64 protein-coding genes and 1 riboswitch (1 of these 65 cut by a window edge) are annotated in these 54,388 nt (G+C 63.9%); of the genes, 27 read left to right on the forward strand and 37 right to left on the reverse strand.

The genetic code is table 11. The features are described 5' to 3' along the window. Positions 1-216: 216 nt before the first annotated feature. Both FJ980_RS03805 and FJ980_RS03810 read left to right on the forward strand, forming a co-directional pair. Positions 217-423 carry a hypothetical protein gene (locus FJ980_RS03805; protein WP_140541617.1) on the forward strand — a complete coding sequence of 69 codons (207 nt, stop codon included), beginning with the start codon at positions 217-219 and terminating at the stop codon, positions 421-423. Between the two features lie 233 nt (positions 424-656). After that, the gene (locus FJ980_RS03810; RefSeq protein ID WP_224632366.1) at positions 657-1,325 is read left to right on the forward strand and encodes a DUF2270 domain-containing protein; all 669 of its coding nucleotides are present in this window, start codon (positions 657-659) and stop codon (positions 1,323-1,325) included. Positions 1,326-1,530: 205 nt separating this feature from the next. Here the strand turns inward: FJ980_RS03810 and FJ980_RS03815 are convergent, their stop codons facing one another. Both FJ980_RS03815 and FJ980_RS03820 read right to left on the reverse strand, forming a co-directional pair. Further along, positions 1,531-2,130, reverse strand: coding sequence for a sulfotransferase family protein (locus FJ980_RS03815; protein WP_140541619.1), 600 nt, complete (start codon positions 2,128-2,130; stop codon positions 1,531-1,533). 34 nt (positions 2,131-2,164) lie between these two features. Then, positions 2,165-3,064, reverse strand: a complete 900-nt coding sequence (locus tag FJ980_RS03820) for a VOC family protein (RefSeq protein ID WP_140541620.1) — start codon at positions 3,062-3,064, stop codon at positions 2,165-2,167. 145 nt (positions 3,065-3,209) lie between these two features. Between FJ980_RS03820 and FJ980_RS03825 the strand changes: the two genes are divergently transcribed. After that, positions 3,210-3,509, forward strand: coding sequence for a hypothetical protein (locus FJ980_RS03825; protein WP_095768322.1), 300 nt, complete (start codon positions 3,210-3,212; stop codon positions 3,507-3,509). Between the two features lie 43 nt (positions 3,510-3,552). On the opposite strand, the gene FJ980_RS03830 is transcribed toward FJ980_RS03825, so the two are convergent. Beyond that, entirely contained in the window at positions 3,553-4,383 is an 831-nt protein-coding gene (locus FJ980_RS03830; RefSeq protein ID WP_140541621.1) for an aldo/keto reductase, read from the reverse strand. A gap of 139 nt (positions 4,384-4,522) precedes the next feature. Beyond that, positions 4,523-5,119, reverse strand: coding sequence for a TetR/AcrR family transcriptional regulator (locus tag FJ980_RS03835; RefSeq protein ID WP_140541737.1), 597 nt, complete (start codon positions 5,117-5,119; stop codon positions 4,523-4,525). Between the two features lie 483 nt (positions 5,120-5,602). Here FJ980_RS03835 and FJ980_RS03845 point away from each other — a divergent pair, with 483 nt between their 5' ends. Genes FJ980_RS03845 through FJ980_RS03855 form a run of 3 tightly spaced genes read left to right on the forward strand, consistent with a single transcriptional unit; the run spans position 5,603 to position 9,374 of the window. After that, positions 5,603-6,103, forward strand: coding sequence for a (2Fe-2S)-binding protein (locus FJ980_RS03845; RefSeq protein ID WP_181181094.1), 501 nt, complete (start codon positions 5,603-5,605; stop codon positions 6,101-6,103). Continuing rightward, positions 6,100-7,083 (forward strand): xanthine dehydrogenase family protein subunit M, encoded by a 984-nt coding sequence (locus FJ980_RS03850; RefSeq protein WP_140541623.1) that lies wholly within the window; start codon positions 6,100-6,102, stop codon positions 7,081-7,083. The genes FJ980_RS03845 and FJ980_RS03850 overlap by 4 nt, the downstream gene beginning before the upstream one ends. Next, positions 7,080-9,374 carry a xanthine dehydrogenase family protein molybdopterin-binding subunit gene (locus tag FJ980_RS03855; protein WP_140541624.1) on the forward strand — a complete coding sequence of 765 codons (2,295 nt, stop codon included), beginning with the start codon at positions 7,080-7,082 and terminating at the stop codon, positions 9,372-9,374. Before FJ980_RS03850 ends, FJ980_RS03855 begins: the two co-directional genes overlap by 4 nt. A gap of 176 nt (positions 9,375-9,550) precedes the next feature. On the opposite strand, the gene FJ980_RS03860 is transcribed toward FJ980_RS03855, so the two are convergent. Then, entirely contained in the window at positions 9,551-10,240 is a 690-nt protein-coding gene (locus FJ980_RS03860) for an outer membrane protein (protein WP_140541625.1), read from the reverse strand. 265 nt (positions 10,241-10,505) lie between these two features. Next, positions 10,506-11,678 (reverse strand): LuxR C-terminal-related transcriptional regulator, encoded by a 1,173-nt coding sequence (locus FJ980_RS03865; RefSeq protein WP_246676296.1) that lies wholly within the window; start codon positions 11,676-11,678, stop codon positions 10,506-10,508. A 258-nt stretch (positions 11,679-11,936) separates the two neighbouring features. Between FJ980_RS03865 and FJ980_RS03870 the strand changes: the two genes are divergently transcribed. After that, on the forward strand, positions 11,937-12,899 hold the full coding sequence (locus FJ980_RS03870) for an AraC family transcriptional regulator (RefSeq protein WP_140541626.1): 963 nt from the start codon (positions 11,937-11,939) through the stop codon (positions 12,897-12,899). A 299-nt stretch (positions 12,900-13,198) separates the two neighbouring features. Beyond that, positions 13,199-17,431: an autotransporter domain-containing protein gene (locus FJ980_RS03875; protein WP_181181095.1), complete on the forward strand. Its 4,233-nt coding sequence runs from the start codon at positions 13,199-13,201 to the stop codon at positions 17,429-17,431. A 182-nt stretch (positions 17,432-17,613) separates the two neighbouring features. On the opposite strand, the gene FJ980_RS03880 is transcribed toward FJ980_RS03875, so the two are convergent. Next, the gene (locus FJ980_RS03880; protein WP_140541628.1) at positions 17,614-18,624 is read right to left on the reverse strand and encodes an NAD(P)-dependent alcohol dehydrogenase; all 1,011 of its coding nucleotides are present in this window, start codon (positions 18,622-18,624) and stop codon (positions 17,614-17,616) included. Positions 18,625-18,722: 98 nt separating this feature from the next. Between FJ980_RS03880 and FJ980_RS03885 the strand changes: the two genes are divergently transcribed. Continuing rightward, complete coding sequence (locus tag FJ980_RS03885; protein WP_140541629.1) at positions 18,723-19,652, forward strand: LysR family transcriptional regulator; 930 nt, start codon at positions 18,723-18,725, stop codon at positions 19,650-19,652. A gap of 102 nt (positions 19,653-19,754) precedes the next feature. On the opposite strand, the gene FJ980_RS03890 is transcribed toward FJ980_RS03885, so the two are convergent. Then, on the reverse strand, positions 19,755-20,138 hold the full coding sequence (locus FJ980_RS03890) for an SgcJ/EcaC family oxidoreductase (protein ID WP_140541630.1): 384 nt from the start codon (positions 20,136-20,138) through the stop codon (positions 19,755-19,757). A 230-nt stretch (positions 20,139-20,368) separates the two neighbouring features. Between FJ980_RS03890 and FJ980_RS03895 the strand changes: the two genes are divergently transcribed. Then, positions 20,369-20,854: a hypothetical protein gene (locus FJ980_RS03895; RefSeq protein ID WP_246673351.1), complete on the forward strand. Its 486-nt coding sequence runs from the start codon at positions 20,369-20,371 to the stop codon at positions 20,852-20,854. 36 nt (positions 20,855-20,890) lie between these two features. Here the strand turns inward: FJ980_RS03895 and FJ980_RS03900 are convergent, their stop codons facing one another. The 4 genes from FJ980_RS03900 to FJ980_RS03915 all read right to left on the reverse strand — a co-directional run bounded on the left by FJ980_RS03900 (position 20,891) and on the right by FJ980_RS03915 (position 25,246). Then, positions 20,891-21,649: a slipin family protein gene (locus FJ980_RS03900; protein ID WP_140541631.1), complete on the reverse strand. Its 759-nt coding sequence runs from the start codon at positions 21,647-21,649 to the stop codon at positions 20,891-20,893. Beyond that, complete coding sequence (locus FJ980_RS03905) at positions 21,646-23,010, reverse strand: nodulation protein NfeD (RefSeq protein WP_140541632.1); 1,365 nt, start codon at positions 23,008-23,010, stop codon at positions 21,646-21,648. The genes FJ980_RS03900 and FJ980_RS03905 overlap by 4 nt, the downstream gene beginning before the upstream one ends. 213 nt (positions 23,011-23,223) lie before the next feature. Then, positions 23,224-23,529: a hypothetical protein gene (locus tag FJ980_RS03910; protein WP_140541633.1), complete on the reverse strand. Its 306-nt coding sequence runs from the start codon at positions 23,527-23,529 to the stop codon at positions 23,224-23,226. A 286-nt stretch (positions 23,530-23,815) separates the two neighbouring features. Next, the gene (locus FJ980_RS03915) at positions 23,816-25,246 is read right to left on the reverse strand and encodes an MFS transporter (protein ID WP_246676297.1); all 1,431 of its coding nucleotides are present in this window, start codon (positions 25,244-25,246) and stop codon (positions 23,816-23,818) included. A 132-nt stretch (positions 25,247-25,378) separates the two neighbouring features. Here FJ980_RS03915 and FJ980_RS03920 point away from each other — a divergent pair, with 132 nt between their 5' ends. Together FJ980_RS03920 and FJ980_RS03925 are read left to right on the forward strand one after the other, a co-directional pair. Then, positions 25,379-26,308 (forward strand): LysR family transcriptional regulator, encoded by a 930-nt coding sequence (locus FJ980_RS03920; protein ID WP_140541634.1) that lies wholly within the window; start codon positions 25,379-25,381, stop codon positions 26,306-26,308. Between the two features lie 460 nt (positions 26,309-26,768). Next, positions 26,769-26,996, forward strand: a complete 228-nt coding sequence (locus tag FJ980_RS03925) for a hypothetical protein (protein ID WP_140541635.1) — start codon at positions 26,769-26,771, stop codon at positions 26,994-26,996. An 81-nt stretch (positions 26,997-27,077) separates the two neighbouring features. Here the strand turns inward: FJ980_RS03925 and FJ980_RS03930 are convergent, their stop codons facing one another. Further along, entirely contained in the window at positions 27,078-27,317 is a 240-nt protein-coding gene (locus FJ980_RS03930) for a hypothetical protein (RefSeq protein ID WP_140541636.1), read from the reverse strand. Positions 27,318-28,105: 788 nt separating this feature from the next. After that, a complete protein-coding gene (locus tag FJ980_RS03935; RefSeq protein WP_140541637.1) occupies positions 28,106-28,330 on the reverse strand; it encodes a hypothetical protein in 225 nt (74 codons plus the stop codon). Between the two features lie 245 nt (positions 28,331-28,575). Between FJ980_RS03935 and FJ980_RS03940 the strand changes: the two genes are divergently transcribed. From FJ980_RS03940 to FJ980_RS03950, 3 genes are all read left to right on the forward strand, one after another. Then, on the forward strand, positions 28,576-29,061 hold the full coding sequence (locus FJ980_RS03940) for a RidA family protein (RefSeq protein WP_140541638.1): 486 nt from the start codon (positions 28,576-28,578) through the stop codon (positions 29,059-29,061). Between the two features lie 109 nt (positions 29,062-29,170). Then, entirely contained in the window at positions 29,171-29,392 is a 222-nt protein-coding gene (locus FJ980_RS03945; protein WP_140541639.1) for an alkylphosphonate utilization protein, read from the forward strand. A 218-nt stretch (positions 29,393-29,610) separates the two neighbouring features. Continuing rightward, complete coding sequence (locus FJ980_RS03950) at positions 29,611-31,605, forward strand: acyltransferase family protein (RefSeq protein WP_140541640.1); 1,995 nt, start codon at positions 29,611-29,613, stop codon at positions 31,603-31,605. Between the two features lie 377 nt (positions 31,606-31,982). Here FJ980_RS03950 and FJ980_RS03955 read toward each other — a convergent pair whose 3' ends face one another. After that, complete coding sequence (locus FJ980_RS03955; RefSeq protein ID WP_140541641.1) at positions 31,983-32,336, reverse strand: cupin domain-containing protein; 354 nt, start codon at positions 32,334-32,336, stop codon at positions 31,983-31,985. Between the two features lie 251 nt (positions 32,337-32,587). Here FJ980_RS03955 and FJ980_RS03960 point away from each other — a divergent pair, with 251 nt between their 5' ends. The 4 genes from FJ980_RS03960 (at position 32,588) to FJ980_RS03975 (ending at position 35,505) form a co-directional block, all read left to right on the forward strand. Beyond that, positions 32,588-32,911, forward strand: a complete 324-nt coding sequence (locus FJ980_RS03960; protein WP_140541642.1) for a hypothetical protein — start codon at positions 32,588-32,590, stop codon at positions 32,909-32,911. 174 nt (positions 32,912-33,085) lie between these two features. Beyond that, positions 33,086-33,439, forward strand: coding sequence for a hypothetical protein (locus tag FJ980_RS03965; RefSeq protein WP_140541643.1), 354 nt, complete (start codon positions 33,086-33,088; stop codon positions 33,437-33,439). A 123-nt stretch (positions 33,440-33,562) separates the two neighbouring features. Beyond that, a complete protein-coding gene (locus FJ980_RS03970; RefSeq protein ID WP_140541644.1) occupies positions 33,563-33,901 on the forward strand; it encodes a hypothetical protein in 339 nt (112 codons plus the stop codon). Positions 33,902-34,224: 323 nt separating this feature from the next. Then, a complete protein-coding gene (locus FJ980_RS03975; protein ID WP_140541645.1) occupies positions 34,225-35,505 on the forward strand; it encodes a DUF763 domain-containing protein in 1,281 nt (426 codons plus the stop codon). 184 nt (positions 35,506-35,689) lie between these two features. On the opposite strand, the gene FJ980_RS03980 is transcribed toward FJ980_RS03975, so the two are convergent. From FJ980_RS03980 to FJ980_RS34580, 6 genes are all read right to left on the reverse strand, one after another. Next, on the reverse strand, positions 35,690-35,920 hold the full coding sequence (locus FJ980_RS03980) for a hypothetical protein (protein ID WP_181181096.1): 231 nt from the start codon (positions 35,918-35,920) through the stop codon (positions 35,690-35,692). A gap of 28 nt (positions 35,921-35,948) precedes the next feature. Next, on the reverse strand, positions 35,949-36,380 hold the full coding sequence (locus tag FJ980_RS03985) for a hypothetical protein (protein WP_140541647.1): 432 nt from the start codon (positions 36,378-36,380) through the stop codon (positions 35,949-35,951). Positions 36,381-36,486: 106 nt separating this feature from the next. Continuing rightward, positions 36,487-36,879 carry a DUF6456 domain-containing protein gene (locus FJ980_RS03990; protein ID WP_246676298.1) on the reverse strand — a complete coding sequence of 131 codons (393 nt, stop codon included), beginning with the start codon at positions 36,877-36,879 and terminating at the stop codon, positions 36,487-36,489. After that, positions 36,797-37,084, reverse strand: coding sequence for a hypothetical protein (locus tag FJ980_RS35245; protein WP_246676299.1), 288 nt, complete (start codon positions 37,082-37,084; stop codon positions 36,797-36,799). The genes FJ980_RS03990 and FJ980_RS35245 overlap by 83 nt, the downstream gene beginning before the upstream one ends. 118 nt (positions 37,085-37,202) lie before the next feature. Continuing rightward, positions 37,203-37,994: a GcrA cell cycle regulator gene (locus tag FJ980_RS03995; protein ID WP_140541648.1), complete on the reverse strand. Its 792-nt coding sequence runs from the start codon at positions 37,992-37,994 to the stop codon at positions 37,203-37,205. 108 nt (positions 37,995-38,102) lie between these two features. Next, entirely contained in the window at positions 38,103-38,582 is a 480-nt protein-coding gene (locus FJ980_RS34580; RefSeq protein WP_181181097.1) for a hypothetical protein, read from the reverse strand. 205 nt (positions 38,583-38,787) lie between these two features. Here FJ980_RS34580 and FJ980_RS04005 point away from each other — a divergent pair, with 205 nt between their 5' ends. From FJ980_RS04005 to FJ980_RS04015, 3 genes are all read left to right on the forward strand, one after another. After that, complete coding sequence (locus FJ980_RS04005; protein WP_140541649.1) at positions 38,788-39,420, forward strand: S24 family peptidase; 633 nt, start codon at positions 38,788-38,790, stop codon at positions 39,418-39,420. A gap of 152 nt (positions 39,421-39,572) precedes the next feature. Continuing rightward, positions 39,573-40,439: a DUF2167 domain-containing protein gene (locus FJ980_RS04010; protein WP_181164909.1), complete on the forward strand. Its 867-nt coding sequence runs from the start codon at positions 39,573-39,575 to the stop codon at positions 40,437-40,439. Then, positions 40,403-41,020, forward strand: coding sequence for a hypothetical protein (locus FJ980_RS04015; RefSeq protein ID WP_140541651.1), 618 nt, complete (start codon positions 40,403-40,405; stop codon positions 41,018-41,020). Before FJ980_RS04010 ends, FJ980_RS04015 begins: the two co-directional genes overlap by 37 nt. Positions 41,021-41,028: 8 nt before the next feature. On the opposite strand, the gene FJ980_RS04020 is transcribed toward FJ980_RS04015, so the two are convergent. The 4 genes from FJ980_RS04020 to FJ980_RS04040 form a co-directional block, all read right to left on the reverse strand. After that, positions 41,029-42,039: an ABC transporter substrate-binding protein gene (locus tag FJ980_RS04020; protein ID WP_140541652.1), complete on the reverse strand. Its 1,011-nt coding sequence runs from the start codon at positions 42,037-42,039 to the stop codon at positions 41,029-41,031. Beyond that, on the reverse strand, positions 42,036-42,809 hold the full coding sequence (locus FJ980_RS04025) for an ABC transporter ATP-binding protein (protein ID WP_140541653.1): 774 nt from the start codon (positions 42,807-42,809) through the stop codon (positions 42,036-42,038). The genes FJ980_RS04020 and FJ980_RS04025 overlap by 4 nt, the downstream gene beginning before the upstream one ends. Then, a complete protein-coding gene (locus FJ980_RS04030; protein ID WP_246676308.1) occupies positions 42,806-43,609 on the reverse strand; it encodes an ABC transporter permease in 804 nt (267 codons plus the stop codon). The genes FJ980_RS04025 and FJ980_RS04030 overlap by 4 nt, the downstream gene beginning before the upstream one ends. Before the next feature lie 318 nt (positions 43,610-43,927). Further along, the gene (locus tag FJ980_RS04040) at positions 43,928-44,536 is read right to left on the reverse strand and encodes a YkoF family thiamine/hydroxymethylpyrimidine-binding protein (protein WP_140541655.1); all 609 of its coding nucleotides are present in this window, start codon (positions 44,534-44,536) and stop codon (positions 43,928-43,930) included. After that, a riboswitch (TPP riboswitch) is annotated at positions 44,527-44,639 on the reverse strand. Its footprint overlaps the gene before it by 10 nt. A gap of 211 nt (positions 44,640-44,850) precedes the next feature. Here FJ980_RS04040 and FJ980_RS04045 point away from each other — a divergent pair. Then, on the forward strand, positions 44,851-45,195 hold the full coding sequence (locus FJ980_RS04045) for a hypothetical protein (protein WP_140541656.1): 345 nt from the start codon (positions 44,851-44,853) through the stop codon (positions 45,193-45,195). 397 nt (positions 45,196-45,592) lie between these two features. Here FJ980_RS04045 and FJ980_RS35800 read toward each other — a convergent pair whose 3' ends face one another. From FJ980_RS35800 to FJ980_RS04065, 4 genes are all read right to left on the reverse strand, one after another. Further along, on the reverse strand, positions 45,593-45,721 hold the full coding sequence (locus FJ980_RS35800) for a hypothetical protein (protein ID WP_281406307.1): 129 nt from the start codon (positions 45,719-45,721) through the stop codon (positions 45,593-45,595). Between the two features lie 172 nt (positions 45,722-45,893). After that, positions 45,894-46,148, reverse strand: a complete 255-nt coding sequence (locus tag FJ980_RS04055; RefSeq protein WP_140541658.1) for a DUF2934 domain-containing protein — start codon at positions 46,146-46,148, stop codon at positions 45,894-45,896. Between the two features lie 107 nt (positions 46,149-46,255). Then, on the reverse strand, positions 46,256-46,465 hold the full coding sequence (locus FJ980_RS04060) for a hypothetical protein (protein WP_095768291.1): 210 nt from the start codon (positions 46,463-46,465) through the stop codon (positions 46,256-46,258). A 127-nt stretch (positions 46,466-46,592) separates the two neighbouring features. Next, positions 46,593-46,892 carry a DUF1236 domain-containing protein gene (locus tag FJ980_RS04065; RefSeq protein WP_140541659.1) on the reverse strand — a complete coding sequence of 100 codons (300 nt, stop codon included), beginning with the start codon at positions 46,890-46,892 and terminating at the stop codon, positions 46,593-46,595. 214 nt (positions 46,893-47,106) lie between these two features. Here FJ980_RS04065 and FJ980_RS04070 point away from each other — a divergent pair, with 214 nt between their 5' ends. Next, positions 47,107-47,457 (forward strand): DUF982 domain-containing protein, encoded by a 351-nt coding sequence (locus FJ980_RS04070; RefSeq protein WP_095768289.1) that lies wholly within the window; start codon positions 47,107-47,109, stop codon positions 47,455-47,457. Between the two features lie 188 nt (positions 47,458-47,645). On the opposite strand, the gene FJ980_RS04075 is transcribed toward FJ980_RS04070, so the two are convergent. After that, the gene (locus tag FJ980_RS04075; protein WP_140541743.1) at positions 47,646-47,867 is read right to left on the reverse strand and encodes a hypothetical protein; all 222 of its coding nucleotides are present in this window, start codon (positions 47,865-47,867) and stop codon (positions 47,646-47,648) included. Between the two features lie 215 nt (positions 47,868-48,082). Then, a complete protein-coding gene (locus tag FJ980_RS04080; protein WP_140541660.1) occupies positions 48,083-48,382 on the reverse strand; it encodes a DUF1236 domain-containing protein in 300 nt (99 codons plus the stop codon). Between the two features lie 249 nt (positions 48,383-48,631). Between FJ980_RS04080 and FJ980_RS04085 the strand changes: the two genes are divergently transcribed. Then, the gene (locus FJ980_RS04085) at positions 48,632-49,381 is read left to right on the forward strand and encodes a DUF1236 domain-containing protein (RefSeq protein WP_140541661.1); all 750 of its coding nucleotides are present in this window, start codon (positions 48,632-48,634) and stop codon (positions 49,379-49,381) included. Positions 49,382-49,663: 282 nt separating this feature from the next. Continuing rightward, entirely contained in the window at positions 49,664-50,008 is a 345-nt protein-coding gene (locus tag FJ980_RS04090; RefSeq protein ID WP_246676300.1) for an exopolysaccharide production repressor protein, read from the forward strand. Positions 50,009-50,092: 84 nt separating this feature from the next. Here the strand turns inward: FJ980_RS04090 and FJ980_RS04095 are convergent, their stop codons facing one another. Together FJ980_RS04095 and FJ980_RS04100 are read right to left on the reverse strand one after the other, a co-directional pair. Next, positions 50,093-50,500: a hypothetical protein gene (locus FJ980_RS04095; protein ID WP_140541662.1), complete on the reverse strand. Its 408-nt coding sequence runs from the start codon at positions 50,498-50,500 to the stop codon at positions 50,093-50,095. 336 nt (positions 50,501-50,836) lie between these two features. After that, positions 50,837-51,463 (reverse strand): cytochrome b/b6 domain-containing protein, encoded by a 627-nt coding sequence (locus FJ980_RS04100; protein ID WP_246676301.1) that lies wholly within the window; start codon positions 51,461-51,463, stop codon positions 50,837-50,839. Positions 51,464-51,575: 112 nt separating this feature from the next. Here FJ980_RS04100 and FJ980_RS04105 point away from each other — a divergent pair, with 112 nt between their 5' ends. Next, positions 51,576-52,118 (forward strand): J domain-containing protein, encoded by a 543-nt coding sequence (locus tag FJ980_RS04105; RefSeq protein WP_140541664.1) that lies wholly within the window; start codon positions 51,576-51,578, stop codon positions 52,116-52,118. A gap of 90 nt (positions 52,119-52,208) precedes the next feature. On the opposite strand, the gene FJ980_RS04110 is transcribed toward FJ980_RS04105, so the two are convergent. From FJ980_RS04110 to FJ980_RS04130, 4 genes are all read right to left on the reverse strand, one after another. Continuing rightward, entirely contained in the window at positions 52,209-53,030 is an 822-nt protein-coding gene (locus tag FJ980_RS04110; protein WP_181181099.1) for a hypothetical protein, read from the reverse strand. 323 nt (positions 53,031-53,353) lie between these two features. Beyond that, entirely contained in the window at positions 53,354-53,593 is a 240-nt protein-coding gene (locus FJ980_RS04120; protein ID WP_140541667.1) for a hypothetical protein, read from the reverse strand. Positions 53,594-53,711: 118 nt separating this feature from the next. Then, positions 53,712-54,008, reverse strand: a complete 297-nt coding sequence (locus FJ980_RS04125; RefSeq protein WP_181181100.1) for a hypothetical protein — start codon at positions 54,006-54,008, stop codon at positions 53,712-53,714. Positions 54,009-54,110: 102 nt separating this feature from the next. Next, positions 54,111-54,388, reverse strand: partial view of a TadE/TadG family type IV pilus assembly protein gene (locus tag FJ980_RS04130; RefSeq protein WP_246676302.1) — the 3' portion only. 139 nt of this gene lie beyond the right edge of the window; 278 of the gene's 417 nt are visible here — the last part of the coding sequence; its start codon lies off the right edge, out of view; its stop codon occupies positions 54,111-54,113.

The following is a 54,388-nucleotide window of genomic DNA, read 5'->3' on the forward strand; positions in this document are numbered from 1 at the left end:
CAGGTCCGGCATGGGACATGCAGCAAGAGAGACAGGCAGAAGTTGGTGCTCTACGGCGCCCCCCTCTGCCCTGCCGGGCATCTCCCCCACAAGCGGGGAGATCAGCAGTTCCGGCGCCGTTTCCTACAATTCTAATCAAATGCCACCACGGATTTTTGCTTCCCGGTAAAGCGACTCGGCGATGTTCGCGCTGTGGCGGGCAATAAGGAGAAGCTAATGAAAAGCGACTTTGCCGCCGCCCACCTGCACCTCGACCGGGCCTGCCATTACCTGCGCGGCGACGATGAAACGAGCCGCGCGGCGCTTGCGGCGCTCGACCTTGTGATCGAGGCAGTGGCGGCAGCCCAGCATGCCAGGCCGATCGCCGATGTGCTGCCCTTTCCACGACGCGCGAACGGTGGTGTCCCCCCACTTGCATCCTGACTTATCCGCCTGAAAAGGCGGGAACATTCCGGCCGGCCGCACGTTGAAGCGACAGGGGTGTGGCCGGTCGATGTCGAGGCGAGGACGGCCGGCCATGGCGGCGGGAGGCGCACGGCAGAATGTCCCAGACGAATGCCGCAAAATCCACAGATGCAGCTGTGGCAAGGTCGACAGAGGCGGCTGCGCCGGCAAGATCCACCGAGAAGGCCGCACCGCCGCGCGCTTCCGACACGCTGGCGCTGAAGCTCAGCTCTCCTGAATTCACCACGACGCTGTCGCATTTCCATCGCGCCGAGATCGCGCGCATGGCCGGCTGGCGCGACCGGCTCGACCGCACCAGCAACTGGGCGATCACGGTGGTGGCGGCGATGCTGTCGGTATCGCTGTCGACGCCCAGCGCGCATCATGGCGTCCTTTTGTTCGCCATGCTCCTGATCACGCTGCTGTTGTGGATCGAGGCGCGGCGCTATCGCTTCTTCGACGTCTACCGCGCTCGTGTGCGGCAATTCGAGCGTTATTACTTCGCGCAGATCTTTTCGCCACAGCCGGACTATGCTTCCAACTGGCTCGCGATCCTCGGCGAAGGCCTGCGCTCGCCGCGTTTCCTGATCACACAGCGCGCGGCGCTGATCCGCCGGCTGCGCCGCAACTACATCTTCATGTACACGATCCTGCTGCTTGCCTGGATCCTCAAGATCACCACGCCGAGCCTGTCGCGCGAAGGCTCTCCCATAGGCTTCGGCGCCTCGCTCGTCGACACCTTCCGGGTGGCGACGCTCGGCCCAATTCCCGGCGTCGTCGTGGTGTGCGGCGTGGCCGGCTGCTATCTCGCGCTGCTCGCCGCGGCGTTCCTGGTCCGCGCCGATGACGGCGAGCTGTCCTTCGGCGACGTGCATGTGTGAGGGACGGGAGTAGAGCAGTAAGGGAGCAGTGAGTAGTGAGTAGTGAGTAGTGAGGTAGTGAGGTAGTGAGTAGTGAGTAGTGAGTAGTGAATAGTGAATAGTGAATAGTGAATAGTGAGGAAGTTAGCGATGGGAGTTCGCGGCGTCTACGTGGCCTGAGACTCTTGACCTACTCCCCTACTCCCCTACTCCCCTACTCCCTCACCTACAGCGACAGCGCCGACCGGAACTCCTGCGTGGTGTTGCGGCTGGGATAGGGTTCGTCCGGCACGGGAACGCCGAGATGGGCGCAAAGCGGCGGCCAGCCGTCGCCGAGCTTGTGGACCAGCAGACGTCCGGCCGGCACGGTATTCAGCACGGCCTCGACATTGTCCCGATAGATCGCGATCGCATGGGCGCGGTCCTGCGGGCGGCCGTCAAAAACCTGTTTCGAAACGAGCGAGATGCCGAGCGAGTCCTGGTCCGTGCTGCCGACGATCGCCGGCAGGATGGTTTTTTCGAAACTCTCCCACCAGCTTTCGGGCGAACGCCAGGTTAGGATGACGTGCGCCTGCGGATAGGCTTCGATCAGCTCGCGCCAATAGTGCGCCGAGGGCCAGTCGACGCAGGATCTATATCCCGCGAAGAGTTGGGTCCAGTCGGGCGTCTCGCCCCTGGCCAGCGCCCGCCAGACCCGCTTCTGCTCCTCATGCGCCATCACCTCCGACATATGATGGCAAGGACCGAAGCCGAGCATGGTCAGCGCCTCGCGCATCGAATCCGTGCCGGTCCGGCCGAAGCCGGTTCCAATCACCTTGAGCGACATTTCCCCTCCTCCTCCCGTCTTCAAGCGGTTGCGCTCAATCTCCCTGGACCACGAGCCGCAGCCGGTTGCCTTCCGGGTCGGCGGTCGAGATAACGCGACCGTCCCTTTTCACCGGTATGTCGGCCGCTTCGAGCCTGCCCTCCACGGCGGCGAGCTCCTGCGCGGAGCCGAGCTCGATGGTGAAATGGTCGAGGCCGGCCGCACCCGGCGGCGGCTCGCGCAGCTCGTCGCGCGCCCAGATGTTGAAGGCTACCATATGGGCGCGGCGCGCCGTGCCGCAGTCGAACATGCCGAAGGTCCGGGACTGGATATGCGGCCGGAAGCCGAGCACGCCGAGATAGAATTTCATCAGCATCTCGGGCGCGCGGGCGCGCAAATGGATGTGGCCGATAAAGGCATCCTGCGCGATCTTCGGCTCGATATGGCCGGAGTTGCCGAGGTCGCGCAGCAGCCCCGAGACGTCCAGCGGCTCGAGCCCAGAATGGGCGCTGCCGTCGGTGGCAATCAGCGTCACGCGGCCGTTGGGCGACACTTCGCGGCGCAGCAAGCGCTCCGGCGTGTCGAAGCAGATCTCGATGCCGTTACCGGAGGCGTCGGAGACATAGAGCGATTCCGAAACCAGATGATCCTGGGCGCTGAACCGTAAGCCAGATGCCTTGAGGCGGGCGGCTGTATGCGCGAGATCGCGGCGGCTGGTGATATGGATAGCGACGTGGAAGAGATCGCGCGACTTCTGCGGCAGCGGTGCCTCCGCGCCGGCATGGAGCACGATCAGCGTCCGGCCGCCGGCGCCAAGCTCCGCCATGGTGGCGTCCTCGCCAAGCAGCGCCAACCCAAGCGCGTCGCGCCAGACATTCAAGGCCGCCGGCACGTCGGTCACCTTGAGATGGACCGGCCCGAGACGGGTCACCGGAGACAGCAATCCATCGTCCATCGTCGTCTGTCCGATTGCGGCCAATGACATATTAGCTGTGAATGAATTGCCTGTCGCGCTCCAAGTTCGGGTTGACCCCTCCCCGGCGGGCGGCGACTATTGCGACGGCCGGTTTTCTGGAATTGGTTCAGCAGGAGGAGATCGCATGGACGAGACCGAACAGTGGCGCAACATGGCGAGCGCGCCGCGGGACGGCAGCCGCATCCTAGTGACGGTGCGCTCCTCCGAGCAGGGACCGGCCGAGGTCGACATGGCCTACTGGTCGCGCGCCGACCAGTTCGGCGAGGAAGGCTGGCGGGCGTCGGACTCCTCACCCGGCCGCATCGTCGAATATGCAGAACCGGAACTCAGATGCTGGATGCCGCTGCCCACCGCCGGGCGCGGGACGATGCCGAGCCCCTGGGAGGGGGATGACGTGCCGCTGGTGGATGGAGAGGGAATTTAGCTAGGCAATCCCCTTCCTTGTGGGAGAAGGGGGAACCTAATCCTCAGAACAAGAACGCCGCCGTGGCCGGATCGGGTCCCGTCCGGCCGTCGGGCGAATCCAGACCGTGAACGGTCTGCATGTCGTCCGCGTCCAATTCGAAGCCGAAGATGTCGAAATTGCCGGCGATGCGCTCCCGGTGGATCGACTTCGGAATGACGACCAGCCCCTCCTGCAGGTGCCAGCGGATGATGACCTGCGCCACCGACTTGCCGTGCTTCTTCGCGATCTTCTCCAGCGTCGGATCGGCCAGCAGCCGGCCGCTGCCCAGCGGGCTCCAGCTCTCGATACGGATGTTGTGCCTGGCGTGAAAATCGCGTTTGTCACGCTGCTGAAAGCGCGGATGCAATTCGATCTGGTTGACCACCGGCGTCACGCCGGTCTCGCCGATGATACGCTCCAGATGGTCCTGGTTGAAGTTCGAGACGCCGACAGACTTGATACGGCCGGCCTTCCGCAGCTCGACCAGCGTCTTCCAGGCCTCGACATATTTGTTCTGGCTGGGCACCGGCCAGTGGATGAGGAACAGGTCGATCTGGTCAATGCCGAGTTTTTGCATCGTCTCGTCGAAGGCGCGCAGCGCCGCGTCGCGCTGATGCGCGCCGTTGCGCAGCTTGGAGGTAATGAACAGCTCGCCGCGCGGCACGCCGGCAGCAGCGATCGCCTCGCCGACGCCTTCCTCGTTGCGATAACCCTCGGCGGTGTCGATCAGCCGGTAGCCGGCCTCGATGCCCCAGCGCACAACCTTGGCCGTGATTTCCGGATCGACCTGCCAGACGCCCAGCCCGATCTGCGGGATGGTGGCGCCGTCGTTCAATTTGAGCTTTTCGGGCATGGGAGGTTCCTTTTGGAAGGGAGGGTGGTGCCGACTATGTAGGCCACGGGTTGGGCAATGCCAGTCAGGGAGAGAGAAGATGGCGCGGCGCCGAAGCTGCCAATCTCCCCTCGTGGGGGAGATTAGCAGTTCCCGCGCCTCAGCCCCTCGCCCCGAACCGCAGCCCATCCATCAAGAGCTTCACCAGCCGCCCCGACCGCTCGCGCCAGTCTGGCGTGCTCGGCGCCGAGTAGATGCCGCCCAGCGCATGCATGACGTCGGAGGCGTCGACGTCGGCGCGGATTTTTCCCGAGGCGGCGGCGGCCTCGATCAGGCTTCGCATGGCGCCCGAGACGCGGCCGGACGTGTCGGAGAACAGCGTCGAGTTGGTGGTGAGCAATAGGCGCAGGCTGGTGGCGAGGCCGCGCTTGGTGGCGATGTAGTCGACGAAGCGCTGCATCCAGAGCTCCAGTGCGACATCGGCAGTGTGCTCCCGGGCGAGTTCCTCGGCCGCGTGGCAAAGTCCCTCCACCTCGCGGCGATAGACGACCTCGACCAAATGCTCACGCGTTGGGAAATGGCGGTAGAGCGTGCCGATGCCGACCCCTGCCCGTTTGGCGATCTCCTCCAGCGAGGCGTCGACGCCATCGGCGGCGAAAGCCTGCGCCGCCACCTCGACCAGCCTGTCGCGGTTGCGCCTTGCATCGGCCCGCAACGGCTTTGGCGCCTGCGCGTCGCGCTTCGCTTCAGCGGTCATTTCCTGGTCAGGCACTTTTTTCTCCACCGAACGCAATATGGGGGTTGAACCATGCCAGGCCAGACCCCACGTAAATAAACGGAGGCACCTCCGTTTTAGTGGAGTGCTTTTATCATATAACCAGGGGAAGCGATATGTCACGTAGAGAAGGACGGCAAGCGCACCCTGGTTGGTGGAGACGGGCGCGCTCTGCGACGCCTCTGGTTGGCGAATCCGCTCGTGAGTTCGTCATCCTAGGGCGAAGCAAGGAGCGAAGCGACGCGGCGCAGACCCTAGGATCCATGCCATACCCTGCGAGCGCGGCTACGGTGCAGAATTCTGGCCCGCCGCGATCCTCGGCAAACGCGACGGCATGGATCCTCGGGTCAAGCCCGAGGATGACGACCGCAGAGGTTGCGTCCCTCCAGCCATTACCCTTGCCCCTGTCCTCCCAAGCCCCATTTCCATCCGCTCAAGCGTCCAGCAATCGGAGCCCGACGCCCCATGAATGATCAAGTCACCATCAGTCCCACCACGCTTTCCCTCAACCTCACCATCAATGGCCAGGCCCACGCGCTGGAGATCGAGCCGCGCGTGACGCTGCTCGATGCGCTGCGCGAACGGCTCCACCTCACCGGCACCAAGAAAGGCTGCGACCAGGGCCAGTGCGGCGCCTGCACCGTGCATGTCGACGGCGAGCGCGTGCTGGCCTGCCTGACGCTCGCGGCCCAAGTCGAAGGGCGCTCGATCACCACCATCGAGGGCCTTGCCGGCCAGGACGGCACGTTGCATGCCGTGCAGGCCGCTTTCCTCGATCAGGACGCCTTCCAGTGCGGCTATTGCACGCCGGGACAGATCATGTCGGCGGTGGCCTGCATCCGCGAGGGCCATGCCGGTTCGGACGATGAGATCCGCGAATACATGGCCGGCAACCTGTGCCGCTGCGGCGCCTATCCGCACATCGTCGCCGCCATTCGCCAAGCCGCACAGGAGCTGCGCTCGTGAGAGATTTTTCGTATCTACGCGCCGACAGCGTCGAGGCCGCGCGCAACGCCGCCGCCCTTCCCGGCGCCATGCTGCTTGCAGGCGGCACCACGCTCATCGACCTCGCCAAATGCGGCGTCGCCGAACCCTCGACCGTCATCGACATCAGCCACATCGAAGGGCTCAACGCCATCGATGTCACCGCCGACCGCGCCGTGATCGGCGCGCTGGCCAGGATGAGCCATGTCGCCGACCACACCTCCGTGAAGAGCTGCTTCCCGGCCGTATCGGAAGCCCTGTGGCAGGCGGCCTCGGCGCAGTTGCGCAACATGGCGACCATCGGCGGCAACCTGATGCAGCGCACGCGCTGCCCCTATTTCCGCGATCCGCAAAACTTCCCGGCCTGCAACAAGCGCGCGCACGGCAGCGGCTGCTCGGCGATCGGCGGCGCGACGCGTGGCCATGCGGTGCTCGGCGTGAGCGAGGCCTGCATCGCCACCTATCCGGGCGATCTCGCCGTAGCGCTCGTCGCCTTCGACGCCAAGGTCGATCTCGGCGAGCGCAAGCTCAAGGTCGAGGACTTCTTCCTTGCGCCGGGCGCCACCGCCGAGCAGGAGCACGACATCCGCCCCGGCGAAGTGATCACCGCAGTAGAGATCCCAGGCTCGGCCGCGGCCAGACGCTCGACCTACATCAAGGTGCGCGACCGCCAGTCCTATGAGTTCGCGGCGGCAAGCGCGGCGGTCGGACTGGAGCTTGAAGGCGACGGCCGCACCGTGCGCGACATCCGCATCGCGCTCGGCGGCGTCGCCACGAAACCTTGGCGGGCGCGCGCCGTCGAAGAGGCGCTGAAAGGCAAGCCGCTCGACGAAGCCACGATCCGCAAGGCGAGCGAGCTCGCCATGGAGGGCGCCGTCGACCATGGCGCCAACCACTACAAGATTGCGTTGGCGCCGCGCGTGATCGCGCGCGCCATCTTCAAATTGGGAGAGACGGCATGACCGTTCATGATATGAAACACGCCGCGTCCGACAGCGCGCGCCTCGAAGCGGTCGGCGGACGGCTGTCGCGCGTCGACGGCCCGGCCAAGATCACGGGCGCAGCGAAATACGCCTTCGAGCAGCAGCTCGATGGGCTGACGCATGCGGTGCTGGTCGGCGCAACGATCGCCGCCGGCAAGGTGACGGCGATCGACGCCCGCGCGGCCGAGACCGCGCCCGGCGTGCTCGCCGTGCTGACGCCCGACACCATCATGAAATTGAAGGGCGCATCGGACTGGCTCGGCAACCCGCCGTCGCAGCCGAGCTACGCGCCGCTCGTGCGCGAGGTAACCTTTTCCGGCCAGCATGTCGCGGCGGTGGTGGCCGAGACATTCGAGCAGGCGGTCGCCGCCGCGGCGCTGGTCAAGGTGTGGTATGACGAGACGCCGGCTATCGTCGACCTAAGCGACGGCAAGGCCGGCGACGGCATCCCGATCGACGCCATGACCAAGGAATGGGGCGACGCTGAAGCCGCCTTCGCCGAAGCGCCTGTGCGCATCTGCGCGGCCTACAACACGCCGCGCGAATTCCAGGCGGCGATGGAGCCGCATGGGCTGATCGCGCGCTGGGAAGGCGACGAGCTGACCATCTGGGAGCCCAGCCAATGGCTCGACGGCATGGCGCGCACCTATGCCGAGTGGTTTTCCGTGCCGTTCGAGAATGTGCGGCTGGTCTCGCCCTATATCGGCGGTGGCTTCGGCTCCAAGGCAGTGGCGCTGGCGCACAGCGCGGTTGCGGCGGCTGCCGCCAGGATGCTCGACCGGCCGGTGAAGCTGGTGCTCACCCGCCCGCAGAATTTTACGTCCTATGGCGGCCGCGCGGCGACGCGGCAGACAGTGGCGATCGGCGCCGACAGGGATGGCAAAATCCAGTCGATCGTGCATCGCGGCGTCAACGAGACAGCGGTCGACGGGATGTGGGTCGAGCCGCTCGGCTCCGTCACCTCGATCATGTATGCCACGCCCAACTTCTCCTCGAAGCAGAATGTGGTGCGGGTCAATATGGTGGTGCCGGGAGCAAAACGCGCGCCGGGGGAGAACCCGAGCGCCTTCGGCATCGAAAGCGCCATCGACGAGCTCGCCTATGAGCTCGGTATCGATCCGCTGGAGATGCGGCTGATCAATTATGCCGAGCAGGACCCGCATGCGAAGAAGGCGTGGTCGACACGCCAGTTGCGCGAGGCCTTTGCCGCCGGTGCCGAGGCCTTCGGCTGGGCGAAGCGCAGCAACGCGCCGCGCTCGATGCGCGACGGCCACCAGCTCATCGGCTGGGGTGTTGCGGCCGGCACATATCCGGTGCGGCGTGCGCATGGCGAGGCGGTGGTGAAGCTGCTTTCCAACGGTTCGGTCGAAGTCGAAAGCTCTTCCATCGACATGGGCCAAGGCACTTACACGATCCTGGCGCAGACCGCGGCCGAGACGCTTGGCGTGCCGGTGGAGCGGGTGTCGGTGAAACTCGGCGACTCGCATTTCGCCCGCGCCGGCGTCACCGGCGGCTCGCGACTTGCCGGCGTCATGACCGGCGCCGTTCACAAGGCGGCAGGCCAGGCGCTGGACGAGCTGATCGGGCTCGCGCTTTCCGACCCGCGCTCGCCGTTCCAGAAGCTGCAGGCGAACACGCTGCAAGTGAGGGATGGCCGCATCGCCTCGCCGCGCGGCGAAGGGCCGGACCTGTCGATCGCAGACTTCATGGTGGCGATCGGCCGCGACCAAATCGAAGCCAAGGGCGACACGCTGCCGGCCAGCACGACGCCGGAAGAGCGCTACAAGAACTACACCACGATAGCCATGTCGATCCCGCACACCGAGGGCGACTATTCGCGCCATTCCTGGTGCGCGCATTTCGTCGAGGTGCGCATCGACGAGGATTTCGGCACGGTTCGCGTGGCGCGCGTGGTGTCGGCGCTGGATTCAGGCCGGCTCTACAACCCGAAGCTGGCGGAGAGCCAGTGGAAGGGCGGCATCATCATGGGCATCGGCCAGGCGCTGCTCGAGGAAGGCATCGTCGATCGTCGCCACGGCCGCATCGTCAACGGCAATTTCGCCGACTACATGCTGCCGACCAATGCCGATATCCCGGACATCCAGACCATCTCGGTCGGCATCCCTGACCCGCACTCCTCCGCCCTTGGGGGCAAGGGCGTGGGCGAACTGGCAATCGTCGGCATCGCGCCGGCGATTGCCAACGCAGTGTTCCACGCGACAGGGAAAAGGGTGCGGGATCTGCCGATCACGCTGGAGAAGCTGATCTGAGGTCGACGCCAGGGACCCTCTTTACCTGGCGGGCAGCAGGTGTCGATGGTCGCGCCGACGGGCTCGCCGGCCGAGCGCGCATCGTCAACTTCTTGGCCCGCGCCGGCGGGCGTGCATGCGTCTACGGCACAAGCAAAACCCCGGCGCGAGGCTGGGGTTTTGCTCGGTCTGTCAGATCAGAACTTGTAGCTGAGGCCGACCCGCAGATCGTGCGTCTTGAGATCGATGTTCGCAACCGTGCCAGGACCGAACAGCGGCACCGAGATATCCTTTTTGCCGAAGTCGGAGTAGCGATATTCGACGCGCGCGATCCACCTGTCAGTGAAAGCGTGCTCGATGCCCGCTCCAACCGTCCAGCCAACATGGGTTTCGTCGTGGATCGGTATTGAACCGCTGGTGCCGATCAAAGTCATTTCATACTTGGCCGCGGCCACGCCCGCGGTGATGTAAGGCAAGGTCCGATCAAACGCATAGCCGGCGCGCAGCCGTGCCGACCCCGACCACTGGAGCTCGCTCTTGAGCAACGCGCCGGCACCGGCGAAGGTCCCCACCGCATCTACATTGCTGTACGCAATGTCCGCCTCGGCGCCGAGCACGAAGCGGTTCGCCATCTCCTGATTGAAGCCGATATGGATGCCGCCAATGAAACCGCTGGGATCGAGGGGAAGGTTAACATCGGTGCCCCCGACGCCAGCGCCGGCGATGAAGAAATTGGATTTTCCGGCGACGTAGCCGAAGTGAGCGCCAGCATAGAGGCCAGACCAGTCGTAGTCGGCGGCAACGGGAAGGGTTTCATTGGTGTCCGCCGCGGACGCCATACCGACTGACGAGAGAATAAAGGCCGTAGCGAGAAGAATCGTTTTCATTGTTGTTTGCTGCCCCAAGGTGTTGCGCTCCCCCGCTGCCGAAATGCTCAGCGGAGTTCAAGTTAACGTCGAGAGCCCCGATGTTGCATTGTTCGCCAGCGGCGTCTTGGGCTGAGCCGCACCTGAATTGTCCCGGAGAGCGCCGCAACGCTTTCCCGGTCAGTGTGGCCATATAGCCTCAGTCGATTGCCGGTCTGGACGCGGCGTTTGGGCGTGAGTCTACCTGGCACCGCCCGGCGCCGACGAGGAGTTCGGCGCGGCCAGCTCAGCGGCGAGCGGCAGCCTGATCAGTCACGAAAGGCATGCCTATGTCCGAAATCAGTTTGACGAGATCGGCTTGGCGCCTCGTGCCGGTCTTGGCGAATATCCGGTTGAGATGGGTCTTCAACGTGTTTTCACTGATGCCGAGCAACGAGGCGCTCCTGGACGCGGGCAATCCGCTGCCGATCCGCAGGAGGACCCGGGCCTCCGCGGGAGTAAGGTCGAACAGCGTCGTGAGAACGGCCTCCGGCAGCGGAGAAGAGGACGTCGTGGGCGATACGAACACGGCCGCGCAGGCGGGCCGGAAAGCCGCGCGCGCGGTTCCTTCGGTCAGCGGCAACACATAGGCTACGGCGGGCGGTTGACCCGGCGCTGAAACGGGCAGCCCTATGCCGCGAGAGCCAAGCGAACCATCTGCGCCGGCAGCGCTGGCTAATGCTTCCGCCAAAGCGCGGGCGACCACCGGGTTCTGCGGTTGGAGCAGGCCCTTCCTGGAAAGAATGGGACCCTGCCCGGAAAACATCCGGTCGGCAGCCCCATTCGCATGGAGGATTGCTCCGTCGGCGCCGGCAAGAACGATAGGCACGGCGAGATGGTCGAGCGCTTGGCGATAGAAATTGGCGGTAATGCGGGTCTGATCGAGCAGATCTCCAATCAGGGAAGCGCGGCGCAGATGCGGCGAGAGCAATGCCAGGAACCGCTGCTCTTCAACGGTTATGATACCCCTGTTGGCACGCGTGGTGCAGCCCATGAGCCCAATCCGGTCCGGCGTGTGAACGAATTTGGTGATGCAAGCCTCTCGCAATCCCTGCGGTCCGGCCCAATTCTGGAAGAACGGCGTTTGCTGGAGCTCGGCCTCGCTCATATGCGACAGCGTCGCAACAGGCGTGTCGATGTCGCCCATGACCGCGGCCTTCAATCCGGGAATTTCGTCAAAGTCATAATCTTCCTGGAGCGCGCGCATTTGCACCGGATCCCAAGCTGATTGAGCCGCGAAACGGCCCTGATTGTCAGCAGTGCTGGCCAGCGCGACAGTGGTATAGGCGGCGTCGACAGCTTCGGTGACCCGGGTCATCACTCCGCTCCAGCCTTCCGGATTCAAAACGCAATCATAAATTTCACCGATAATCGAATAAAGTACTTCGCTGCCCAGCCTCTCCACCACGCCCCCTGACACGCCCTGTCCCGCATGAGGGATAAGCGAAAAACGATGAATACAGCACCAAATTGACAGCCGCCCGGCGCAAAAAACGCCGATCCCGTCTGGAAGGATTTCGCGACGTCATACTTTGGGGTGACGCCACGCGTGGTTGAACTCGATTAAGGGTCTAATGCGATCGGTCGAACGCCAAGCGATCAATGTCGCTTGTTATTCCCGGATTGGAAAGCATCGCGTTCGACAATTTTTGAAGCTGTAGTTTTTCGAGGTGTTCGATTGTCGCGAAAGACGGTGTTTTCATCGGCTCAGTTGCCCTCGCATCTTAATGAACGCGATCGGTTTTCCCTTTGGCAGGACATCCATGTCGCGGAGATATGGTCGGTTGAATACGGCATATCCGCGGACCTGCCTTTCGAGGCAGCGATCGAAGCCACGGCTGTCGGATCACTGGTTCTTGGCCAGATGTCCGGAACGATCAGGCATGCAACGAGGAAAGCAAGCAACATTGCCGACGACGGCAATGACGGATATCTCCTGCTGATCAACAAGGCCGACACCGTTTTGACCGGGGCGCAGGTCGGCCGCGAGTACGGCGTCGGCAAGGGAGAAGCGGTCCTGGTCACGGCATCGGAAGCACTGAAAATGGTCGGTGCCGACCGGAACGTGTGGTCGAACGTGGTGGTCCCACGCGCCGTCCTCGTACAGGCCTTCCCACAGATCGATGACAGGCTGGCGTTGAAGATCGGCGCCGAAAACGAGGCTCTCGATCTTCTCAAGCGTTATTGCCAACTTCTCGAGACCGGCCGCCCCCTCGTCTCGGCCGATCTCATCATGCACGCAACGGACGTGATCGTCGATCTGATCGGTCTGGTGACGGGCGCAAAAGGTGAGGCTGCCGAATTGGCCGGCCTGCGCGGCCTGCGAGCGGCCAGGCTGCGGGCGGTCCTCGCCAACATCGCAGACAATTTCGCCGATCCTGGCATCTCCGCGCAGGGCGTCGCAAAGGAACTCCGTCTGTCGACGCGCTATATTCACGACATTCTCCAGGAGACGGGCATCAGCTTCTCCGAGCGTGTGCTCGAGCTGCGCTTGCAAAGCGCACATAAGATGCTCGCCCAAAGACACAATGACGACATGCGGGTCAGCGAAATTGCGATGATGAGCGGGTTCAGCGACGTGTCCTACTTCAATCGCTGCTTCCGCCGTCGCTTCGGCTACACGCCAACAAGCGCCAGATAGAACCGGCATCTCCCGAAACCGGTCAGGCGACGCGATTTCCGATTTTCCCATCCGCTCTATCTGTTTGTTTTAGCCACATTTCTGCGACGCCAAGTAACGCCGCTTGGCTGCAAAATTCTCGGTGGTGCCAAAGCATCACAACGCGCAGAAAAGAACCGGCACCTCTTTCCAGTCCAATTCCAGTGCGGCGCTGCCCAAGACAACGCCGGGCTCCAATGACATGTCACCTTCAGGGTGAAACGACTTGTCTGTCAGGGGATTAAATGCCGAAGAATGGATTTGAACGCCGGAAGAAGACGTTGAAATATCTGGCCCTGACGTCGACGGCGCTGATCGGCCTTGGCCAGCCAAGCGCCACGGCAGCCGAGATCTGGACCGGCGCGGCCTCCACGGATTGGTTCACCGCCGGAAACTGGAATCCCGCATCGGTACCGACCGCGGCCGATAATGTCACTATCGACACCATCGTTATAAACCCGACCGTCATCAACGCCGGAAATGCTTTTGCCGCCGGTCTCACCATAGCCAATGGCTCTTCTTCAACCGGCAATCTGACCATCTCGAATGCCGGCACTCTTACCAATCTCTATAGTTATATCGGCTACGTTTCCGGCTCCTCTGGCACGGCCACGGTCAATGGCGCCGGTTCGCAATGGAACAACACGGGCAATCTCTATGTCGGGTTTGGCGGCGCCGGATTGGTGACGGTTTCAAATGGTGGCCTGTTGTCGGACGACCTTGCCAATCTTGGCGGGAGTTCCTCTGCCACCGGCACTGTTGTGTTGACGGGGGTAGGCTCCGCCTGGACGAACGCTTCCCAGATGACCGTCGGCGATCAAGGCACCGGATTTCTAGACATCTTCAGCGGAGCAACAGCAACGGATGTGACCGGCGTTGTTGCCGCGAATGCCGGCTCCCATGGCACGGTCAACCTCTTCGGCCCGGGGTCGGCATGGACGAACAGCGGAAATCTGACGGTCGGACAGAATGGCACGGGCGCGATGACCGTTTTAGCCGGCGGTGTGGTGAGCGACCTTGCTGGCTATCTCGGATATTCCGCGGGTTCGACCGGGACGGCGACGGTCGGTGGCATCGGCTCGACCTGGACCAACAGTTCGTCGCTCTTCATCGGCTATGCCGGCACCGGCACTCTGACCATCTCCAACGGCGGCGCTGTAAGCAATTCCCTCGGCTCGATTGGCGAGCAGGCCGGTTCCAGTGGCTCGGCGACTGTCACCGGCGGCTCGTCCTGGACCAATTCCGGCAATCTACTTGTCGGCTGGGGCGGCGCCGGCACGCTGACGATCCAGAGCGGCGGCGTGGTGAGCAGCACTGGCGGCCAGATCGGCTCCAAATCCGGCTCGACCGGCGCCGCGACGGTCGCCGGCGCCGGCTCGTCCTGGAGCAATTCCGGCGAGCTTTATGTCGGCTGGAACGGCGCCGGCACGCTGACGGTCCAGAACGGTGGCACGGTGAGCAATACCAACGGCTATATCGGTGAAAATTTCAGCCCGGCCGCCGCCGCGACGGTGGACGGTGCGGGCTCGCACTGGACCAATTCCGGCTTTCTCTCCATCGGCAATTACGGTGCCGGCGCGCTGACGATCCAGAACGGCGGCGCAGTGAGCGCCATGTCGGGCTACATCGGCGTCAATGCCGATTCGAGCGGCACCCTTACGGTCACCGGAAACGGATCGACCTGGAGCGACACGAACGGCCTCTACGTTGGATATGGCGGCACTGGCATACTGAACATCCAGAACGGCGGTCTAGTCAGCAGCAACATCGGCTTTGTCGGTGCCACAGCGGGCTCGACCGGCGCGGCGACGGTCGACGGCGTAGGTTCGATCTGGAGCATCGCGTCGGGCCTCTTTGTCGGCGACGCCGGGACGGGCACGTTGACGATTTCGAATGGCGGCACGGTCAGCAATGGTGAGGGCAATATCGCCGCGCAGGCAGGCTCGACCGGCATCGCGTTCGTCGATGGCGCCGGCTCGACCTGGACAAACAGCTCCAACCTGATGGTAGGCGATTTCGGTAACGGCACCCTGGCGATCTCTCATGGCGCCGTTGTCAGCAACACTTGGGCCGCTGTCGGCGCGCAGGCGGGCTCCATCGGCATGGTGATTGTCGACAACGCCGGCTCGACCTGGACCAACAGCGGGGATCTGTTTGTCGGCGATTATGGCACCGGCGCGCTGGCGATCTCGCATGGCGTGGTCAGCAACGGCTCTGCGATTATAGGCGCGAAGGCGGGCTCGACGGGCATGGCGTTTGTCGATGGCGTCGGCGCGACCTGGACCAACAGTTCCAACCTCTATGTTGGCGCAGACGGCACCGGCGCACTGGCGATCTCAAACGGCGGAACGGTCATTAGCAACGCTGGCTATCTGGCCTTTGACGCCGGATCCATAGGTACGGCAGTGGTCAGCGGCGCGGGCTCAAGCTGGACCAGCAGCAGCCTTCTCATGGTTGGTCACCGTGGTACGGGCTCATTGATCGTCTCAAACGGCGGCACGGTCAGCAACACAGATGGCTATCTGGGAGCTAGTGCCGGGTCCATCGGTACCGCAACGGTCAGCGGCCCTGGCTCGACATGGACCAATAGCGGAGATCTCTATGTCGGCAGTATTGGTACAGGCACGCTGACGATCGCGAATGGCGGCGCGGTGTCGGCCGGCGGCGCGGTCAACATCGCCGCCCTGGCGGGCTCTGTCGGCACGCTGAACATCGGCGCGGCGAGCGGATCGCCAGCGACGGCCGCCGGCACGCTCAATGCGGCGAGTGTCCAGTTCGGACCGGGTGCGGGCGCAATCAACTTCAACCACACCGACACGAACTACACCTTCGCGTCGGCGATCGGCGGTGCCGGCACGATCAACCAGATCGCCGGCAACACGAATCTCACCGCCGATTCCGGCGCCTTCACCGGCGCGACCAACGTGAGCGGCGGGCGGCTGGCCGTGAACGGTTCGCTGGCCACTTCGCTGGTGACGATCTCGGGCGGCATACTGGGCGGCATACTGGGCGGCAACGGCACGGTGGGCGGCATCGCGGCGCATTCGGGCGGCATCATCGGGCCGGGCAATTCGATCGGCACGCTCAATGTGGCGGGCGACGTCGACCAGGCGGCCGGCTCAATCTATCAGGCCGAACTGACCTCGACCGGCCAGTCCGATTTGATCCAGGCGACCGGCGCTGCGACGATCGCCGCCGGATCGATGCTCGACGTGGTCAAGACGGATGCCGCGCCTTACATAGCGGGCACGCATTATACGGTGTTGCAAGCCGACGGTGGTGTCGCGGGAAACTACGCGCTCACAGGCGATATCGGCACGGCTTTCCTCGGCCTCGTCGACAGCTATGACGCCAATCACGTCTATCTCGATGTGGTCCAAAAGACCTTCGCTCAGGTTGGCCTGACGCCGAACCAGATCGCCACCGGCGGTGGCGCCGAAAGCCTGGGTGCCGGCAATCCGCTCTACGACACAATCGCCGTGTTGCCGACAGAGGCAGCTGCCCAAGCGGCTTTCGACCAGCTGTCGGGAGAGATCCATGCCTCGGCCAAGGGGATGTTGCTGGAGGACAGCCGCTTCATCCGCGATGCCGCCACCAGACGGATCAGCGCCGCGTTCGGCGATGCCGACGCAGCCGCATTGCCGGTCATGGCCTATGGCGAGGGCGGGCCGGAAATGGTCGCGGCCGACACCGATCGCTTCGCCGTCTGGGGCCAAGCCTTCGGCTCGTGGGGACATACCGGCAGCGACGGCAATGCCGCCGCCTTCGATCGTTCGACCGGCGGCCTCCTGGTCGGCGCCGATAGCCTGGTCGGGGACTGGCGCGTCGGCATCATCGGCGGCTACAGCCATTCGACTTTCGACGCCGACGCTCGCCATTCCAGCGGCGCCGGCGACAATTACCATCTCGGGCTCTACGGGGGCACCAACTGGGGCGCCATAGCCTTCCGCACCGGTGCCGCCTACAGCTGGAACAGCATCTCGACCAAGCGCGCGGTTGCCTTCAATGGCTTCGCCGATCAACTGTCGGCCGACTACGACGCCGGCACGGCACAGGTGTTCGGCGAACTCGCTTACAAGGCCCATGCCGGGCGCTTTAAGTTCGAGCCGTTCGCCAATCTCGCCTATGTCAGCGTGCATACTGACGGCTTCACCGAGAAAGGTGGCGGTGCAGCCCTGACCAGCGCAAGTTCAACTACCAATGCGACCTTCACCACGCTCGGGCTGCGCGCCTCGACCGACCTGACCCTGGGCAGCATCGAGGCGACCGCGCGCGGCACGCTCGGCTGGCGCCATGCCTTCGGCGATGTCACGCCGACTTCGACTTTCGCCTTCGCCGGCGGCAACGCCTTCACCATCGCCGGCGTGCCCATCGCCAGGGACAGCGCCGTGATCGAGGCCGGATTCGACCTGCCGATGTCGGTCAATGCCACGCTCGGCCTGTCCTACACCGGTCAGTTCGGCTCCCATAATGCCGACAACGGCGTCAAGGCCAACCTCGACCTCAAGTTCTGACGGCGAGAGGTGAGGATCGGGAGCATAGCATGAGAACGCTCGGTAGACGGAGCGCCCCCTGCCGGCCGAATACGGCTTGGGCGGCGAGGCGGATTGAAGCTCCCACATCTTGCTGTCAGGGAAGTCGGCTTCAGGGAGATCGAGAGATTCATCGCCTTCGCCTACTCCAGCGTCAGCTCTTCCTACCAATCCAAGCCGAACACCAGCTTGCCGAAATGCAGGCCGCCGGCGGCCATGTAGGTGTAGGCTTCGGTCGCCTCGTCTTGTGAAAACACTTTGTCGACGACCGGCTCGATCCGGGCGGCGCCGATGGCGCGGGCGGCGTCGCGCAGGTCCGAGACCGATCCGGTGTTGTTGCCCACCACTTTCAGCGCCTTGATGATGATCGGCAGCAGATTGACCGTGGCCTCGGCGCCGGTGACGAAGCCGATGGTGAACAGCGTGCCGCCGGGCGCGGTGGCGTTGACGGCGCGCGCGAAGGTGGCGCCGCCGCCGGTCTCGACGACGAGGTCGGCACCGAGACCGTCGGTCAGTTCCAGCACCTTGCCGTCCCAGTCCGGTGTCGCGCGGTAATTGATCAGGTGATCGGCGCCCAGTGCCTTGGCTCGCTCGAGCTTCTCGTCCGAGGACGAAGTGATGATGACGGTGGCCCCGGCCGCCTTGGCGAGCTGCAGGGTGAAGATCGAGACCCCGCCCGTGCCGAGCAGCACGACGACCGAGCCCGGCCCGACATCGGCGGCGCGGATGGCGTTCCACGCGGTGGTGGCGGCGATCGGCAAGGTCGAGGCCGCCTCGAAGGAAAGATGCGCCGGGACCGGCACGACCGAGTTGGCCGGCAGCGCGACATATTCGGCCAGCGACCCGGGCAAGGAGATGCCGCGCATCTGCGTCATCTCGTAAGGACGCGGCCGGCCGCCGATCCAGCGCGGCTTGGCGTGGGCAACGACCCGGTCGCCCGTGCTGAATCTCGTCACGCCCTCGCCGAGCGCGACGATCTCGCCGGCGCCGTCGGCCACGGGAACGAGCGGGAAGACCGGTCCGGGATAATTGCCGCTCGCCACAGCGACATCGACGAAATTCAGGCTCGCCGCACACTGGCGGATCAGCACCTCGCCGCGTTGCGGTTCGGGCGTGGCGATGCTGGCGGCGCGGAAGGCGTCGAGCCTGGGTTGGCTGAGTTCGATGGCTTTCATGGGTTCGCTCCGTGCGTGGTCGATGGACGATTGAGCGAACCTAGCTGCTGCGCTACTACTCGATAATCGTTGGGCTTCGCATTTGAGTATTGCAAATCATGCAGCAATCAGTTGAACCCTCCGCCCTTGCCGAAATGGCGGCCTTCGCGGCCGTCGCCGAGGCGCGCTCCTTCACCAGGGCGGCAGCGAGAGTCGGACGCGACGCGACCATCCTGTCGCGCCGTCTCCAATCGCTGGAAGAGCGGCTGGGAGTGCGGCTGCTCCACCGCACCACGCGCAGCGTGTCGCTTACCGAGGCGGGCGCGGAATTCCTGTTGCGCGTGCGCGCCATCCTGGCCTCGGTCGACGAGGCCGAGGCGGCCGCATCGGCGCATGCCGCCGGCGGGCCGCGCGGCCTGCTCAAGCTGGCGCTGCCCGGGACCTTCGGGCGCATGTGGATCGGGCCGCTCTTGCCGCAATTCCTGGCGGAGTTCCCCGAGGTCCACATCGAGGCAGAGTTCTCCAACCGCTTCGCCGATCTCGTCGCCGAGAATTTCGACGTCGCCGTACGGCTGGGCAGCCTAGAGGACTCGCGCCTGGTGGCGCGCAAGGTGGCGACGCGGCGCCGGCTGCTCTGCGCCGCGCCCTCCTACCTCGCCAGAAGGGGCAGGCCGGAAACGCCGCAGGCGCTGCTGGAGCACAGCTGCCTGGGCTTCTCCGGCTTCCAGACCTTTCCCGCCTGGGAGATGACCGACCGCGAGGGCCGGCGCGTGCGCGTCGAGGTTTCAGGGCCGTTGGTCACCGACGACGCCGAGGTGCTGGTCGAGGCCGCCGTGCAGGGCGTCGGCCTGATGATGAGCACCGACTGGCTGGTCGGGCGCGAGCTCGCCGACGGCCGGCTGGTGCCGATCCTGGAGGACTGGACACTGACCGACGAGGGCGCGGTCTATGTCGTCATGCCCTCGGCCAAGGGTCAGGCCGCCAAGACCCGCGCCTTCGCCGACTGGATCGGCAAGCGCTTCGCGCCTGAGCCGCCGTGGCGAAAGTGAGCGCGAGGTAGCCGGGCATTCGAGCCGGCGATCCCGAACGCGGCGCTCGCAGGACAAGGTTCCTCGCCCCAGAAGGGGACAGGCAGTTCCGGCGGCCGCGCCCTACCCTTTTGCCGCCAGCAAATTCGCATCTCGCGCCAGCCGCCAGCGGCCGTCATTCTCCTTGCGCAGCAGCGTCAGCGTATAGCCGGACCGCCGCACCGGCTCGCCGCCGGGCGGTGTCGCCGTCATATCGATGCGGTTGCGGATATAGGCCCAGTCGCCGAGCAGATTGAGCTCGACGATCTCGCTGTCACCGTCGATCTTAGTCTCGCCCATGCTCCTGGAGGCGGCGGCGAAGGCTTCCTTGCCGAAGGGCTCCTTGCCGGGAACCATGAAGACGACATCGTCCGTCATCAGGCCAAGCACGGTCTCCAGATCGCCCTTCCGGCCCGCCGCCATCCAGGTCTCGACCACCTGGCGGATCGCGGTTGCATCATCGGTCATCGGTTTACCTCCTTGCAATCGTCGGCGGTCGGATAGTCGTCAATACCTGGTGCGATCGCCTCCGCCGGCAACGCCGCGGACGAGATCTTGGTGGTCGACCCTTCCGGCAATCTGCTGGAATTGTTCGAGCCGGCCAAGAGCACATAAGCGAGATCAATTCAGGAGAGATTGGCCGCTCGCCGGCTTTCGACAATCTCTATATGATGCCCCGCCACGGTGGGGGATCGATTATGAAAAGCGCACTGGCAATCGTCGCACTTGCCCTTCTAGCCACGCCTTTCGCCCATGCCGCGCCTTGCGCTTGGTCCGCCCGGATGGAGGAGGACGAAGGCGGCAGCGTGATGACGGCTTCGGTCTGCGGCGGGCCGAAGGGCGATGCGCATCTGATGCTGGCCTGCTTCGACAAGCCGGTGCTGAGCTACGATCTCGGCGCCGCGGGCGGGCAGCTGGAGCCCGGCATCGGCGGATCCTTCACCTTCAAGGCCGGCGACAGGAGCCTGACGAAAAAGCTCGAGCTCGAGGCGATGTACAATTACTTCACCGCCGAACTCTCCGGCCCCGCCGACCCGTTGCTGGCGCTGCTGCGCGGCAAGGGCGAGGTGACGGTCTCGGCCGACAAATACGGCGCGGCGAGCTTTCCGCTGAAAGGCTCAGGTGCTGCGATCGGCAAGGTGCTGGCAGAATGCGGCAAGGGTTCGGGCGGCGAGGCCGACTGACTCTGCCGCCGAGGGAAGACCGAGAGCGTCAATGCCTCACTTGCCCTGCCCTTTCATGAACTGCCCAAGCAAATCCACCGGCAGCGGGAACACCACCGTGGACGAGCGCTCGCCGGCGATGTCGTGCAGGGCCTCGAAATAGCGCAACTGCATGGCTTGCGGCTCGGCCGCAAGCATGCGGCCGGCCTCGACCAGCTTCGCCGCCGCCTGCTGCTCGCCGTCGGCATTGATCACCTTGGCGCGGCGCAGCCGCTCGGCCTCGGCCTGCTTGGCGATGGCGCGGATCATGCTTTCATTCAGGTCGACATGCTTGATCTCGACATTGGAAACCTTGATGCCCCAGGCATCGGTGCGCTGGTCGAGGATCTCCTGGATGTCGCTGTTGAGCTTGTCGCGTTCGGCCAGCATCTCGTCGAGCTCGTGCTTGCCGAGCACCGAGCGCAACGTGGTCTGCGCCAGCTGGTTGGTGGCGGCCATGAAATCCTCGACCTGGATGATGGCCCGCTCGGCGTCGACGATGCGGAAATAGAGCACGGCGTTGACCTTGACCGAGACGTTGTCGCGCGAGATGACATCCTGCGGCGGCACATCCTGGACGACCACGCGCAGATCGACCCGCACCATCTGCTGGACGAAAGGGATGAGGATGATGAGGCCGGGGCCCTTGACGCCGGTGAAGCGGCCGAGCGTGAAGACCACGCCGCGTTCATATTCCCTCAGGATGCGGATGGCGGCCGCCAGGAAGATGATCACCAGCAGCGCAATGATAAGATAGGCGACGTAACCGACCATCATTTTACTCCGTTGTTGCTCGCATCGCGACGCCGCACGGTCAGCACGAGGTCGCTGACGTCGATCACCTCGACCCTGTCGCCGGGTGCTACGGGTTCGTCGGCCCTCGCCCGCCAACGTTCGCCCAAAGCCAGCACATGGCCCTCGCCGCCATGCCAGTCGATGATCTCGACGGGCAGGCCGCGCATCGCCTCGCCGCCGACGCGCGGCGGGTTCCTGCGCGCCGCCCAGACATAGGTTCCGGTGAGCAGCGCCAGTCCGAGCGTCAGCACGGCGGCGGGGCCGATGACCGCCCACGACATGGCAAAGCCCGGCCCTTCGATCCTGAGCAGCATGGCCGAGCCGAGCAGGAAAGCGGCGACGCCGCCCAACCCTAGCACCACGGTGGGGTTGAAGGCCTCGATGATCAGGAAGGCGATGCCGAGCAGCATCAGCGCCAGGCCGGTATAGTTGATCGGCAAGAGGTTGAGCGCATAGAGCCCGAGCACCAGGCAGATGGTGCCAATGACGCCGGGCGCCACGGCGCCCGGGCTGGTGAACTCGAAGACAAGACCATAGACGCCGACCAGCATCAGGATGACGGCGGTGTTCGGGTCGGTGATGACGGAGAGCAGCCGTATGAACCAGCCAGGCTCCAGCGTCTCGACCGGCAGCCCTTTCGTCGCCAGCACTTTCTTGGCGCCGGCGACATCGACGGTGCGCCCGTCGGCAAGCTGCAGCAACTCGTTAGCATCGCGGGCGACGAAGTCGATGACATGCTCCTGTAGGGCGGCGTTGGCCGACAAGCTCGCGGCCTCGCGCACCGCCTTCTCGCCCCAGTCGCCGTTGCGGCCGCGCATCTCGGCGAGCGAGCGGATGAGCGCGACCGCGTCATTGGTCACCTTGGCCATCATCTCGTCGCCGGGCGGCTCGGTGACGCCCTTCTGGTTCTTGTCCTTGTCGCCGCCCGGAAGCGATGGCAGCCCGCCTATCTCGACCGGCGTCGCCGCGCCCAGATTGGTGCCCGGCGCCATCGCCGCGACATGGGTAGCGTAAAGAATATACGTGCCGGCGCTCGCCGCATGGCCGCCGGCCGGCGCGACATAGCCGATAACGGGCACGGGCGAGGCCAGGATGTCGGCGATCATCTCGCGCATCGAGGTGACCAGGCCGCCCGGCGTGTCGAGCTGAAGGATGAGCACTTCGGCGTTGCGTTCAGCAGCAGTGTCGAGCGCCTCCTCGAGCTGCCTGGTGCTCGCTGGCCCAATAGCGCCGTCAATGGCAACGCTCAGCGCGATCTTCCCGCTCCCGGTCGAGGAGAAGGAAGAAACGGCAGCCACGGCCATGAGGGCAACGGCGAAAAGGGCCACCCGCGCGAAGGTCACGCTCGAAGCTCCATGAGTCCAAATATGGGTTGTGCCGCGGCGAAGTCCAATGAGCGTCGAAGGCCGCCCGCGCCAACCGTCGGCGGCTGCGGTTGGGCGCCATGGTTCAGGGCGGCGCTGAAGGCGCTACGCAGCGAAATCGGTCCTGAAGAGATAAATCGGAAAAAAGCGCTCCCGGCCCGTGTCTGATCGCACGAGCCGGGGCGCGGGGCGTCAATAGTCGGAGCCGCCCTCGACGACGACCCGACGATGATGGTGCCGGTGGATCGAACTCGTGACGACCACGTCCTGACGACGGTGATGGCGATAACGCCAGCCCCGCTCGCCATTGTCATAGAAGGCGACCGTGCCGTGATGGCGGTGATGCAAGCGATGGCCCTCGTCATTGATGATGATGGCGGGGCGGTGATGATAATGATGCCTGTGATGCGTCCTGATGACAACATCGGCCTCGGCCGCCGAAGCGACGGCGGGTGCGGCGATGCAGAGCGCCAGGGCGGCAAGGAGCACTGTTTTCATTGCTCTATTCCTGATTCCTGAATCATCCCTTCGGCTGGGTAAACCGCTGCCTGTCGCTTTGGTTCCGGGGAGGACGGACATGCGCCATCCGCTCCGGCGCGCGATCGAGATCGGGTGGGAGGATGGGCCGGCGCCGCAGTGGGCGGGGGTTCGTTGGGGTAGCTGAGGCACCGGCCGAAGGCGGAATGGGCACCGCCGCCTGTCAGGATAGGCTCCCGGTGCGGTGACGAAATTGCGCGATCGCGGAAGGAACGGCGCAAGCGCCGAAGCTGCCGATCTCCCCAGATCATGCGATCCGGCCCCTTCGCCCAGCCACCGCTATCACGACCGCCAACGCCACCAACCCCGTGGCCGCCGCGAAGGTGAACCCCATGCCGCCGGCGACCGCTGCCGGCGCTGCCGTCGCGACATCCTTGGTGCCCACGGCGAAGGCGAACACCGCGCCCATCACCGCCGTGCCGGTGACAAGGCCGAGATTGCGCGACAGGCTCAGCATGCCCGAGACCACGCCGCGCTCGGACCTGTCGACATCGGCCATGACGGCGGTGTTGTTGGCCGCCTGGAAGAGCTGGTAGCCGGGCGTCAGCAGGATGATCGCCGCCGCGTAGCCGACGACGCCGAAGACGCCCGGCAGCACGGCGAGCGCGACGCAGCCGTCGACCATCAGCACCAGCCCCGCCATGACCATCGCGGCCGCGCCGAGACGATCGACGACACGCCCGGCAATGATGCCGCAGAACGCCGAGACAACGGGCCCGATCGACATCACGGCTCCGGTCGCAGCGTCGCCGAGGCCCAGCGCACGCGACAGGAAGAACGGGCCGACGACCAGCGTGGCCATCATCACCGTCGAGACCAGCGCGTTCATGGCAAGGCTCGGCGCCAGCACTGGGTCGCGCAACAGCGCGAGCTTGACCAGCGGCGACGCCACCTTGGTCTCGGCGACGACGAACAGCGCCGCGCCGGCCATGGCCGTGCCGAGCAGCGCCATGTTCAGGCCACCGAAATGACCGCGCCCCATGGTCATGGCCAGCGCGTAGGCGGCAAGCGTGGCGGCAAGCAGCAGTGTCCCCAGCATATCGAAACGCGCGGCTCCCTTCGCCTCTGCGCGGTCGATGCCCGGCCCTTTGTCGCCCGGCAAAAAGCGCCAGGCGGCAAGCAGCGCGACAGCGCCGAGCGCGGCGTTGACAAGGAAGATCGAGCGCCAGCCGAAAGCTGCGATCAGCACGCCGCCGAGCGAGGGTCCAAGCGCGGTGCCGATCGCCGACATGGTGCCGAGCAGGCCCATGGCGCTGCCGGTGCGTTGCTTCGGCACCGTCTCACCGACGAGAGCTATCGTCAGCGCCATCATCACCGCGGCGCCCAGACCTTGCACGGCGCGGGCAGCGATCAGCATCGCCAGCGACGGCGCGAGCGCGGCGGCAAACGAAGCGGCGCTGAAAAGCGCCAGGCCGGCGATCAGCAGCAGCCGGCGGCCGACGACATCGCCGAGACGCCCGACGCTGACGATCAGCGCCGTGATGGCGAGCAGATAGGCCAGCACCACCCACTGCACTGCCGCAAAGGACGCGGCGAAAGCCGCGCTCAGCGTCGGCAGCGCGACATTGGCGATGCTGATGCCGAGCGAGGAGACGAGCATGGCAAGCGACAGGCCGGCCAGCGCGCCCGTCGTTGAATGGCGCAGGGGCGCGGCGCGGGTTTCGGCAATGTCGACCATGATTTCTTCTCCGTCGGTTGAGCTTGCGGGGAACATAGGCATGGGCATGACATGGCGGAACACGCGGCGTATGCACTTGAATAGTGCATCAGACGCCATGCCGCTTTGACGAATCCGTGCTATGGTCGCGCTATGTCGCGACCCGATCTCAACCTGCTCGTCACGCTGGATGTGCTGCTTGCCGAAGGCAGCGTCGCCAAGGCCGCGCGGCGCCTGAAGCTCAGCCCTTCGGCAATGAGCCGGGCCTTGGCGAGACTGCGCGAGGCGACCAGCGACCCGCTTCTGGTGCGTGCCGGGCGCGGTCTGGTGCCGACGCCGCGTGCTGTCGAGCTCGGCGGGCAGGTCGGGCGGCTGGTGAAGGAGGCGGAAGCGGTGCTGCGGCCTGCCGAGCGGCTCGACCTCGCGCGGCTTGGCCGCAGCTTCACGCTGCGAAACAGCGATGGTTTCGTCGAGAATTTCGGCCCGGCGCTGCTCGCCCGCGTGGCTGAGGAAGCGCCGGGCGTGCAACTGCGTTTCGTGCCCAAGCCCGACAAGGACAGCGGCCCGATGCGCGAGGGCGCGGTCGATCTGGAAACCGGAGTGGTGGGCGGTTCGACCGGGCCGGAGGTGCGCGCGCAGGCGCTGTTCCGCGACCGCTTTGTCGGCGTCGCGCGGGCCGGCCATCCTTTGTGCGAAGGCCGGATCACCGCCGCGCGCTTCGCCGCCGGCCGGCACATATTGATCTCGCGCCGCGGTCTCGACCGCGGCCCGGTGGATGTCGCCTTGCAACTCGCCGGGCTGACGCGGACAGTCGCGACCGTGGTAGGCGGCTTCTCCGAGGCGCTGGCGCTGGCGCGTGGCTCCGACCTCATCGCCACGGTGCCGGAACGCTATACCGGAACGCTGCGCGAGGGCCTGTTCACCTTCACGCTGCCGGTGAAGCTCGCCGCGCTGACGGTCTCGCTTTTGTGGCACCCGAGGCTCGACGCCGATCCGGCGCATCGCTGGCTGCGCGGGCTGGTGAAAGAGGTGTGCCGCCTTTCCTCTCCGCCGTTTCGCGAGGGCGAGGAACCTTTGTCCTGATGCGCCGCGGCACCGCGGAACCAACCGCGCGTTGCAGGCGGTGCCATATTAGCTATTACTAATGTATACTATACACAGGACAAACCGTGTCTGTCATGGAACCCGCGGCATAGTCAGCGCGTTGCCGGGCGCGCGTGAAACAGCCGGAGGCTCGCTTGAGCGAATTCAGGAAGTTCGCCTGCCCCCGGTGCCTGGGCGCCGGCAAGGTGTTCGAGTGCGAGAAACAGGTGGCGTCGAACGGCGCATGTTGTCCCTTTGGCGCGTTGCGCGACAATTGCCCTGGACAACGGGCTTCCTGCCAGGCCTGCAACGGAACCGGCCTGCGCGGCTACGGCGCGCCCTCTACTATAGAGGACTAAACCCGGCCGGCTTCGCTTTCGCTACACTTGGGAGTCTTGCCTTTCATTCGTAATTTCTAATATAATATAAAAGGGCGAGAGCGGAGCGGCGGGCGCCCCGCATGACAATCTATCGTGTCGAGGAAATGGACGGCGAAGCCGTCGTCGCGGTCCATTCGGCCGCAGCAAAGACGCCTTTCGAGGCGGCTGAGAAGGCGCTTGGCCAGAAAGTCACTTTGCGCGCCGGCGCCGACAGGTGGGTCCGCGTCGTCGATCTCACCGAGCGGCCGAGACCGGTCAGGCTCAGGCCCACGACATTCGAATTCAAGGCTATAGGCCAAAGGAAATAGCACGCTCCGTTTCGCATTGGCGCCAGTATGGACGAAGCGCGGCGAAGTCGCCGAGCAAACCGCCAGGCACTTTTCCTGGCTTTAAGTACTGGCGCCGCCCATCAGCGCGGCGACCAGGGTCGCCAGGAACACGAGCAGCCCCAAAGCGATCCGGTCCAGCCATGACCGCCGTCTGGCAAGAACCTCGAACAACCGTTTGGCCATCGCAACTTCCCCCATTCGGCGACACTCTATCACGTCTTTCATGAGCGGGTCATGAAACGGCTCACAGATAGATCCGATGCCGCTTTCAAGCGGAATCCCGTCGTCGCCGGGCATCATTGCTGTACCGCCGAATTGCACCCAAAAAAAGTCAGGGTCGAAGCGACATGCCGGCCGGCGAAAAATCAGCCTATTCAAGCGGATAGGCATATGCGCGGCGCTGCCTGGTGAATATCTGAAAAGCCCGGAATTCCGCCATTTCGTGGCTTTTAGCCGTGTCCCCGGCATGGCTGCAAAGCGTGCTTCGAGGACGAAAAGGCGGCTAAAAAAGCGCTTCCTGGCCGCCGGCCGGCGGCGTTGACAGGGCACCGCGCCAATGGCACTCCGCAACCACTGGTCACGCCATGACCGTTGCTGTTGGGGACGGACGGGGTTTCAGCAGCTTGGCGGCGGCGCCGGACGGGCGGGCACCTTCGAAGTGTACCGCCCGCTCCTGGCCAGCCCCAATTTTCAAGCCGGATATCGCGCGGGACCAAGCCGGAGCGTCACCGCCCCTATTCAACGCTTGACCGACAACTGCACCACGACTGCGAGTCCCGGCGCCTGTCCGGCGTCGGCCTCAAATAACGTCCAACCAGGCCTGCACGACCGCATCGGCGCGTGATCGGGTCGGATCTCAGAACGTGAAGCCCGAGGATGGCACTGCGGCCGTCGCCGCCGAAAGCCTTTCACGTCTGGCAAGCGTCGGTTTGCGATATGTCTTCTTCATCGGCTGCCTCGGCCCGGTCGACGAACAGGACCGCAACATATGCGCGACGTCCGCCGCGTCAAGCGAGGACGTAAATCTGGCGCCAGCAACTGGCCGGCGAGCCGCCGGGCGCGCCAGCCAATCTGTCCGTGCGCCTTTGTTACGATTTGGGACCCGAGACGCTCGCGACGACGCTTGACAGCTTCTGCCGCTTCGACAGCACCGGCTTTTCGTAAATCTTCTTCATAAGGAACCCCCTTGCCCAAGTTTCGCGCTCGGCAGCACGCAGCGCAAACACACTCGCGTCAAGAACATTTGCGTGATCGAGGCCCAGTGCGGGCTGACTGCAACCGAAAGCAACTGGGCTGTGGCTGGCCGGCAACATCCGGCGTCGCCTCCGATGGAGCCCTCGTCGCTATGGGCCTCGGGGGGCTGGCGGTCGACCGCTTCCGGATGTTACAGGCCGATGCCGAGGCTCGCCAGGTCGGCCGCGGCCCGCGTGGGCTGGCTTGCGGCCAGTCACCCAGGTCATTCTTCTTCAGAACCAAGTCATTCTTGACGAATGGACAGCGAACCGGAAAGCTCGGCCGCGGCGCCTCGATGGCGCTGTGCGGGAAGGGAGGCCATGCCATGCCGGGTGCCGACGAAAAGCTTACCGCGCTTGGCATCATGCTGCCACCGCCGCTGAAACTGCCACCGGGCATGGTGCTGCCCTTTCCCTGGGTGAATGTGCGCGGCGACCGCGCCTATATCTCCGGCCACGGACCGCAGGAGCCGGACGGCACGCTTGCGGGCCCGTTCGGCGCGGTCGGCGAGAGCGTGTCGCTGGAGGAGGCGCGGGGCTCGGCCCGCAAGGTCGGGCTGTCGATGCTCGGCAGCCTGAAACGCGAGCTCGGCAGCCTCGACCGGATCACCGGCTGGTGCCGCGTGCACGGCATGGTCAATTCGGCATTGCGCTTCACCGAGACGCCGGCGGTGATAAACGGCTTTTCGGAACTCATCCTCGAGGTGTTCGGGCCGGAGATCGGCCGCCACGCCCGCACGGCAATCGGCGTAGCCGCCCTGCCCCTGAATTTCCCGGTCGAGATTGAGGCCGAAGTGATGATTGTGAGGTAGCGCCACACCTCTCCCTTGCAGGCAAGATGACCAGCTGCAGCGTGCTTGACCAGGCCGTGATCGGCGCGATAGGCGGGGTGCAGGCCATGCAACCGATGAAAGATCCGCCATGACAGACGCTATCGTAAAAGACAGCAACGGAACGACGCTGAACGAGGGCGACTCCGTCACCCTGATCAAGGACCTCAAGGTCAAGGGCACGTCCGAGACGATCAAGCGCGGCACGCTGGTGAAGAACATCCGCCTCAACGGCAATCCCGGCGAGATCGAATGCAACACCAAGCAGGTGAAGGGCCTGGTGCTGAAGACGGAGTTCGTGAAGAAAGCGTGAATGCGGCGCCGGCCCTCGCGGGGAGATCATGCGGTCGGCTGCTTCATTGCAGCGGGAGCGCCGCCGGCTAGGGAGGAGCTCGGCAATTCCGGTGCTGCCGCACGTCGTCGCCCTCGCCTTATGTTGCACCGCGTTAGATTTGTTGCATTGCGATATGAGCCCGCAGGCGCAAGTCTTCCCCAAGGCGGGATACGAACGAGCTTGCGAGGTTCGTATTCGTGTCAGCATCAGCGCAGGATTTCCGGCCCGACATAGAAGGGTTGCGGGCGGTGGCCGTAGCGGGCGTCATCGCCTTCCATTTCGGCCTGACCGCGCTGCCTGGCGGCTTTGCCGGGGTCGACATCTTCTTCGTCATCTCGGGCTATCTGATCACCCGCCATCTGGTCGCCGAGATTTCCGGCACCGGCCGGCTCGACCTTCTGCGTTTCTACGCCCGGCGCGCGCGGCGCCTGCTGCCGGCGGCGCTTTTCGTCATCGTCGCCACACTTGCCGCCGGCGCGGTCATCCTGTCGCCGGAAGAACAGGCGCTCTATTCCAAGGGCGCCATGTTCGCCTCGGCCTATATGATCAATCTGTGGCTGATCCGCTGGTCGTTCGACTATTTCGCCAATGACGCCGCGAGCAACCCGTTCATCCATTACTGGTCGCTGTCGGTCGAGGAGCAATTCTACCTCGCCTGGCCGGCGCTGCTGATGCTGGCCGCCTGGCTGAAGCCGGGCAAACGCTCGATCGTCGTTGCAATCGCCGCGGCCGGCCTCGTCTCCTTTGTCCTCTGCGCCTGGCTGACGAGCGTATCGCCACCCTGGGCGTTCTACTTTTCGCCGCTGCGCGCATGGGAATTTGCCGCCGGCGGCCTCGCATCGATGGTGCCGGCGCGGCTGTTGCAGGAGCGTCCGCTGCTGGGGCAGGCGTTGAGCCTGGCCGGACTGGCGATGATCGGGGCCGCTTATCTCACCTTCAGCGAGGACGCTCCCTTCCCCGGCTTTCTGGCGCTTCTGCCGGTGGCCGGCACAGTCCTTCTGCTCAAGGCGGGAGCGGCCGGCGTCAGGGACGGCACTCCTCGTTTGCGCAATTCCGAACGGAACTGCGTGAACGCCGCCCTGACGCTGCCGCCTTTGCAATGGATCGGCAGGCTCTCCTATTCGCTCTATCTCTGGCATTGGCCGGTGATCGTCTATGCCGGCATGCTGGCGCCGGAGTTGACGCCTGCCGAGCGGTTTTACTGCCTTGCCCTGACGCTGGCGCTGTCCGCGCTCAGCTACCACCTCGTCGAGAACCCTATCCGTCGCAACGGCTGGCTGATGGCCAATGCGGCGCGGGCGCTGGTGCCGGCCCTCCTCCTGACCGGCACCGGCGTCGCAGCCGCCTATGGCAATGCCAGGCTCGCCGCGCATGATCTCGACCCGCGGCAGCGCATCATCGCCGCGAGCGCCGCCGAACCCTCCACGGCCCGCGCCAAAGCAGGCTGCGTGCTGGATTACGAGACGGTCACGCCGATCCCTTGTGTGTTCGGCGACGGCCGGCGCACCATAGCCCTGTTCGGCGATTCCCACGCCGACCACTGGTCGACGCCGCTGATCGAGGCGGGCCGGAAGAACGGCTACCGGGTGGTGACCTGGCTGAAAAACTCCTGCCGCGCCTCGCGCGTCAGCGTCTGGTCGTCCGAGTTGAAGCGCGCCTACGCAGAATGCGACCGCTGGCGCGAGCAGGCGATCAAGGAGATCATCCGCGCAAAGCCAGCGCTGGTGGTCATCTCGGAGCTGGCGCTGAGCAGCGGGCGCAAGATGGCGGGCCGCGGCGGCGACACGGACAGCCAGGACGCCGACTGGCGGGCCGGCCTGCGCTCCACGCTCACCAGCCTGAGCCAAGCCGGCCTCAAGGTCGCCTTCATCCGCGACGTGCCGTTCAACAACGCGAATGTCGACACCTGCGTGGCGCGGGCGCTTTGGCGGAACGAAACGCCCTCGCGCTGCGACCAGACGCGGGCCTATGCCGCCAACGACAAGATGGCGGCGGTGGAGCGCGATATTGTCGACAGCATCCCCAACGCTGCCTACGTCGACCTCACCGACCGCTTCTGCAGCGCCACCGTTTGCCACGTCTTCATCGACGGCAAGCTCGCCTTCCGCGACCGGCACCATATGGCGACCCCCTTCGCGAAATCGCTGGAGCCCGACGTGGAGAAGAGGGTGATTTCCAAAGTGGGAAGGTGAAGCTGCCAATCTCCCCCCTTGTGAGCTACGGCATGCACACATTTCCAAGCGGCTGGCCTTTGGCGATAGCGTGCATGGCAGCTTGGCGCATGCATTGTCTTATGTAGCGCTGGTCGACCCCCACTCCGTCTCGGCTTCGCCGAGCCACCTCTCCCCCGATCGACGGGGTAGAGGAAGGCGCCAAGCTTTTGCCGTCAACGCCCGTCCAGCAACGCTCCCTTCCTTTTCCTCCGGAGGGAGGAAAGGTGGCGCTGCGAAGCAGCGACGGATTGGGGGAACCACCTGGCAATCAAACCTCGGCCTGATCAATCACGCCAGTCACACAAGATGTGTGCATAGCGTAGCCCTTGTGGGGAGAGATCAGCAGCTCATGCCCCCTACCCCACCACAACGACAAAATGCTTCGTCACTGGCTCGAGGATCTTCCACGTCCCTTTGAAATCGGCCTCGACCACGAAAGCATCGCCGGGGCCGACCTCGACCGGCTCGCCACCGTCGGGCGTGATGATGATGCGGCCGGCGATCATGTGAACGAATTCATAGTCGGTGTAGGTGGCGTGATAGGTGCCGGGCGAAGCACGCCAGGTGCCGGACATCACCTTGCCGTCCTCGGTGGTGTGCTGCACGGCCGTCTGCATGGTCGGCCTGCCCTCCACGACGATCCAGCCCGACAGGTCGCCGGCCTCGGCATGCTCGACGGGGCCGAATTTGAGAATGGTCTGCTTGGTCATGGGAGCTCCTGCGGTTGAGATTTACGTCGGTGTGGCATAGCCGATGGCGCCAAGGGTGCGCGAGCAATGCTGCGACATCGCGCGACGCGCTATTCCCCCTGATCCGTGCACTCTTGCGGGGGAGCGAGCGTTTTCCCGCATTTGCGAACGGGCTCGTCCCCGATATAGGGCCGCGCATTTTCCTCGGAACACCGGTCCCGTCGAAACCGTTTATCCCCTGAAGGGGCGTCCTGCAACTCAAGGAGGCAGCGATGAAAAGGCTTCTGCTTGCTTCGATGATCGCCATCGCCTCGGCGTTCACGATCGCGCCGGCCAGCGCCGGTAGCGTGCAACTGGGTATTGGCATCGGGCCGGGCTATGATGACGGCTATTACGACGATTATGGCGGATACTACCCCCACCGCTATTATCGCCATGTCTACAATGACGACTACGACAATGGCGGCTATGTGGTTCGCTACCATCACCGCTATTATCGCCATCATTGCCGAACCGAACTGGTGAGCCACTGGCGCCACCACCACCGCGTGGTGGAGGAGGTGCGCGTCTGCGGTAACGGCTACAACGGCTACTAAAGTCACCCTGGTTGGATAGCGCGGAACGGCTTTCGCCAGCTCCGCGCTATCGTTCGACGTGTGCCTGGACCGCTTCGCGCGCTCACGAAGCCCTCAAATGTTGCTGATTGTGCAGGACGCCGCAATTTGTGGGCTTGCCGCACGTTGTCCTGGGTAAACCTTCAGGAGGTTGCCATGAAAAAATTCCTGTTTGCCTCGGTGTTCGCCCTGGCCTCGACGGCGACCGTCATTACATCGGCGGATGCAGGCAACGTATTCCTGGGCGGCAGTTACTTCGACTACGGCCCGTTCGGCGATTTTTACGACAGTTACAACTACGCTCCGGTGTACGGCTCCTATTGGGACGGCCCCTATCAGGATGACGGGCCCGGCTACGGCCCGGCCTACAGCAACGACTATGAAGGCGGCTATGTTGCCCCGCCGAGCCGCTATCGTATCGTAAAGCACGGCCGCCATTGCCGGATCGAAATGGTCAGAACCCGCAGCCACGACCACAGGTTCACGCGGGAGGTGCGCGTCTGCAGCTAGGCGATCCACCGCCGGGAAGCAGGCGCGGCTTCAAATCCCGCCGATTTTCGCACTAGGCCACACCTAGGCAGCTTTTCGGCTCGTCAAGCGTTGTCAGTGCGAACCTTCAGGAGGAGGTTTGCCATGAAAAAGCTTCTACTTGCCTCGGCAATCGCCATCGCTTCGGCAGTGGCCACGATCGCGCCGGCAGATGCGCAAGGCTTCTTCGGCCTCGGGATCGGGCCGTTTGGCGGCTATCCGTTCTACGGCGGCCCGTTCTATGGCGGCCCGTTCTACGATTACGGCGGCCGCTATTACGGCCCGCGCTACTATGATGACTACTATCCCGGCTACGTGGTCCGCTATCCGCACTACCGGTACCATCGGTATTACAGACATTACTACATCTATCCCCACCGGTACCACCATAGGCATCATTACCGGCACCACAGGCATCACCACGGGTACTACTACCGGTATTAGCGGGTGATGCGGCCGGCGGACCGATCTCCCTCCTCGTGGGGGAGATCGCATATGGCTTTTGGGAGTTCGGATAACCTGCATGCCTTAATGGCGTCATCCTCGGGCTTGTCCCGAGGATCTACCGGCCTGCCTGAACTGGGCGCGCTATATCCGCGTGCGACGGCGGATCCTCGGGATAAGCCGGAGGATGACGGCGTTGCTTTGGCCTTCGCCAATAAACCCCATATGCGATTGCGCTGCTCCTCGTGGGGGAGATCGCGTCGGCGCCTTGCAAATTACCGGCAAAATGCCATCTAATTCTCCGGCATCCACGGAGAACATCCTTGACGCAGCGAAGCGGCAGCGCCGACCTGCCGCTGCATGGCGGGCGGGTCCCGAAATGGCTGGGCGATCGGATGACGAAGCTCGGCGCGGTGCTGTGCGAAGCGATCATCCACCATTACGGCCGCGACGAGCTTTTGCGCCGTCTGGCGCATCCCTTCTGGTTCCAGTCCTTCGGCGCGGTGATGGGCATGGACTGGCATTCGTCCGGCATCACCACCTCGGTCATCGGCGCGCTGAAACGGGGGCTCAACCCGCTCGGCAATGAGCTTGGCATCCATGTCTGCGGCGGGCGCGGCGCGCATTCGCGCAAGACGCCCGGCGAGTTGATTGCCATCGGCGAGCGCGTCGGGCTGGACGGCGAGGCTCTCGCCACCGCCAGCCGGCTCGTCGCCAAGGTGGACAGCGCCGCCGTGCAGGACGGCTACGACCTCTATCTGCACGGCTTCATCGTCACCGATGACGGGCGCTGGGTGGTGGTGCAGCAAGGCATGAACGGCGACGCCCGCCAGGCGCGCCGCTACCACTGGCTGTCGGAGGGGCTCAAAAGCTTCGTCGACCAACCGCATGCGGCGATCGAGGGCGAGCGCCAGAGCGAGATCGTCAACCTCACCGACCATCGCGCGGAAAAAGCGCGTGGAAGCCAAATCCAGCTTTTGAAGACTATGAGCCCGGAAAAGATCCTGACCGAGCTGGCCGCGCTGGAACCGCGGTCGGAGCCTGAACCGGCCGCGCAGCCGCTGCTGCCCAACCTCGTCATGCCGGCGCATCACGACGTGCGCGAAAGCGACATCGTCATGCGCCGCCTGCACGGCAACATCGCCTCGGCCATCGAAAGCGGCCCGAAGGATTTTCCTGAACTGCTGCTGGTCCCCGGCGTCGGTCCTCGCACGGTGCGGGCTCTGGCCATGGTGTCTGAAGTGGTGCACGGCGCCCCCTACCGCTTCTCCGACCCGGCCCGCTTCTCGCTTGCCCATGGCGGCAAGGACCGCCACCCCTTCCCCGTGCCACTGAAGGTCTATGACGAGACGATCGGCGTGCTGAAATCGGCGGTGGGCAAGGCCAAGCTCGGAAGAACCGAAGAGTTGGAGGCGCTGAGGCGGCTGGACGGCGAGTCACGCCGGATGGAGCGGTATGTGACGGGCCCGAGCTTGAAGGAGATCGTGGCGGGGGAAATGGACCAGTCGCATTTGCTGGGCGGACGGAGCGTGTTCGGGTGGGAGCCGTCGCCTGAGGGTGGCGAGGAGCCAACCTCCAAAACTCACACCGGACTCCGCAAATAACGTTGAAGGTCAGCGCTGCCCCTCATTGCTCTGCCGGGCATTTCTCCCCGTGAACGGCGTGAACGGGGAGAAAGCGGCCGTCGCCGATGCCGCGCTTCTCCTTCGCCCCGTTTACGGGGAGAAGGTGCCCGAAGGGCGGATGAGGGGCAGCGCCGAGCGTTTGTGATCTCAGCTTGGGCGGACGTTATCTCTTCCGCTCGATCAGCCGCATCCCCTCCTCTGGCTTCACGTAGTGAATCAGCCCCGCCTTTTCGGACAGGACCATGATCCCTCGTTCCAGATAGCCGAAGGCTTCCTTGGGATACTCCTCGGAGTATTCGTCGGTATCCATGGAACAGACCACGACACCTTCGTTCCCTTCCCAGACGAGGATTTTGTCGCCAAGCTTGGCAAGGGTGCCGTCGGTGTATTTCATTGGTTCTTCAAGCGCCCAGCGTTTATGGTCAATCAGCACCCAGCATCCAGGCCGTGTGCCTCATCTCGTCGCTAATCTCCAGCCCGTTGAGGTCACGGTAAACGAACTGGGCGAGAACGACGGACGAGGTCTCGAGCTCCTTGGACTTGAAGGATAGCCCCAGATAATCCGCCACATCCTTTCGGCGCAGTTTCCACGCATAGGTGGCGCAGAGGATGATATGCATGACGTTGCATTCGCCGCTTTTCAGCCGATCGAACGTCTCCTCCAAGGCCTGGTCTTGCTTACCTTCCTCCCAGAGAATCTCGCACTCATAGGCATGTCTTCGATTGCTCCAAGCGCCGTACCTCTGATCCAGCAATTCCCGCAGTTCGGTGAATTTCTTTTGATCCAGAAGCGTCCTGCGTATTTCGACATCCCTTTTTATGACCTTCAGAGTTTCGCCATCGTCCTCATCCATCGGGGATTCTCCTTTGCTCCCCAATCTATTGGATTTTCTCCGGATCGCCATGACTGTCGAGATAAGCGCGGAGGCTTTGAAACCTGAAGGTTAAGGTATTTTCGTCTCACCCCGCCTTCCGGCCCATCATCCCGTAGTGCACCGCCAGCAGGTCCAACCCAACCTTCAGCAGCTTCACCACCACGTCGCGCCCTTCGCCGCTGCGTTCGGCGATGGCCTTCACCGACTGGCCTTGGAGGCAGATTTTTCGGACCACTTCAGCCACTTCCCAATGGGCGAGCGCAGCGGCAGCGTGGGCATACGCCCAGCCGGCTGAGAGCACCCGGTCGGGGACGCCGCCGCCGATCCGGCCGCTATCGACACGCTCGCTCCAGGATTGCGGCTGCAGGCCCTCGCGCTGGCTGCGCTCGAATTCGTCACGAAAACGTTGGCCGGCCTCGCGCTGCTGGCGCGTCAGCGAGGTGATGCCGGTGAGCGGATCGACATTGCGCAGGCGCACGACGCCGCCCGGTGGAGGTGTAGCCGCCGTTCGAGACTTCGTAGATGCGGCGCGCTTCCGCCGTGCCGGTGGCGAGGCGCTGGCGGCCGAAGCCGTCGGGCTTCAGCGCGAAGTCGTGGCCGATCTCGCGGCGGATGCGCACCTGCTCGGCCTCGCCCTTGGGGAGCTTTGGCGGCTGGGGTTTCTTGGCGGCTTTGCGGGGCATGGTGCGGTCCTTGGGTTGGAATTCTAGAGATGTTGGCGCGAGACACCCTCATCCGGCTCGGCGCAGAGCGCCGAGCCGGATGCTCCCACAAGGGAAGGGAGAGCCTGGCGCCCTCACATCACCTGCCGCGATGGCCGTGAAACCTTGCATGGTGATGGGCGCAGTAGGAGCGCGTGGCCGAGGTCGGCAGACCGCAGCAGAGCATGTCCGGTCCCGGGCGCACGCCTTGCGGGTCGGCTTCGGCATCCTCGCGCAGCGCGAGATCGAGCGGTGCGCGGCAGCGGCCGAACAGGCAATCGAGAAAGCGCATGGCCGCGACGTGCGGCTGGCGGCCGGGGTTCACCGGAGGCGGTGGCGCCGGGAGCTTGTAGAGATGCGCTTCGGATTTTTCACTGGTGCCTGGCGCGAGCCAGGCGGGTGGCAGGGTGCGCGCGGGTTTGCGGGCCTTGGTTTTTTTGAGCTTGGGCGGAATGCGGACAGCGACGGCATTCGCTTGCGTGACGATTCCATCGACGGACAGGTCTGCGGGACAGCACCCCCCTCTGTCCTGCCGGACATCTCCCCCGCAAGGGGGGAGATTGGCTGTGGCAGCGTCGGTGTCTTCCACTTGCCGCGCAAGCGCAGCCGGCTCAGAGAGCGTCACGCCTCCAGCCGCCACCCTGCCGCGCCTGCCCGGACGATCCGGCCGGGCGTGCTTTCTCGGCCTGCCGCCGGCGCGGCCGCCTTTGGGATTGGCGAAGCCGATGGCGCTCAGACCGGCGTTGCGGTGGACGATGCCGATGATGGCGTTGCGCGAGACCGGGCTGCCGCGCAGCGCGCTGAAGCGGCCGGCGATGCGCGAGGCCGAGAGCCCCTCCTTCAGCAAAGCGGCGATCTCGTCGATTTCCTTCTCGGTGTAGGCGGCTGCCATCTGCTCATTCCGTTGATTGCGAAGCGCTTGGGGCGAAGCGCCAGGGTTCAGGCCAAGTGCCAGGGTTCGGCCGCGAGGCCGTTTGGCGGTCATCGAAAGGGTTGAAGATTAGGCGGCGCCTGGAGCGTTCGCCTTTTTAAGGAACGGCGGACGTTCCATCTCGTTCTGGCGCAATTCCGGACGGAAAACCGCTTCGCACTTTTCCTGGAATTGCGTCTCGTTGTCTTGGCGCAATTCCGGACGGAAAACCGCTTCGCACTTTTCCTGGAATTGCTCCGGCGCCGCGCCGGTCAGTCGGAGAAGAGCGGCCTCGGCCGCAGTCCGCGTCAGGCCCGACACCGCGCGGCCCGTCATCCGATCGAACAGGATGACGGTGCCGTCCTCGGTGCGGATGCAGCTTATGCCCGAATTGGGGGCCGGAGCCGGGGGAGGAACGGCTCCGGCCGTTCCGGTGAACCGGGGTGCGGGCGGTTCAACCGGATCCGGGGCAAGCGCCCCGGAATGCGCCCGGACCGGGGACGGTCCGGACGATTGGAATTCGACAGGCGATTCGAACGGCGGTTCGAATTGGAAAGGCAACGCGTTCATGCCGCCTCCTTTTGCGTGGCGGCGAACGCGTCGATGCTCCGCCAGGAACCAATAAGCCCTGAGATGCCCGTGGGCGGCACCGGAATCACCGGCAGTGCGGAAATGCTTGCGGGATGGTCATTCATGCGCTAAGCGTACGTTATGTACGAAATACGCGCAAGCAAAATCGTACACTTTGGACGATAATTTTCAGGCATTTTGTACGATGATGGATTCTCGGCACAGATTGCAGCAGGCGCGCGCCCAGGCCGGCTACGCCTCGCCCAGCGATGCGGCGCGGGCCTTGCGCGACATCAACAAGAACACGCTGATCAGCCACGAGAACGGCAACCGGCCGCTTTCGCGCAAGGCGGCGGAGAAATACGGCCGGCTGTTCGGCGTCGACCCCGGCTGGCTCTTGTTCAACGCGGATGGCGCAGAGGCGGCGCCGGTCAATTTCGCCCCCTCGCCTGTCACCGTCGATGTGCCGATCGTATCGTGGATCAGCGCCGGCGAGCTCGGCAGCCAGGACAGCGTCGTCAACCTCTCCGACTATCCGACCATCCCCACCGCCGACCTCGAGGAAGGCGAGTGGATCGCGCTGCGCGTCGACGGGCCGTCGATGAACAAGATCTCGCCGCCGGATTCGATCATCTTCGTCAACCTGCGCGACAAGCGGCTGGTGACCAATGGCTGCTACGTGATTTCAGACGAGACGGGACGCGCCACCTACAAGCGCTGGCGGCCGAACGACAATCCGCCGTTCCAGCCGGCATCTTATCTCGACATCCCGCCGCCGGAGCTGGAGGGGGCGATCACGATCATCGGACGGGTGAAGCGGTCGATGATCGATATGTGAGGATTAGGCGGCGGCATGTCGTCTCAAGAGCAGTTCGGCAGGGCCATGGTTGAGTCAAAGAACAAAAAGTGAACTTCTCGTCTTGTGCTTGTCTTCGAAATACTCTTATATCACGGATGCTTGAGGTTGGGTCCCATTGGCGGGAGGGGGTAATGAACAAGTCGGTCAGGGAAAACCTGATTTTCATAATGGTGGCGCATGCCTGCTTCCTGGCGCAACCGGCCATCGTGCATGCCGAGGACGCGGACTATCATCCGCAAAATTTTACCCAGCCTCTGAGCGCCGCCAGAGGCACAATCACTCCGGCTGGCGGCGCCGCCTTCTACCTGAAGCCGGAGGACCGCTGCGACCTGGTGGTGAAGGAGTTCGGCTGGGACCGCGACCAGTGCGGCACGATCGACCAATTGATCTTCGGCTTCACGCCGGAGATCGATAACCTCACCGTCGAAAAGCCCGTGTCGGACGGCTATGTCAGCCTCGCGGACTGGGACAGTGCCGACCGCAACGAAGAAATTAGTTCCCTTGAGGAGAGCTTCAAGGAATCGGTCAAAGCGCAGTCGCAACGGCTTGGACAGGACATCCGCTTCGACGGCTGGCTCCTTTATCCGCAAATCGATAAGGGCAAGAATATCCTTTACTACGCCAACATCCTGAACTGGGCCGGCGACAGGACGATCAACATCTCGGTCTCGATCTTCGACCGCCAGGGCTATGTCCCAATCAAGATCGTGCCGGTGAACGGCAACATCACGAGCGATGCCGTGCAAAAGATCGTCGAGGCGTCGGCCGACGCCTACAAGCCGAGGGCCGGCAGTTCCTATTTCGAATTCTCCAGCGGCGACAAGGTGGCTGGTTACGGCGCACTGGGCGTCTTGGCGACGATGCTCGGGGTCAAATACGGCAAGGCGGCCGGCGCCGGGCTGATCGCGCTGGCGCTGCTGGTGCTGAAGAAGGGCGCCTTCCTCGTGCTGTTGCCGCTGGTGTGGCTGAGAAGGCTGTTCAGCCGCAAGAAGGTCTAGAGCGGTTCACTTTTAAAAAAGTTCTCGGCGCTCATTTACGCGAGCAAAGACCGCGACTTTCCAAGGAATTGCTTACGGCCAATGGCCAGTTTGGTTCGGGGATGAAAGTGAAATTAATTGTGTTATTGGCTCTGCTTTTGTTGGCAGGTTGCCAGACAAAATACCAGAATATGGGATTCACCGGAGGCGTAGCGGCCGCTCCTATCGGAGGAGACATGTACCGTATCTCCGCGCGGGGGAATGGCTATACAGACCCCACGACGGTGCAGGATTATGTGCTGCTGAAAGCAGCCGAAACCACGTTGCAATCCGGGCATACACATTTCGTAATCGTCGGCGGCCAGGACGCAAGCAGGCAGGAATTTGGGCAGACTCCTGGAATGATGCAGACCAACATCATCGGAAACACGGCTTATACAACATACACCCCAGGGAGTACCTATCAGATCGTCAAGCCCGGCCAGGACGTATTGATAAAGGTGGGAAACCTCACCGGGCTTAACAACATTGGCGCCTTTGACGCGAAGCAGGTTTTCGACGCGATCAATCCACGGGTTGTGCGACCCGATCCGAAGAGTTAGGCCTAACCCTACCCTAGAAACTCGTTGCTGAAATACGCCCCGAGATCCGGCCGCTCCTTCAGCGCCTTGCCGTCGCCATCGAGCAATATCCCCGAGGCGAACAAATACCCGCCCATCGCCTCCATCTTGGCCTTGTTCATCGTGCCGATGGCGCCGTCCGCGCTTTTCAGGAAATGCCCGTCGTTCAGCGCCTTCAGCGAGGCTTGTACCAGCGCCGGGTTGGTCAGCGTATCCTTGTTCGCGGCGAGCAGCAGCTCGCCTGCCTGCTGGGCATGGTCGACGGCGAATGCGTAGCCGCGTCGCGTCGCCTGGACGAAGGCCACGGCCGCCTGTCGGTTGGCGGCGAGGAAGGCGTTGCTGGAGACGATCAACGTGGTGTGCTCGTCCGGCACGCCGTAACCGGCGTAGCGGAAGCTGCGCTGCTTGAGACCTTTCAGCTCGGCCTCGACGCCTTCCCAGGTCGAGACCTCAAGCGTGAAATCGACTGCGCCGTTGGCCAATGCCTCGTAGGCCGAGGTACCCAGCGTCACAGTGGAAAACTCACCCTTGCCGCCGTCATGGCGGATTATGGTCGAGATCAGCGCGTTCTCCCAGGCGCTGCCGAAGCCGCCATAGGTCAGGCCGTCGAGATTTTTCGGGCTTACAATCGCGGTTCGGTCGGGGTTGAAGACGACGCGGCCGGTCTCCGACTGGACGACGGCGTAGACGGCCTTCAGGTCGGCGCCCGCGCTCTTTTGCGTGAACAGGCCGAGCGAGCCGGAAATGCCGAAATCGGCGACCTGGCTGGCCACCAGCGCGCCCGAGCCGGTATCGCCGTAAGGCAGGATTTCGACCTCGATGCCCGCATCGCGGTAAAAGCCCTTGTCGCGGGCGACGAACAGGCCGACGTGATTGGTGTTGACGGTCCAGTCGAGCGCGACGGTGATTTTTTGCGCGGCGGCCCGGGCACGTGCAGCAGTCCCGGCAAATGGCAGGCTGGCGGCCAGAAGCATCGCCTGGCGGCGGGTGAAATCGGTCATCGGTTTTCTCCATCGGATTGTCGGGAAATCGGTTCGGCGGCGCCGAGCAAAATGTCGAGGATGCCGGCCTCGATCGCGGCGGCCTCGCGGGCAAGCGCCGCGCTCTCGGTGCGCGGGCGCGGCAGCGGCACAGCCACCTCGCGCACCACGCGCGCGGGCCGCGCCGACAGCACATAGATGCGGTCAGACAGAAGCACTGCCTCGCGCACGTCATGGGTGATGAGCAGCGCCGTCCAGCGATGGTTTCGCCACATCGTCTCCAGCCAGCGCTGCATGGCCGCGCGGGTGAGCGCGTCGAGCGCGCCGAACGGCTCGTCGAGGAGCAGCATGTCGCGCTGCTGCACTACGGTGCGCAGCAATGCCGCCCGCTGGCGCATGCCGCCGGACTGCTCGGCCGGCCAGGCGCGCTCGAAGCCGGCAAGGCCGAACTCGGCGAACAACGGCGCCACGCGCTCGCGCGCCGCGCGGCGCTTCATGCCCTGCACCTCGAGCCCCAGCGTCGCGTTGTCGATGACGCGCCGCCACGGCATCAGCGCATCGCGCTGCGGCATGAAGGCGAAGCGGGCGCCATCGAGCGGCGCGCCGTCGAAGCGCATCTCGCCCTCGCCCCGGATTGCGCCGGTGAGCAACTGGAACAGTGTCGACTTGCCCGCGCCGGAGGGGCCGAGGATCGAGACGAACTCGCCCTCTTCGACATGCAGCGAAATGCCCGCCAAAACCTCGAGCGCGCCGAAGTTTTTTCGCATGTTGCGGAGCTCGAGCCGCGTCATGGCCGGCCCTCTCCGGAAGGCTTGTCGCCATAGCGCCCCGCCCTGTCGCTCTTTACATTTTCCCATGGCATGGCGAGACGCTGGGCGAGCACGGCGAGGCCGAACAGCGTCAGCGTGAGCGCCGAGCTGACCGCGACGGCTGCGAGCACCAAGTCGGGGCGGAAATTGTTCTTGGCGCTGAGCATATAGATGCCGAGCCCTTTCGCCGCGCCCGCATATTCGGCGAAGATGGCGCCGACCACCGCATAGGTGATGGAGATGCGCAGTCCGGCGAAGAAATAGGGCAGCGCCGACGGCAACCGAGCGAGCCAGAAGATGCGCCGGCGCCCTGCTCCCATGGCGGCGAGCATCTGGCTGATTTCCTGGGCCGTGGCGGCATAGCCCTCGACCAATGCCACCATCATCGGAAAGAAGGTGACCAGCGCCACGAGCAGGATCTTGGGCAACAGCCCGAAGCCGAACCAAAGCACCACCAGCGGCGCGATCGCCACCAGCGGCAAGGTCTGGCTGGCGATCAGGAGCGGGAACAGCGCGCGGCGTAGGGGGGCAAAGAAGTCGACCAGCGCCGAGAGGATGAAGGCGGCAACGAGCGAGCAGGCAAAGCCCGCCAGCGTGGCGCGGATGGTGGGAAGCGTGTTGTCGGCCAGTGCCGCCCTGTTCTCCCAGGCCTGCGCCAGCACGCGCGAGGGTGCAGGGAGCACGGTGGGGGCGATGCCGCCGAGGCGTGCGCAGAGTTCCCAAATTAGGAGGAGGAGAGCGAATGCGACAGCGGCGGGGAAGATCTTGGCGACGGTCGAGATGACAGCCAATCTCCCCCCTTGCGGGGGAGATGGCCGGCAGGCCAGAGGGGGGCGCGAAGGAACTCCGTCCTTCGAAAAACTTGCGGAAGCAATTGGCGAGCGCCGCGCGCGCAACCAGTTGAGCGGCCGGTGGGATAGCACCCCCCTCTGCCCTGCCGGGCATCTCCCCCTCAAGGGTGGAGATTGGCTGTCGCGACGGGCTTCGCCAATCGCCGAAGGTTCCCCTCTCTCCTGCGAGATGGGACTGGGGGCATCTCCGCCACGCAATCGATCAAGCCAAACAGCCACGACATCTACCTCGATAGATCGAGCTTGCGCTCAAGCCGCGGTCGGGCTGTTCGCCGAAATGGTGATGTCGAGCGTCACGTGACCGGCGCCGGGCCCGAAGCGGCAGAAGGCTTCGTTCAGCGTGGCGAAGACCGCGCCGGCGTCGCCGCGCAGCTTGGTGCAAAAATGCTTGGAGCGTTCGAAGACGCCCGACTGTTTCAGGAAGTCGATACAGCCATAGATCTCGTCCATGTGGTCGCCGGTGCCCATCACATAGAGCGAGAATTGCGCCGCCACCGGCTGGTTGGTCGAAAGCGTGGCCTCGACGGCGCGCAACGCGGCGCGCTTGCGCTCGTCGAGCGGGATCGCTGGGCCGCCGATCTCCTCGGATCGGCAGATCGGGTCATCCGGCTCGCCGGGGCAGCCGCGCGAGACGGCGGCCGACAGCACACAGTGCCTGCCGCTTTTGGCGGCCGCCACGAACAGGTCGCGCATGGCTGGGAACAGCACCTCGGGCGGCCCGACCAGCAGCGTCGAGATGTCGTCGGTCTCGATCCTCAGCCTGTCGCGGTAAGGATCAAGCGCGCCAAGTGCACCAAGGATCACGCCAACGAAATCGTCGGCCATGGGATAAAGGGAAATCTGTGCGCCGGAAAACATGGCCCGCCTCGCTCCGCTGGTATTATCCAGATCAGCTTTAGGGTCCGGAGGCTTGCCGCCACCATCTCAGCCCCGACCGTACGGAGCACCCCTGTGGATGGCCGGGTTAAAGCACTGTTTGCGGTGCTGGGAAAGCGGTTTTTTACGGTGTCAATTGGGCCAGGCGCCCATCTCCCTATGGGAGATGCCGGTGGTTATTTGTAATTTTTCTTATAACTGCTTTATCTAACTATTGTCGTTCAAATTGTACAAATCCCGCTTGATTGCTTTTCGTACATAAAGTACGATATTTCCCTTCCATTGAGGGGATTTGCTTGAACACCGCGAACCATGCCGCTTTTGCCGACCTCTCCCACCCGTTGTTGTCGCCTTTGCCGCTCGCCGAGCGCGAACGCCTTGCCGGCGCCTGGCGCATGGCCAGCCAGGACATCGCCGACGACATCCGCTTTATCCGGCAATATCTGAAGGTGATCGCCGAAAAGGAGGAGCGGCTTTCCACCGGCGCGCTGGTGCACGGCCGCGTCTATGTCGAGGCGTGTGCGGCCTGGCTGCCGGAGACGGCGGCGCGGTATTTGCGCAACCTCAGGCTGATCAGCGAACGCGAAAGCGCGATGATCGCGGCGGGGGTGAGGTTTGCCCGCTCGAGCGATGCATGGTGAGGCGCGTTCTCACCTCTTCCATCGTAGAAGGGAAGGAATCCGGGTCGCCCGAAAAGCGAACAATCATGCCGCTGCATCGTTTCACACAATCGCCAATTGGTGGACGCGGGCAAGCGGTCGGGCGTTAATTCTGGGCAGGCGAAGGAGGGTAAAGCCGTATACCAGGGAGGAATTCGTTTTGATGGACCAGCAAATCGACATCGGCAGACAGCCTGACGATCAGCCCTACGAAGTCACTTCATTCGCCCGCAAGCATGGCCTGACGGTCCCGGTTGCCGACGCGGTCCTTTTCGCCAAAGGTCCGTCGCCGTCACGCGCAGCTTGCGACATGGCAGCGCTTGCCTTCCTCTGCGCGGTCGCGCGATACGCCGGAAAGCAAGGGAGGCAATAACCTTTCCTACCAGCTGAACTGCAGCCCCGCATTGCTGTCCGCGTGACTGCCGGCGAAGGCGATGCCGAGCGTGCCGGTCAGCCGGCCGCCATGGTCGAAGCCTTCGCTCAGCACCGCGGTCCCGGTGATGCCCAAGCATTGGCTTGGCCGGCTTGGCCCAGTTGCCCTACGACATATCCGTCGACCGACATGGTCATGATCAAGACGACTTTGCGCATGGTCGGCATAGCCTTCGGGCACAGTTCTCACACGGAGCGTCGCACCGTCACATTATCCGGCGGAAAGGGGTGCAGGCCTTGGCTGGCGGTCAGCCCTTGGTCTTCTTGGAGGGGGACTTTGCCTTGGCAGGGCCCTTGGCGGGCTTCTCCGCCTTGGCCGCTTTCGGCTTGTCGGCCTTGGCGGCAGCGGCCTTTTTCGGGCTCTTGGCTTTCGGCTTGCCGGCCGCATCGATCTCGGCGGCCGCCTGGTCCCAATGCTCCATGTGGGCGCCTTCGGGCCGGCCAGCCTGCTCCCAGATCTCGTGCGCGCGCTGGCGAATGCGTTCGTGCTTATCGTCCGTCACTGTCGCCTCCTGATGTTGGGACGGTTCCCCGGCGCGAACATTAGCCGAATTTTCGCGTGACGTCTTCGGTATCACGAATAAGCGACCGACCTGGACGGCAATTTCGCTCAGTGTCCGTCGGTGACGACTGCGATGCCCAGATGCGCTGCCTTTTTTGTAATCAATCCGGCTAAATCCGCGTCAGAGCGGTCGGTCCCCGTGCGCTGGCGCAGCAGGGTGATCGCCTCGTGCATCGACAGCAGGCCAGTCCTATGCTCGGCCAAAAGCTTGTCGACTTGGCGTGCGATGTCAGGTGATTCGACGTGTGGATGATGCATGGCAACGACTCCTTCCGCGCTTCGTTGCCTCCCAAACCACTGCCTATCTTAGGCCTTATGCCCGGATGCGAAAAGAGCCCGATCCTTGCCCAGTGCTTCGGAGGATCGGGCTCTTCCAGGGCTGGATCTACTCGATCACCTGAACAACGCGGCGCGTGCCGGGATCGATCAGCACCGTATGGTCGTTGACGACCGCATAGCGGTACTGGACGTCCGGAACCTGCTGCAACTCGACGGTGTCAGGCACGGTCGAGCCGACGCCAAGCTCAAGGCCGAGCACATTGACCGAGGCAATCGGATGCTTGTGAACATATTCCTTGACCACGGTCTGCTGCTCGGGGGTGACGATCACCTCGTCCGCGGCCGCGATGCCGATGCCGGCCATCAGAGCCAGGCCGGCGACAGCTGGAATGAGGGTGGTTTTCATCGTTTCTCTCCTGTTGCGTTGGTGAGCTCCGCCCTGCCTCCGCAGGGGCGGAAACACGAGCAGGTCGAACATGGGAGCTCCCGGGGCAAACGCTGCCGGCAGGGTGTTGTTCCGTCAGCGGCGACTAATTGATTTGGCGGAACCTTCGCATCGGCTCCGCATTGGAAGGCATTGAAACTGCCCAAGTCTTTGAAATCCAAAGGATGCCGCAGTCATGCAGGAAGGCTCCATCAGAAGCGACATCGAACTTCGGCCCCCCGTGGCCATCGCGGTGGGTGCCGGCTTCAAGCGCGAGATCGCCTCTCTTACCGCGATGCAGAACTTTCTCAAGGAATGGCCGCAGGCCATGCGGGGCGGGAGCTACGCCAACGCATTCCGCGCCTGCGAGGCGGCGCGGAGCGGAGAGATCGATCTCGACAAGGCGCGGCAGGCGTTCCTCGTCTTCGCGCGGAAGGCCGGGATCGAATGGACAGGCGCCGATCCCGTCGCGGTGTTGCGCGAAGCGAAGATCAGGCGAATCCGGGCACGCGAAAGCCGGGCACCAAACCGGCACGTGCCTGGCTAGGCCCAGCCTCGACGCGTTCGGACTCACGCCATGCGATCGGCGTTGTCCTGCAAGCTTTGGGATTTGGCCGGCTGATCCTGGGAGCAAGCCGGGCGCCTCCCGGCGTCCATTTTGCTTTGCCTGCAGACCGCCGCCTCCCCGGCTGACGGTCGGCTGAATCGATCCGGGATCTCGATTGGTGGCCGCTGTCAGTTCGGCGCCGATTCGCCCAGCGCCTCGGCAACGAAGGACGCGGCGATCAGATCGTCGGCCTCAATGCGTAGGGAGCCCTCGCCGCCCCCCATGATCGCCGCGACCTTCTGGAAAGCCTTCATCTCATGCTCGGTGATCCGGGCGTCTTGCATCCTGGCTTTGAGATGGGCAACACGCATCCCGAGCGAACGGGATGTTCCGATTTCTCGTTTCGACATGTTGGTCAAACTCCTCCTCGCCCCGCCCGTACTTGTTCGCCACCGCCCGTATCACGTTGCCATTGGTTTGTGGTGTCTATGAGACAACGTGAACCAGAGCCGCTAACTCAAGCGCTGAGGGAAGGTTCCGTTAGCACATGGTAACAAAATAATAATCGGTTAATGGCCCGTCGCCGTAATCAGGCGGCGGGCCATCCGATTTGGTGCGCTATCGATCAATCGAGGACCTTGACGATCTTGCGGGTACCGGGGTCGACGATCACCGTCCGGTTATCGACGACGACGTAACGGTATTTCACGTTCGGCACTTCGTGTAATTCGACCGTATCTGGAAGCGTGCTGCCGACGTTCAGCTCGACGCCCGGAATCTTGACCGAGGCCAACGGCTGTTTATGCACGTATTCCTTGATCACGGTTTCCTGCTCCGGCGCGATCACGACATCCTGCGCGGCAGCAGCGCCAATGCCAGCAAGAAGCAGGAAGCCAGCGGCGGCGGAGGTGAGGTGCATTTTCATTGGTCGTCTCTCCTATGTGGATCTGAATCGAATCGCCTGAATGCTGCGCCTGCGATTTTCCACAGCGGGTCGGCATTGCCGTAACGCCGTTCGCCTACCCTTGTTCCTGCAAAACTGGACCGGCGCCTGCAAAAACAACTGCCGCCGTGTTCCGCGACCATCGCCTCCGACCGCGGCACCAATTTCGGAACAATGCGTTTCGGGCTGGGTTACCCATCCGAAGGGACCGACTTTCCGAGGAGAAATCCAATGAAACATCTGCTGATCACAAGCATGATCGCGCTCGGCGTCGGTTGCGGCGCCGCGATGGCGCAGACCGAGTCCGCGCAGCCGAGCGGCGGCGACAACAATTGCACGGCCGGCACGGCCAATTGCCAAAAGGGCGGCAAGGCGGGCGGCCAGGCTCAGGGTGAGATGAAGTCGCAAACCCAGCAGAACGCCCAGGGCAAGGCCGGCGCAAACACCGAAGAGCAGGCTCAAGGCAAGACCAAGATGAAGACCGACGAGCAGGCTCAGGGTCAGTCAGGCGCCAACACTGACCAGAACGCCCAGGACAACACGCAGCTGAAGAAGAAGAAGCAGGCTCAGGGTAAGACTGGCACGACCACCGAGCAGAACGCTCAGGGCACCACCAAGATGCAGACTGAGCAGAACGCCCAGGGCAAGACCGGTACGACCACCCAGCAGAACGCCCAGGGCAACACCAACGTCGAGACCGACCAGAACAAGACGGCGTCGATCAATAACGTGACGGTGGAACAGAGGACGCAGATCACGCAGGTCATTCATGAGAGCCATGTCGAACCGGTCCGCGACGTTAGCTTCGACATCTCCGTCGGCGTCGAGGTGCCGCGCCACAAGGTGCGTCTGCACCGTCTGCCGGCCCGGATCGTCAAGATCGTTCCGGCTTATGAAAACTATGAGTATTTCGTCTTGGCCGATGGACGTATCGTCATCGTCGACCCGGACACCTACAAGATCGTAGTGATCCTGAGCTGATCCGGTCAGCATAGTGGACAACGGCCCGCCCAGGTGGCGGGCCTTTCTTTGCGAAGAGGCGTCAAAACAGCAGGCAGTTGCCCGCATGCACTGTGGTCCATCAGGCACGACTAGAATGTCGTCGGCTGTGGAACGATCCGGCGCAATTCCCAGTTGTCACAACGGAAGTCCTGCGTCCGTCGTCCCTGTCAGGATCGGACGAAAGGGCAATGGGGCCGCCGGCAAATCGTTCAAGCTTGCGGTCCACCCGGAAAAGGTGCATGGGTCAAAATGGGTAGAGATATGGGCGAGATCGTCGTTGACCGAACGGGGTCGCGGCGCTCGAATGGGCAGATGTATTTTCCGCAGTTTCTTGTGGGAATGGTGGTTACGCTTCTGGTGATCCTCGGCTGGATGTTTGCATCCACGGGATCTGTCTGGGCGGCATTGGGCTGGACAGTGCTTGCCGCCGTCATCCTCCAGGTGGGCTATTTCGCGGCGGTGCTGTGGCTCGTCCAGCGCGAAGGCGCGACCGACGAGGCCAAGTCGAGCGAGGGCGCTGCCTCGCCCGCCAAATTGCCCGGCCCGTTCGAGCGGGACGGCATCATCCAGGCGCTGCTGTCGCGCCTGTTTCCAAAGTTACCCTGAACCACAGGCGGACAAGCGCGTCGCATAGCCTGGCGCGGAACGCCAAGCGGCGCAAAAGCCGCTCGGCTAATGAGGGACGGATCCTCAGCGGGTGGCGGCAGCCGTCGTTGAACGCACCGTCTCTGGGGACGAGAAGACGACGAGGCCGAAGACCAGCACCGCGGCGGCCACGATCAACGAGCCGATCGCCACGACCGGTTCGATCTCCGGGTGGCCTCCCGCCAGCATCCAGTAGAGCGCCGGCAGCATGATCACGATGCCGACCGTATAGAGGCCGTAATGGATCATGGCGATGCGGCGCTCGGCCTTGGCCGGGTTGAGCGCATAGTAGCCGCCGAAGATGGCGCTGGTGACCCAGCCAAGAAGGTTGATGTGAGCATGCGCCGGAAACGCACCGTGATCGCCCGAAATCGCCATCTGCAGTCCGGCGGCGACTCCCAGGATGAGAAAGACGATGGCCGTCTTGAAGAAGAGTTCCGATACCCGTGGCATTTGTTGTCCTCCCAATGCCTTTGTAAACCCGACTCTGCGCAGTCTACATCGTGCGAGCCATATTAGCCATGACGCACCTAAGCCGGAGCCAAAGCCGCGAGGTTTGGCGGCGGTCTTGCAAAAAAATGGCTCGCCTCCTTCGAAGCGAGCCGAAAGGGAGCCGGGCTTGAGGTCGGCTCCATCCAGGTTGCCACCTGAATTCCAAGCAGAGCTAACGTAATAGAGCCCGGAATTTATCCCACCGCAACGGGGCAAAGGTTTTTCCGACGCGCGGCCGCTAGCCTTTGCCGATCGGCCATCGGACACAAGACGCCGCCGGCCAGCATATTTCCCCGATCAGCCGGCGGGCGAAAGCATGCGCTTCAGCGTCCCGTCCCTCAGCCAGAGCTGATGGTAGAGCGCCGCCACGACGTGGACGGCGATCAGCACGATGAATGCGGGCTTGGCAAGCGAATGGATGTCACCCCAAGGGTCGCCCAGATAGAACGCAAGAAGCCCGATTGCCGGCGTCGCCAGCAACAGCACATAGAACAGGCCGTGCGATGCATGCGCGGCGACCCGCATCCATCTCGATCCATGACCGGCGGGGGCCGGCACGCCGGATGCCAGCCTGAGGAGCAGTCGAACAAGCACAAGCGCAAGAACGGACAGGCCGACCCAGTAATGAGCTGAGCCTAGCGCCTGGTCGGTGGCCGATACCGGCTGGCCGTCTTCGGCGGCGTCCACGACGACCGTCATGCTCTCACCGAAGAAGAGCTGAAATAAAACCAGCGCTGCAATCAGCCAATGCAGCGCGATCTGAAAAATCGAATATCCATGTCTGGTTTCCATCGCGTCCGTTCCCCTGAATACAAGGCGTCCCACGCCTTCACGTTGTTGAATAGTCATGAGGACGGTGGCCGAATTTGGCTCGAAAGCTCCCGCAATTGTGGCCGCAACGTTACATTTTCGTATGGCGGGCATTCGCGCCGGCCTTGGCGGTTCGAGACCGGGACCGGCGCCTTGCAAGCGCGCAGCATTTGGGCAATGCTTGGGACCGGGGGAGTGGTTTCCGTAGTTTCGGAAGCGCGATTACATGTTCATCGACTACTACGAAATTCTGGAAATAAGCCCGAACGCCAATTCCGAGACCATCGAGCGGATCTTCCGCTACTTTGCCATGCGCTATCACCCCGACAATCGGGAAACCGGCAATGAATCGCGCTTCAGCGAGATCGTTGAAGCCAACAATACACTCCGCGACCCCGTCAAACGGGCTCAATATGATATCCTTTACCGTGAGCATCTGGGTCTTCGTCACGAGCTCACGGAAGGAGCGCGCGACGGCGGTGGCATGGAGCGGGATTCCGTCATCCAGGCCAATCTGCTGTCGCTTCTCTATGTGAGGCGCCGGCGGGACGTCAACAATCCGGGCATCGGCGACGACGAACTCGAGCGCCTGTCCGGCTGCCCTCGCGAGCATCTCGAGTTCCACCTGTGGTACCTCAAGGCGAAGGGCTTCATCGGCAGGACCGAGAACGGCACGTTCGCGATCACCGTGGAAGGCATAGATCACGCCGGGGTCAAGCAGGGCCGGGATCGCCCTGACGTCACCCGCCTGCTCGATCACGCCGAATGAGCCGGTTTGCGTCGCCCAGATCGTCAAAGGCCCGCCTGCTGGCCTGAACCAACGGCGGGCGCGCTCACCCTCCCGTCGGTCCGTCCGGCGTTATGGGGTTGTGGTCGATGTGGGTGTCGCCGTGGCCGCGGCTTGCGCGTCGATCTTGCCCGCCAAAGTATCCTTGGCCCAGGCGGTGACGTCGGCGTCGACCGGTTTGTTGGCCATGTCGGCAAGGGCCGCGTCCAAGGACTCATTGGTGGGAGCCGGTGCGTTGTCAGCCGCGGCCTGAGCATCGGTGATCGCCTGGGCGTCAGTGGTGCTGATCGTATCGTTCAGCGCAGTGATCTCATTTTCGAGGTCAGTGATTGTCTGGGGCGAAGTGGTCGAATCGGCCTGCGCCGCGGCCAGATTTGTCTCGAGGGTCGCCAGGGTGGCTTGGTCGGCGGCCAGCTTGTCGTTTGCCGCCTCAAGCGCGGCCTGTGCGTTCTGGGCCGCCGCAGCCTGCGTCACATAGGCCTGAATGCCGGCGAACTTCTTGCTCTTGGAATTCATATAGGCGTTGATGTTGCGCTGCAGCGAGTTCAGCCGGCCGAGCTTGGCGTGAATGTTCTTGTCCTTGGGCGTGGCAGACGTGGTCGTATCGTCAGTCGTCATGTCATCGGTCGAGCTGTCATCCGATGCGCTGGCATCGGCGCTCTTGTCGTGGCCCGGAGCCGAGGCCGAGTTACCGTGCGAGGCGCCGCTGTTGCCTTTGCCCCCCCCATTTCCATTGCCGCCACCGTTGCCGTTACCGCCGCCGTTTCCGTTGCCGCCGCCATGGCTGCCGCCATTGCCGTGGCCGCCGCCGTTACCGCCGGCGCCGGCAAGCGCGGGGGCGGCCGCGAGCGCAAGAATAGCAAGGGATGCCAGAAGTTTCTTTCGCAATGTCATTGTGCTTCTCCGCAAATGAATCGTCACTGTGGCCCAACCGCTAGGCAGCCTCTTATGAGAATTTCCTAATGGCGTCGGATAAACTTTAAGCAATTGCGGTCGCGAAATGAGAGCATGGCCGCGGCCTCTCCGCAATTTTCCCAAAACACTACGTTAACCCGTTGAAATTTAACATAAATACAAAAGGCTTAGCATCTGTGGGCCGTTTGGAACAAAGAGGGCCCTTGTCTCGCCAGACCATCGTCCCAAGAGGCAATCGCCGCCGCGACAATCCCCTGCAATCGGACCACCTGCGCCTTTGGAACCCTGCCGAAAGGTCGGGGTTAAACAAGCGAAGGGACATTGCCTAAAAGGACAGTCATCATGAAACGAATTCTTCTCGTTGCCGCCTTTGTTGCTTTGTCCGGCGGTCTGGCGACGGCGCAGTCGGGCACGTCGTCGACTTCGTCGTCCACCACAACGACGATGCCCAGCAGCCAGAGCACAGACACGACCACGACTAACTCGACCAACTCGAATTCAGCGAAGAACTGCGCGCCTGGGCAGCAGGCCGGCAGTGCCAAGCAGGCGGCCCCTGGCCAACAGGACACGAGCGCCAAATCCAACGCTCCCGGCCAGATGAAAACCACAACGGAAGGCTGCTAGCCACTAAGCGCAAGCGGGCCTGGCTTTTGCCGGCCATCAAGAAGGATTTGGATCTTCCGTGCCATCAGTCTCGGTCGGTATGTCGGTTGCCGTCTCCGGCTCCTGACCTTCGCCTGAACTGGTCGGGGAAAGCACGGTCAGGTCCATCCGGGCGATCCGGGACGCGGATTTTCCTTGGGCATTCGGCTCGCCGGTGTCCGTCTCAAAAACCGAGGCTTTCGCGAGGTGGCCTACGCTTTCGGCGCGCTTGCCCGGGAAAGTTTTCGACGCCTGGGGTCTGCTCGCTTGATGCACGGCGCCTGGGCGGTGCTGGCTTCCAACAAGAGAGGTCATGGCTGCGCTCCTGATATTGGATGACAGCAAATCCCTAGCATTCCTGGCTGGCGCCAGCCTTGCAGCTTTTTAGAGAATCCTAAGATACATCCGTTCGTCCCCCTAGCCGCCAACCAGGGGCACGGTCACCGAGGTGGTGTAGCTGATCGGGTAATCGCTGAAATAGGGGAAGCTGATCACAAAGGCATAGCTGGCGTTGACGTGGGCCATGCGGAACCCGCCGCTCGCCGGATCGGTGGTGATGGTGACGTTCACATTCCGCAGGCCAAGCGCCTGAAGCTTCTGTGTGGCGACGGCCTGGATGTCGGCCTGCGTCAGCGTGTTGTTGAGCTGCAGGGAGCGCGCCGAGGCTTCGAGCGCGTAGCGCACGCTGGATACGC

Origin of the sequence: Mesorhizobium sp. B1-1-5 (assembly GCF_006443065.1) — a bacterium.
Lineage (GTDB): Bacteria > Pseudomonadota > Alphaproteobacteria > Rhizobiales > Rhizobiaceae > Mesorhizobium.

Bases quoted from the DNA above. Each gene is read 5' to 3' on its own strand.
- FJ980_RS03835 (WP_140541737.1), bottom strand. From the start codon at position 5,119: ATGACCGCTGAAGCGAAGCGCGACGCGCAGGCGCCAAAGCCGTTGCGG.
- FJ980_RS03930 (WP_140541636.1), bottom strand. From the start codon at position 27,317: ATGATGCCCGGCGACGACGGGATTCCGCTTGAAAGCGGCATCGGATCT.
- FJ980_RS03825 (WP_095768322.1), top strand. From the start codon at position 3,210: ATGGACGAGACCGAACAGTGGCGCAACATGGCGAGCGCGCCGCGGGAC.
- FJ980_RS04105 (WP_140541664.1), top strand. From the start codon at position 51,576: ATGTTCATCGACTACTACGAAATTCTGGAAATAAGCCCGAACGCCAAT.
- FJ980_RS03910 (WP_140541633.1), bottom strand. From the start codon at position 23,529: ATGAAAACAGTGCTCCTTGCCGCCCTGGCGCTCTGCATCGCCGCACCC.
- FJ980_RS03955 (WP_140541641.1), bottom strand. From the start codon at position 32,336: ATGACCAAGCAGACCATTCTCAAATTCGGCCCCGTCGAGCATGCCGAG.
- FJ980_RS04100 (WP_246676301.1), bottom strand. From the start codon at position 51,463: ATGCCCGCCATACGAAAATGTAACGTTGCGGCCACAATTGCGGGAGCT.
- FJ980_RS03980 (WP_181181096.1), bottom strand. From the start codon at position 35,920: ATGAAATACACCGACGGCACCCTTGCCAAGCTTGGCGACAAAATCCTC.
- FJ980_RS04065 (WP_140541659.1), bottom strand. From the start codon at position 46,892: ATGAAAACCACCCTCATTCCAGCTGTCGCCGGCCTGGCTCTGATGGCC.
- FJ980_RS03890 (WP_140541630.1), bottom strand. From the start codon at position 20,138: ATGACCGATGATGCAACCGCGATCCGCCAGGTGGTCGAGACCTGGATG.
- FJ980_RS03945 (WP_140541639.1), top strand. From the start codon at position 29,171: ATGACAGACGCTATCGTAAAAGACAGCAACGGAACGACGCTGAACGAG.
- FJ980_RS03970 (WP_140541644.1), top strand. From the start codon at position 33,563: ATGAAAAAGCTTCTACTTGCCTCGGCAATCGCCATCGCTTCGGCAGTG.
- FJ980_RS04060 (WP_095768291.1), bottom strand. From the start codon at position 46,465: ATGCATCATCCACACGTCGAATCACCTGACATCGCACGCCAAGTCGAC.
- FJ980_RS04125 (WP_181181100.1), bottom strand. From the start codon at position 54,008: ATGACCTCTCTTGTTGGAAGCCAGCACCGCCCAGGCGCCGTGCATCAA.
- FJ980_RS03940 (WP_140541638.1), top strand. From the start codon at position 28,576: ATGCCGGGTGCCGACGAAAAGCTTACCGCGCTTGGCATCATGCTGCCA.
- FJ980_RS04085 (WP_140541661.1), top strand. From the start codon at position 48,632: ATGAAACATCTGCTGATCACAAGCATGATCGCGCTCGGCGTCGGTTGC.
- FJ980_RS04020 (WP_140541652.1), bottom strand. From the start codon at position 42,039: ATGACCGATTTCACCCGCCGCCAGGCGATGCTTCTGGCCGCCAGCCTG.
- FJ980_RS04075 (WP_140541743.1), bottom strand. From the start codon at position 47,867: ATGTCGAAACGAGAAATCGGAACATCCCGTTCGCTCGGGATGCGTGTT.
- FJ980_RS04010 (WP_181164909.1), top strand. From the start codon at position 39,573: ATGAACAAGTCGGTCAGGGAAAACCTGATTTTCATAATGGTGGCGCAT.
- FJ980_RS04110 (WP_181181099.1), bottom strand. From the start codon at position 53,030: ATGACATTGCGAAAGAAACTTCTGGCATCCCTTGCTATTCTTGCGCTC.
- FJ980_RS03885 (WP_140541629.1), top strand. From the start codon at position 18,723: ATGCAGCAATCAGTTGAACCCTCCGCCCTTGCCGAAATGGCGGCCTTC.
- FJ980_RS03920 (WP_140541634.1), top strand. From the start codon at position 25,379: ATGTCGCGACCCGATCTCAACCTGCTCGTCACGCTGGATGTGCTGCTT.
- FJ980_RS03935 (WP_140541637.1), bottom strand. From the start codon at position 28,330: ATGTTGCCGGCCAGCCACAGCCCAGTTGCTTTCGGTTGCAGTCAGCCC.
- FJ980_RS04090 (WP_246676300.1), top strand. From the start codon at position 49,664: ATGGGCGAGATCGTCGTTGACCGAACGGGGTCGCGGCGCTCGAATGGG.
- FJ980_RS04080 (WP_140541660.1), bottom strand. From the start codon at position 48,382: ATGAAAATGCACCTCACCTCCGCCGCCGCTGGCTTCCTGCTTCTTGCT.
- FJ980_RS03895 (WP_246673351.1), top strand. From the start codon at position 20,369: ATGAAAAGCGCACTGGCAATCGTCGCACTTGCCCTTCTAGCCACGCCT.
- FJ980_RS04095 (WP_140541662.1), bottom strand. From the start codon at position 50,500: ATGCCACGGGTATCGGAACTCTTCTTCAAGACGGCCATCGTCTTTCTC.
- FJ980_RS03915 (WP_246676297.1), bottom strand. From the start codon at position 25,246: ATGGTCGACATTGCCGAAACCCGCGCCGCGCCCCTGCGCCATTCAACG.
- FJ980_RS03900 (WP_140541631.1), bottom strand. From the start codon at position 21,649: ATGATGGTCGGTTACGTCGCCTATCTTATCATTGCGCTGCTGGTGATC.
- FJ980_RS03995 (WP_140541648.1), bottom strand. From the start codon at position 37,994: ATGGCAGCCGCCTACACCGAGAAGGAAATCGACGAGATCGCCGCTTTG.
- FJ980_RS04025 (WP_140541653.1), bottom strand. From the start codon at position 42,809: ATGACGCGGCTCGAGCTCCGCAACATGCGAAAAAACTTCGGCGCGCTC.
- FJ980_RS03855 (WP_140541624.1), top strand. From the start codon at position 7,080: ATGACCGTTCATGATATGAAACACGCCGCGTCCGACAGCGCGCGCCTC.
- FJ980_RS34580 (WP_181181097.1), bottom strand. From the start codon at position 38,582: ATGAACGCGTTGCCTTTCCAATTCGAACCGCCGTTCGAATCGCCTGTC.
- FJ980_RS03805 (WP_140541617.1), top strand. From the start codon at position 217: ATGAAAAGCGACTTTGCCGCCGCCCACCTGCACCTCGACCGGGCCTGC.
- FJ980_RS03880 (WP_140541628.1), bottom strand. From the start codon at position 18,624: ATGAAAGCCATCGAACTCAGCCAACCCAGGCTCGACGCCTTCCGCGCC.
- FJ980_RS04005 (WP_140541649.1), top strand. From the start codon at position 38,788: ATGATGGATTCTCGGCACAGATTGCAGCAGGCGCGCGCCCAGGCCGGC.
- FJ980_RS03860 (WP_140541625.1), bottom strand. From the start codon at position 10,240: ATGAAAACGATTCTTCTCGCTACGGCCTTTATTCTCTCGTCAGTCGGT.
- FJ980_RS03845 (WP_181181094.1), top strand. From the start codon at position 5,603: ATGAATGATCAAGTCACCATCAGTCCCACCACGCTTTCCCTCAACCTC.
- FJ980_RS03815 (WP_140541619.1), bottom strand. From the start codon at position 2,130: ATGTCGCTCAAGGTGATTGGAACCGGCTTCGGCCGGACCGGCACGGAT.
- FJ980_RS03830 (WP_140541621.1), bottom strand. From the start codon at position 4,383: ATGCCCGAAAAGCTCAAATTGAACGACGGCGCCACCATCCCGCAGATC.
- FJ980_RS03960 (WP_140541642.1), top strand. From the start codon at position 32,588: ATGAAAAGGCTTCTGCTTGCTTCGATGATCGCCATCGCCTCGGCGTTC.
- FJ980_RS03985 (WP_140541647.1), bottom strand. From the start codon at position 36,380: ATGGATGAGGACGATGGCGAAACTCTGAAGGTCATAAAAAGGGATGTC.
- FJ980_RS03925 (WP_140541635.1), top strand. From the start codon at position 26,769: ATGACAATCTATCGTGTCGAGGAAATGGACGGCGAAGCCGTCGTCGCG.
- FJ980_RS04070 (WP_095768289.1), top strand. From the start codon at position 47,107: ATGCAGGAAGGCTCCATCAGAAGCGACATCGAACTTCGGCCCCCCGTG.
- FJ980_RS03965 (WP_140541643.1), top strand. From the start codon at position 33,086: ATGAAAAAATTCCTGTTTGCCTCGGTGTTCGCCCTGGCCTCGACGGCG.
- FJ980_RS04040 (WP_140541655.1), bottom strand. From the start codon at position 44,536: ATGTTTTCCGGCGCACAGATTTCCCTTTATCCCATGGCCGACGATTTC.
- FJ980_RS35245 (WP_246676299.1), bottom strand. From the start codon at position 37,084: ATGCCCCGCAAAGCCGCCAAGAAACCCCAGCCGCCAAAGCTCCCCAAG.
- FJ980_RS03820 (WP_140541620.1), bottom strand. From the start codon at position 3,064: ATGGACGATGGATTGCTGTCTCCGGTGACCCGTCTCGGGCCGGTCCAT.